Here is a 57671-nt window from a genome sequence, read left to right on the forward strand (position 1 = left end):
GGGTGCGCTGTGCCGGTCGCGTTCGTTGCGGCGGTTGCGTTCGCTGCCGCGGTCGCCAGCGCTGTCGACGGCAGCGTTACACGTGCTTACCCCCCGGCCGGTACCTTGACGACCCGGTTATTCACGCCTGAAATGTTCTTTTTGGGTTCGGCGGTGGATTGCCAGCGGACGCTGTTATTCACGCCTTCCACGGTCAGGGGCGCTTTCGGGGCCAGTTGAATCGTGACGGAATTGCCCGAGCCGGACACTTCCAGCGCGGAGCACACGCCCGAGAACGTAATCACGTTGTCGGTTCCTTCGATGACCGCGCGGCGGCCATCGCACGGGAATGCACGTTGATGCCCATTGCCGCTGACTTGAACCTTGTCCTTGCCCGACGCAACGGCGCCAACACTGTCTTCGTCAGCAACCGCGGCGCCAGCTGCACCAAAGGCGGCAACGGCCGCCATACCTAATGTAATCAGGACACGTAATGACATCACAACCCTTTCAAGAAATCGTTGTCGGAATTATATTACCACAATGTGGATTTGACAACTTTCATGCTTCACCGACGGGCATGACCGTTACCCATGTACGAATCCGCTTTCGCTGCGCCGAGCAATCTATCGTTTCACCGGCAGCTTGACGACCTGGTTATTTGCCCCACTCAGGTCCTGGGCCGGCTCGCCCGTGGAGCGCCAACGCACCTTATGGTCGGCACCGGCTACCGTCAGGGAACCCTGCGGCGCAAGTTGCACGGTAACGCTGTTATTCCCGCCCGAAACGTCGAGGCTCGCACACACACCTGTAAAAGTGATAACGTGGTCGGACCCTTCAACCACCGCCTTGCGCCCATTGCATGGGAACGTACGCTGATGGCCGTTGCCACTGACTTCGATGGCTTCCCTGGTCACGGAAATGGCGCCGACTCCCTTTTCCTGCGCCATGGCGGCGCTGTGCAGGCTCACTCCGGCAGCGAAGACAACGCCAACGGCGCGCACAAAACTGGTATTGAACAACATCGATGCCCCCTTATCGAGAAAAAATGTTATCTAAATTTTAGCATTACATTCAAACCAAGCGCACTCATCCGATGGCGCAGCGAGCGTCCCCCGCTTGCTGGCTGATGACACAGATGTGCTCAGGCGCCCGTTTTATCCCTGGCCGTGATGCAATCCTTGGCCCGCTCGCCGCCATTCGCCGACGCGCCAGGATTTTCGGTCGTGCCGTTTTGTCCTACAATGCTGGATGACCCAAATTTCGCTTGTCCTGCCGTTCGCCTTGCCCCCTCCCGAGCTCGCCCCCGATTTAATCCGCGCATTGCAGGCGCCCGCGCTGGCTGCGCTCATCAGCCGCACCACGTCCCGCCAGCAACTGCCGGTCGATGAGGACCTGCGCGCCCTGCCCCATGAAGCCTGGCTGGCACGCGCGCTGGCGGCGTCCGGCGACGGCAAACCGGCATTTGCCAGCACTGTCATGAACGGCTACGGCCTGGCGCCGGCGGAAGGCACCTGGTTCATCGTCCACCCGGCCCACACCCAGATCGCCCGCAGCCATTTGCTGATAGCCGACATGCGCCGCCTGCAGTTGTCCGAGGCGCACGGACGCGTCCTGTTCGACATCGCCAAGCCTTACTTCGACGAATCCGGAATGACGCTGCTGTACGGCGACGCCGGCACCTGGTTCATGCGCGCCGACGACTGGGCCGACCTGGAGACATCGACACCCGATTCGGCCGTCGGCCTGAACCTGACCGACTGGATGCCCAAGGGCCCGCCGGCGCGCGCGTTCCGCAAGCTGCAAAACGAAGTGCAGATGCTGTGGTTCGAGCATCCCGTCAACACCGAACGCGAAGCGCGCGGCCTGGCGGCGATCAACTCCTTCTGGCCATGGGGCGCCTCCCCGGCCGGCGCCAAGGTCGACGCCTCCGCGCTGGCCACCAGTGAAGCCCCGCAGTGGATGACGGCGCTGACCGGGCATCCGCAGGCCGCGGCCATCACATCGATCGACGCAATGGCCGGGAAATCGATCCTGATCTGCGACGCCTTGAGCGAGGCGGCCATGGCCACCGACTGGGCAGGCTGGCTGCAGCACATGCACCGCCTGGAGCAGTCCACCTTCGCCCCTGCGCTGGCCGCGCTCAAGGACGGCCGCGTCAAGCAGATGCAACTGGTCCTGAACCACCGCACCCGCCAGACCGCTTTTACCACCACCCGCTTTTCGCAACGCGCCTTCTGGCGCCGCCCGACCTTAGACAGACTGCTGCCATGACCCGTATCACCACTCGCCCCTGCTCTTTCCGTACGTCCGAAATGCTGCGCCAGACCGGCGTGCATCCCGTGCTCGCGCGCCTGTACGCCGCGCGCGGCCTGACCGACGCGCGCGAATTATCGAGTGAGCTGGGCAGCCTGATGGCGCCCGCCGGCCTGCTGCACATCGACGCCGCCGCCGTGTTCCTGGCCGACGCCATCAAGGCCGCCAAAAAAATGACCATCGTGGCCGACTACGATTGCGACGGCGCCACCGCCTGCGCCGTCGCCCTGCGCGGCCTGCGCGCGATGGGTGCCACGGTCGACTACATCGTCCCCAACCGCTTCGAGTACGGCTACGGCCTCACGCCCGAAATCGTGGAACTGACCGCGCGCGAAAAGGCGCCGGATATCATCATCACCGTCGACAACGGCATTGCCAGCATCGACGGCGTGCTGGAAGCGAAGCGGCGCGGCATCGACGTTGTCGTCACCGACCACCACCTTCCCGGCGATACACTGCCGGAAGCGCGCGTGATCGTCAATCCGAACCAGCCCGAATGCGGCTTTCCCAGCAAGCACCTGGCCGGTGTTGGCGTGGTGTTCTACGTGCTGCTCGCACTGCGCGCCGAACTGCGCAAACGCGGCGTATTCGATGCCCAGACCCAGCCCAAGCTGGACAGCCTGCTCGACCTGGTCGCCCTGGGCACCGTGGCCGACGTGGTACGGCTCGACTCGAACAACCGCATTCTGGTGGCGCAGGGTCTCAAGCGCATGCGCGCGGGCCGCATGCACCCCGGCGTGGCCGCGCTGTTCCGCGTGGCCGGACGCGAAGCACGCAGCGCCTCGCCGTTCGACCTGGGGTTTGCGCTCGGTCCGCGCCTCAATGCCGCCGGGCGCCTGGAAGACATGTCGCTCGGGATCGAGTGCCTGGTCACCGACGACGACGGACGCGCCTGGGCCATCGCGCAGCAGCTCAACGAAATCAACCTGAAGCGCCGCGAAATCGAGGCCGACATGCAGGATACGGCCCTGCTGCACCTCGACGCCTACGAGCCGGCCGACAGCAACACGATCAGCGTGTTCGACGAATCCTGGCACCAGGGCGTCATTGGCATTGTCGCCTCGCGCCTGAAAGAAAAATTCTTTCGCCCGACGATCACCTTCGCGCCGGGTGCGGAAGGCTGGATCAAGGGCTCGGGACGGTCGATTCCGGGCTTTCACCTGCGCGACGCGCTCGACCTGGTATCGAAGCGCGCACCAAGCCTGATCGATAAATTCGGCGGCCATGCCATGGCGGCCGGGCTGACCATTCGCGCCGATGCGTTCGAGGCCTTTTCCGCGGCGTTCGAGGAAGTCGGGCGCGCCTGGCTCAACACGCAGCAGCTCGAACGCATCATCGAAACCGACGGTCCGCTGGAAGACGCCTACTACACGACCGAATTCATCGGCCTGATGGATGGTCAGGTGTGGGGCCAGGGCTTTGCGCCGCCGGTGTTTTGCGATGAGTTCCGGGTGGTCAGCCAGCGCATTTTGAAAGAGCGCCATCTCAAGCTCCAGCTTGAGCGCAACGGCCAGCGTTACGACGCCATCTGGTTCGGCCACACCGCCTCGGTCGGCGAGCGCGCACGCGTGGCATTCCGCCTCGACGCCAACGAATACAACGGCGTCACGCGGGTGCAACTGCTAGTCGAACACGCCGAGCCGGCTTAAGTTCGCTTGAACAGGCCGACGTCGGCGTGCGCGCCCTCAAAACAGCCGGGTCACGCACGTCCCTGTGGCGCTGAGCCGGCTCCAGTCGAGCTTCCAGCATGCGATACCACTACGCCCGGCAATCGCGGCGGCGAAATCGAGACTCTCTTGCTCGCTCCGAAAACGCCTGAGTAAGCTCAGCTGAGGCGGCGGGCGCGCGATTCGCTTATTTTTCACATCCCATGCACGGCACAAGGCAACGGAATAATATTGGACTTCGTCCGGCCCTTCGCCATAGATGTGGTCATCGCAAATCAATGCCAGATCCGCGAATGCCAACCTGGTGTCCTCGTTCGGCATGCTTGCGTCGGTGTAGCGGATGTACTTGTTCCAGCTGCGGTCATCAAAATCGATCCATGTCTTCGTTTCCCATACGGACCCTTCTTTAAAGCGTGCCACCACGTAAGCCCATATGCCCACCCCTACGATGCAGGCAAGGTACAGCGAGAAAAGGATGTCCTTTCGCCAGATGATGTTGGAAAGCCCGCCGAAGGGAGCAAGCAACAGGACGGCACCCGCCACGGCGTAGATCACGGCGCCTAACATCGCATCGGCTGAATGTTCCTTGAGCGTCCATTCCTTCGACTCCAGCTCCCAGCGCTGGCCTTCGCTCGGGTCCGGAAAAGATACGCCGGCACGCCCCTCCTCACCGGGGGCATGGTCGTCCGGCACGCCGACGGCATCCAGCCCGTCGCTACTCACTGGTGCGTCATCCGACATGGTCTTGTGGGGATGTTCAATCATGGGGCGTGCAAGCACACGGGCTTTGGTGTTCCACGCCCGCAGCTCAAGACAGCTTTTCCAGCATCGCCTCGCCACCTTCAAGCTCTGCCTCCCTGAACTGCCAGCACGAAATTGCACAACGCGCCGCCATGGCCTGGGTAAATGCAAGGCACTCCTTCTCGGTGTCGAAGTGCTCCACCTGCGTCAACGGCCAGGGCTGCCGATAACGGACCAGATTGTTCACCTCACTCAACAAGCTTGTGTAGCCCATCCCATCTTCATACATTTCCGCGCGGGATACCGCCGCGACGGCCTTCAGCGGAAGCGTCCTCGATTCCAGCGGTTTGCTGCCGTCGGGGTAGTGCCTGCGCGTATTCCACGTACGGTTCCCGAAATCGATCCATTCACGCGATGTCCAGACCTGGCCCGGCTTCGCCTTTTGCTTCCTGTAACCCCACACGGCGCCCGCAGGAACGGCGACGATCCAGATTGCCTGCGTGACGCTGTTTTCGCCCACGATGAACTCCAGAAGCACCGACAAGAGTTTCGCCAGCGCAAGTGCAACGACGCCGTAAATAAAGGCTGCAGCCCTGGCCATTACCACACGGTCATCCTCGGTTGCTTCCCGCGATTCGAGAACCCAGTGATCCGGTTCGTCGTGGCCAGGCGCCCCTCGGCCATCGGCAAATGGTTGATTGACGACGCGGGGGGTATGCGCTTCGGGGATAGGGCGAGGAATCTTGGACACGTCTGCTTGACACCACACAGGGAGAAATTGGCGATATTATGAGGCTTCGTCAATTTGAAAGAAAAACAATGTTGCTCCTGTCTGCAAGTCTTGCTGCGGCTGTTGTGCTGCCTGTCAGCGCGGCCGCGTTACCGCGCACAGGCGAGCCGAACAGAAACAGTCATTCTTTGTGCAAGCTCATGAACAGTTTGATGGCGATTGGCTTGCACACGACACGAAGATAGAGTATAAATACTCCATAACCGGAGCCCATCATGAATCTTGCCTTCGCATATCCAAAAAGTCGTTTCGAGCCGGCCGTGCTCATCGACCTGAACGCGCGAGCGGAGCGGGAGCGCCTGTCCAAATCCGCGCTCAAGGGTTTTTTTGCCCTCATGACCGCCTGGAAGTTGCGCGACGAAGATGCCCGCGAACTGCTCGGCGGCATGTCGTCCTCCACTTTCTATGAGTGGAAAAAGAACCCCGACCGCGTCCTCGAAGTCGACCGCATTACCCGCATTTCCTACCTGCTCGGCATCTACAAAGCCCTTCACATTCTGTACGGCGACAAGCTTGCCGACGAATGGGTCACCCTCCCGAATACCAATCCTATCTTTGCCGGACGCACGCCCCTGTCGCAAATGCTGGCGGGCGGCTTGTTATCCATGCAAACGGTGCGCAAGCTGCTCGACGCGCGCCGAGGAGGCCTCTGACTTGACGGTCATTCCCAAGCTCACCAATTTGCGGCAGTTCGACACCTGCCGCCTGATCCCATCCCGCTTCGCCGATGTGGAAGATTCCGTGCTCAGCCCGCTGGCCGAGGATCGTGATGTCTTGCGCGACCTGTTCGATATCGATAACGCCACCAATGAACGCCTGCGCGGCGAATACGGCAGCCTGCCTGGCATCGGCGTCGACGAGCTGGTCTTCGGCGTGCCGAATTTCCGCATCATCAACGCGGCCTACACCTATCCGCGCCCGGAAGGCAGCCGTTTCAACGATGGCGAACGCGGCGCCTGGTATTGTGCCTTCGAGGCCGAGACCGCCCTTGCCGAGATCACTTTCCACAAGACCGTGGAATACCAGGAAATTGGCCGCTTCGACGACAGCGTGACGTATCAGGCGCTGATCGCCGACTTTACGAGCACGTTCCACGACATTCGCGGGGTCGATGCCTTTGCGATGTATCTCGATCCGACCAGCTACATCGACTCCCAGGACCTCGCCACGCAACTGCTCGAGAGCGGTTCGATGGGCGTGATTTACCCGAGCGTGCGGCATCCCGAAGGCACCTGCCTCGCATGTTTCCGCCCCGCCCTGGTCGGCAATGTACGCAAGGGACAGGTCTACCGCCTTACCTGGTCCGGCTCGCCTACCCCCGTCGTCGATATTATCTGAACCATCGTTTTACGATCGACTCCACCTGAACTATTGAGTAACTGTATGAATACCAAGCCTGAAAACGACACCGAACTGCGCGCCAAGATCAACCTGGAAACGGCGCGCCTGCCCTGGTCCGAACTGGAGCGCCATTTTGCCCAAGGCAATGTGGTGTTCGTCAGCGCCGACCTCGACCTGGTCGACGTTGCCGTGCGCATTTCGCACGATGACAAGGACAGCATCGCCCGCTGGATGGGCGACGGCAAGGTCGGCAAGGTGTCGGATGCGCAAGCGCAAGCCTGGACCGAGACCGCCGCCGTGTTGTGGACCTCAGTCGTCCATCCTTTCATTCTGGTGCAGCCGGAAAAAGCCGTCCTGCACTGAGCCGATTGCGCCCTAGCCCGGATATTTCGTGAGTAGAGGTCGGCGATCCCGTGCCGAAGCGCGTTGTTACTGGTATCTGACGCCAATCACAACCGGGGACCGCCGATGCCAAATTGTACCAATGAACCGATCAAGTTGGGGAGGGTTGGACGGCGCGTCGTTGAGGCGTCATTCGACGGCGGCGACATCGTCAGCGACGGCGGGGTTCTGCTGCTGCGCCAAGTGGATCAGCGCATCGGCTTAAGCAAAGCGATTGCGCGCGTATTCGAGGATCGACGCCGTCGTGCCAGCGTTTCGCACAGCATGCGCGACTTGCTCGCGCAGCGCGTGTACGGCCTGTGCTGTGGCTGGGAGGACGTCTGTGACCACAATGTGCTGCGCCGCGACTTGGCCATGCAAACGGCAGTGGGCCGGGCCGATGACTTGGCCTCGGCGCCGACGCTGAGCCGGCTTGAAACGTCCTCCACGCGCGCGCAGGCGGCCGCCCTGCATGGCGTTCTGCTCGATCAGTTCATCGCCAGCAAAGCTAAGCGGCCCAAGGAACTGGTGCTCGACATCGATGCCACCCACATGCCGCTGCATGGAGAGCAAGAGAAGTCCCACTTCCACCGCTACTACGACAATTACTGTTACTTGCCGCTGTACGTCTTTTGTGGCCAGGATATCCTCGCCTGCGTCTTGCGGCCCAGCAGCCGCGATCCGGCCGGTATCCTCAGCGCATTAATCAAATTGATCTCCCGGCGCTTGCGCCAGGCTTGGCCACGCATCCGCATCATCGTGCGCGGCGATTCCGGGTTCTGCCGTCATCAAGCTCTGCGCCGCTTCGAGAAATGGGGGCTGCACTATATCGTCGGCTTGCAAAAGAACTCAGCGTTGCTGCAACGAGTAGAGTTGGCCGAACTGGCACTGGCCGAGATGTATCAGAAGGCCGGTTCCAAGCAGCGCATGATTGGAGAATTCACTTATGCGGCGGGGACGTGGGATCGGCAACGGCGCGTCATCGCGCGGCTGGAACACGATGCGCGCGGCGCCAACCCGCGTTTCATCGTCACCAACCTGACTGGGGGTCCCAAGGCACTGTACGAACGCGTGTATTGCGCCCGTGGCGAAGCAGAGAACCGTATCAAGGAGGCGCAGCTCGATTTGTTCGGACGCCGTGCGAGCTGCCATAAATTCCAGGCCAACCAACTGCGGCTGCTACTGGCAGCGTTCGCCTATACCCTGATGATCAATTTGCGCCGCCTGGCTTTGGTTGGCACGGAACTGGCACGCGCCTGCACGGCGACGATCCGCATCAAACTGCTCAAGATCGGCGCGGCCGTCGTGCGCAACACGCGGCGCGTGCGCGTCATGCTCGCATCCCAACATCCACTCAAGCACGTCTTCCTCACTGCCGCCCGCGCGCTGGCACCATAAGCCCGCCAAGTGCTGTCCCCGGCACGCTATAAAGCAACGGGGGTAGGGGGAGTTACGTCTGCAATCAGGCCGCGCGGCAGAACCGACACCAGGAAGCGAGCAATCAACATGCCGCAGCCATGTTCGGCGCACCCCGGCCCTCAGATTGGCAGACTCATGAAATATCCGGGCTAGCGCCGCTTCAGGATCGACCCTAGCACGCCGCGGATAATCTCCCGCCCGACCTGCGAGCCGATGCTGCGCGCCGCCGACTTCACCATTGCCTCCACCGGCGATTGGCGCTTGCTGTTGCCAGCGCCGAAAAGGCCCCCAAGCATGCCGCCGAAGGACGTGTCGGGTGCACTCTCGGGCGCCTGGCTGCGCGCGCCGCCGGCCGGGGTCCTGACGCGCGGCGCCGGGCTTTCAGCCTGCTCCGCAGCCGCAGCGCGGGCGGCGATCAATTCGTGCGCCGATTCGCGGTCGATGCCTTGTTCGTACACGCCGGCGACCACGGATTGCGCCATGGCGCGCTGGCGCCCGGCGTCGTCAATCGGGCCGATCTGCGATGCCGGCGGCAAGATGAACGCGCGCTCGACCATATTCGGCCGCCCTTTCTCGTCGAGGAAGGAGACAAGTGCTTCGCCCACCTCCAGTTCAGTGATGACCTGGGCGGTATCGAGCGCCGGGTTGGGGCGGAACGTGTCGGCGGCCGCCTTGACCGCTTTCTGGTCGCGCGGCGTGTACGCACGCAAGGCGTGCTGCACGCGGTTGCCCAGCTGCCCGAGTACGGCGTCGGGAATGTCGAGCGGGTTCTGCGTGATGAAAAACACGCCGACGCCCTTCGAGCGGATCAGCCGCACCACCTGCTCGATCTTTTGCAGCAAGGGTTTGGGCGCTTCGCTGAACAGCAGATGCGCCTCGTCGAAGAAAAACACGAGTTTCGGCTTGTCCAGGTCGCCTACCTCGGGCAAGTTTTCAAACAGCTCGGACAGCAGCCACAGCAAAAAAACCGCGTACAGGCGCGGCGCGTTCATCAGCTTGTCGGCGGCCAGGATGTTGACGATGCCCTTGCCTTGCGCGTCGGTTTGCAGCAAGTCATCGATATTGAGCATCGGTTCGCCGAAAAAGCGGTCACCGCCCTGCTGCTCGACCGCCACCAGTCCGCGCTGGATGGCGCCGATACTGGCCGCTGAAATGTTGCCGTAGGCCGTGCGGAAATCCGCAGCGTTGTCGCCCACATGCTGCAGCATGCTGCGCAAATCCTTGATATCGAGCAGCAGCAGGCCATTGTCGTCAGCGATCTTGAACACCAGTTGCAGCACGCCTTCCTGGGTATCGTTCAGGTTCAACATGCGTGCCAGCAGCAGCGGGCCGAGATCGGAAATCGTGGCGCGCACGGGATGGCCGTTCTCGCCGAACACATCCCAGAACGTCACCGGACAAGCGGCCCATGCTGGCGCTTCGACGCCCAGTGCGCTCAAGCGCTTTGTCATCTTTTCCGAGGCGGCGCCGGCCTTGGCCATGCCGGACAGGTCGCCCTTGACGTCCGCCATGAACACCGGCACCCCGATTCCGGACAGCGCCTCGGCGATCACTTGCAAAGTCACCGTCTTGCCGGTACCGGTTGCGCCGGTGATGCAGCCGTGACGGTTGACCAGCGCCGGCAGCAAATCGAGCAGGCGCGGCGGTTCGGATGCATTGTTTCTGGCAATCGGCAACGGCATGGACATGGCGTCAATCTCCTGGGTGCGATGGGATATTCATAGTACCTCATGCCTTTGGCATCGATCGATGCAAGTTTCCCGGCAATGGTCAAAACGTGATTCAATACGCCCGCGGCGATTTGCCGCAGTTACTCTTCGTCGGAGACCAGAATGCGTTCGATTATTTTTCTTCTTGCCGCATGGCTGTGCGCCAGTGGCGTTCAGGCCGCAGGTGGCATCACGGCTGGTGGCGTTGTTTTGCTGCAGCCTGAACAGGTGATCGAAGCGAGGGTCAGCGTGGAAAAGCTCGCTCCTTACCTCAAGCAAGTGGACGCTGCCGCGAGTGGAACATTCAATGCAGCGAAGGGCGTACCCGCCACCGGTGGATTCCTGGTGGTGGCGATTCGTCCGGGACAGCAATCGAAATTCTGGCTCGATTTCAATCCGCCTCTGCCGCCAGCCGTGGCGAGCGGCCTGATCGCCGCCGCGCAAGGCGTGCAACCGCCTCCCGTCAACGGCGGAACAGTGGTGCTCGCGATGAAATATGGTGTCGCCGGTGGCAAGGTGCCAGCGGGTCCGATCCCCTCCCCGGCGGAGTGGGCAACGGTAGCCAAGGCAGCAGGAAAGCCGCTGGAGATTGGCGATCTCGTCGACCGCATCTGGAAGTAAGTGCGGATTGGCGGCCAATTTCTGCTGTTTGCAGGAAAGAACCGGAGGAATGGCGGCAAAGGACGCCTCGGCCCGCTACCGCCATGCCGTTCGCCGTGCGCTGCCGTTGTGCGCGGGCCGTGCTCATTGCTGGCTGTGAAGGTAATGCCCGACCAAGCCAAAACATGGGTTCAACCCGACGGCCAACCGAACTGAGTCTGTGCTGGGCACGTCAGCAACTTGTTACTTTGAACGTTATACTTCATCAGACCCAGCCGCTTACGTCAACGTTGAGCAGACCAAACCACTTCAATAAGGCATCGATCCATGACGCAACTTCTCTTTTCGTATGGAACGCTCCAGCAGCGTGATGTGCAACTGGCCACCTTTGGACGGGAGCTTCGAGGTACCGCCGATCAATTGGTGGGGTTTCATAGTTCGATGGTAAAAATTGAAGACCCGGACGTTGTCAAGACGAGTGGAAAGAGTCACCATCCCATCGTCAAACAAACGGGCATTGCGGAACACCTCGTTGCTGGTACTGTCTTCGAGGTGACGAATGATGAACTCGCGCATGCAGACCGATATGAAGTATCAGACTACAAGCGCGTCTCAGCTCCACTGTCCTCCGGACGTATGGCTTGGGTTTATGTAGACGCGCGCGCATAGCGAGGTCGGCGCCTGGGCAATAGACAGCGGTAAAGTAGTAGAACACTTGAGTCAATTTTGAGCCACCATAGACCCTGTCAGTGGGTTAATTTTCACTCCGCCTCAACACCGTAACATGGCAACTCAGTTGCCAGCCGGGACGACGATTGAAAATCGGGAGTTGGCCGCGATCCGTCGCCACCGCACAGGCGGGAACGCACGCGTTCCCGCCAAGTTTGCATCGTAGCCTGCAGCTCGATCAAACACGGCTACCGACTTGCGTGGAATTAACTAGATCAGGGCGATGCCGTGCGCGACCAGTCGTTCAGACTGCCCGCTCCACAAACCCCATTCCCACAAACACCCGTTCCGCGTTGCCGCGTTCCGCCTGAAAGTGGTGCATGCGGCGCTCGGATTTGTTCTTGCCCTCCTCCGTCTTCGCCAGCTCCCCCAACTTGCTGAGCAACAGCTGCGCCGCAAGCCGCTTGTTGGCATGCTGGCTGCGCTCGGTCTGCACCTTCACCGACAAGCCCGATGCCACATGGGTCGCCCGGATCGCGCTGTCGGTCTTGTTCACATGCTGGCCGCCGGGACCCGATGCGCGCGTCGCTTCATACCGGATCTCCCCGAACTCGGTCGACACGGCCGGCGGCGCAAACGCCGCCCCGCTCAGGAACCAGTTCTTCCGCTTATGCATCTTGCGGTAAGGACTCTCGCAGATCCACTGGATGCTGCCGCACCAGCGCGCAGCAAGCGCCCCTTCAGGTTCCGCAGGACCGTCCAGCTCCAGCAGCACCGAGCGCAAGGTCCCGCCGACGGGCCCATCCAACTGTTCCACCACGCTGACCGTCACCCCCGCCTTCTGCGCCTCGCGGCTCAGTTGCGCAAGCGCCTTCGTCACCGCCAGGCAGCACTCCACCGGGCCCGTATTGGCTGTAATTTGTAACCAGATCATCAGCAGCACTCCCCACGCGTTTTGTAGGTCAGCACTTGTTTGCTTCTCGATACCACCTTCACCAATCCCGCGCCCACAAGCGAGCCAAGCACGCTGTCGACATTCTTGTACGCCTGTGGCGCTTCCTCATAAATCAGGGCACGGTCATTGCAGATGACGCGCCCGCCCATCGACGTGCGGCTCAATTGCGCCGGCGTCGCCAGTTTGTCCAGGCGGCCCTTGCAATCGGTACGCATCCATTTGCGCCCTGCTCCGTGCGCCAGCGAATGCAGGCTCAGTTCACCGGCCGACAGCACCGGTTCGATCAGATAGCTGTAGTCGTCGCGCGAACCGGGCAACATCACCAGCCCCTGGTCGCTCGGCGTGGCGCCTTTGCGGTGCAGCCAGCCTGCCTGGCCATCAATGCATGCCGGTGTCACAGTGTTGTGGTGAACGTCGAGCACGCGCACGGCCTCACAACGCAGGCGATGAAAAATCCGCGCTGCGATCAGCGAGCGATTCACTTCCGCGTATTGCAGCGCTGCGTCGTGTTCGCGCAAATACGCGACCGCTTCCGGGCTGCCGTCGGCCAGACCGGCGTGACTGTGCGCGTCAACATGCGCGCGCAGAATCACCTGGCCAAGCCCACGCGAGCCGCTGTGCACCAGCAGTTGCAGGCATTTGCGCGTCAGTGCCGTGCGCCCCATCACCTCTTCATCTTCGACAGCATCGATGGCCTGAAGTTCGGCGAAGTGGTTGCCGCGACCGATGGTGCCGAGCGAGCGCAGCGGCGCCAAGTCAAGGCCAGCCGCAGCCAGCGATGCCGACAATGCGTCGATGCGTGCCGGCCAGGACGGATCGAGGCGCTCCAGAGCGGCCCATTCCGCCTCGTCGATCACGTCGTCGAGATTGCCGATCTGCTTGTCGATCTTGTCGAGTTTGGCCTTACCGGCAAGGATATCGGTTTGCCACAGTGCCATGCCGCAGCCGATGTCGTTGCCGACCAGTGCCGGATACAGGCGACCGGTGGAAAAGAAGGCGGCCCCGACGGGATAGCCGCGGCCCGGATGCAGGTCGGGCAAGCCGACCACGCGCTGCATGCCGGCCAGTGCGGCCGTGGTTTTGGTTTGTTGTATTGCTGCGTCTTCGAGCCACAGACGGTCGGACGCGATGATCGAAATACGATCAGAAATTTGCTGAACAAAATTGCCCATGTGATGCCAATCCAAAAAAAATACGATACGGGATTGGGCGCTGGCGGAGCGCTGACGATTAACTCGTCAAGGGAGGGCTAAAATGATGCGACAGACGGGCTAATGCCGTCGGTTCAGTGCAGGATGTAGCCAGCCAGACCCAGAAAAAGAGCGTTTATGTTCAGTTTTTGCATGATCGATCTCCTTTTCTAAAATGGTTGGCCTGCTTGGGAGTGCGATAGTAGGTGATTTTTTGCGGCGACGCAAGTACTAATTTGCCATGGTTTTTTTCACGCGCGGACATTGTTGCTCAACCGAGGTCTGACGCTCATGTCGCTAAGTTAGGCCGTTATCTGACCACAGACTCAAAAACCGTCATTCCCGCAGTGAAGTGACCCAAGAAAGTTGGACGGTGTTTTGATTAAATCAAAGCGAATGCTGGGTTCGGTATTGCACCGGGCTCAGTCCGTTCAGCTTCATCTTGATACGGCAGTGATTATAGTAGTCAATGTACTCGGCCAGACCTTTTTTCAACTCGTCGACGCTACTAAATTTGTTCAGGTGGTAATACTCCGTCTTCAGCACTGCGAAGAAGCTCTCCATGGCTGCGTTGTCGAGGCAGTTGCCTTTGCGAGACATGCTCTGCACGATGCCTTTCTGCGCCAGCATGTGCTGGTAGGCCGGCATGCGATACTGCCATCCCTGATCTGAATGGACGATCGGTTTATCGTCGGCACGCAACTTCCGGAAGGCTTTTTTGAGCATGCCTGTCACCAGTCCGAGTACCGGACGCGTGTCCATTTCATACGCTACAATTTCCCCGTTGAACAGGTCCATCACGGGTGATAGATACACTTTCTGACCAGCGACTTTCATCTCGGTGACGTCGGTTGCCCACTTCTGATTCACCCCCTCTGCGTTGAAATCGCGCAGCAAGATGTTCGGCGCAGTCTTGCCCACTTCCCCCTTGTACGACTTGTATTTCTTGATGCGTACCAGCGATGTCAGCTTCATTGCCTGCATGCAGCGCTGGACGGTATTGGCGCATGCGCGATGGCCTGCCTTGCGCAGCACGTCAGCGATACGCCGATAGCCCATACGCCCCTTGTGTGCCTGATAGGTCGTCTCGATACCCTGCTTCAAGTGCGCATGCTTGTCGCCGTCTTGCGCAACCTTCTTTTGATAGTAAAACGTACTACGTTTCAGACCGGTAAGCGCAAGCAACTGCGCAATGGGAAATTGCAGCCTTAACTCGTGGACTATGTGCGCTTTTTGCGCATTGCCGCAGCCTGTTCGGCCGCTTGAGCTAAGGCTCTCCGCTTTTTTAGAACGGCGACCTCCATCCGTAACTGGTTCAGTTCCACCAGCAACTCTTCACGGCTACGTGTGGCATCACTATGCACGCTGGCAGGTGCAACTTGCTTGGGTAAATCAGCCATGCGCTTGGGTCTTCCTCTGGGTTTGCGGATCAGTGGCACTATACCGCCATCACGAAAATCGCGCTCCCAAACCCCGACGTAGCCCTGCGCGCGAATATTGAACCTGGCCGCCGTTTCCACATACGATAATTTGTTCGCCCACATGTACCGCAAAACCTCAAGCTTCTCATCGGCGCTGTACTGAACAGACTTCCTCGGTTCAAGGCCAGCTTTGCCGTGATAGCGGTGGAACAGTACCCAACGGCGTACTTGGCCGTAGCTAACGTTGTTGATGCGGCCTACTTCCTTATAGCCCATCAAGCCACGTACATATTGCTTAGCGATTTTTAGCTTGAATGCCGTCGTATGCTTCGTCATCGACTTCCCCCAAAAAGTAGAAACGGTGTCCAACTTTTTTGGGTCAGTTCACAGGCGGGAATCCAAGCTCCGCCGCTCCGCAAAGATGCCTTGGATTCCCGCCTGCGCGGGAATGACGGAGCTTAACTTAGCAGCATTAAGGTCTGACCCTGACCCATCCCCTCAAATTTCGCTTGTAAACAAGTTGGGATGCTGTTAACTTTCAATCCCAAAAACGGTGCATGCATGGCTGTGTTAGCCCTTTACTTCGTAGCGACCAAACTGCGAAGAAAAGGCACAGACCATGCATGCACAGCGAATCATACAGAAATTTTTAGATGAAGATTGCCCGTCGATTCACGTTAAGCGTAGAGCCGGTTTAGCGCTTGTAACTGATGCTGCACAGCGAGGCGGACTCACCTTGCTTCGGTTGAGCAGGCAAGTCGACAGCGCAACAGCTCTGCGCCATCGAATCAAACAGTGCGACCGGTTGTTGAGCAATGGCCATCTAGAATCGGAGCGCCCGGAGATTTATCGCGCGCTGGCCAGGCGCGTGTTGCATGAGCACCGCCGTGTGGCAATTATTGTCGACTGGTCGGATCTGTTGAAGGACGTCAGCCAGCACGTTCTGCGTGCAACGGTCGTCCTTGAAGGGCGATCCTTCGTGATTTATGAAGAGATCCATGATTCCGATTCCTATAACGTGGCAGCGGTTCATGGCAAATTCATGGAGACGCTGCGAACCATTCTTCCGGAGCGATGCGAGCCCATCATTATCACTGACGCTGGCTTTCGCGGCACTTGGTTTAGGATGCTCAATAAACTGAAGTTTGCCTGGATCGGCCGTGTGCGTAATCGTGAGCAGATGCTTCTGCGGGGAAGCGAGGAGTGGGTTGACTGTCAGCAGTTGTATCCCCGTGCACGCAAGCACGCGCAGGATCTCGGCATCGTTGACCATGTCAAAAGTGCCCCCGTCAAATGTCGTATGGTCTTGACAAAAAAAGATGGAAAAGGTCGGCAGAACAAAACTGCATTCGGCGAGAAAAAACAAAGCGCGCATAGTAAAAAGCAGGCCAAGGGGCAACGCGAGCCGTGGCTGCTCGCCGTGTCCACCAAGTTAGCCGCCCTTAATGCCGATGAGATCGTCAAGTGGTACGAGTGCCGGATGCAAATTGAACAAACCTTCCGAGACTTGAAAAACCCCCAATGGGGAATGGGACTGCGCGACAGCCAGACACGCAAACCACGACGTCTCAAGGCGTTGTTGCTCATCGCCGCATTACTCAGCTTCGCGTTCTGGCTAATCGGCCTGGCTGCCCTTGCCCGAGGATTTCGCATTCAATATGGCAGTCTAGCGAAGGCTTCACAAACCGTATCCATACTTACGCTTGCTCGTCGTTGGATCGACGAGCATCAAAAGCGAATGACTCTCCCTGAACTTGCTCAGGCCCTCACCCAGCTACGACATATGATCAAGACATATGACATTTGAGGGGAAGGGTCAGGGTCTGACCCCGGTTAAGCAACATGTTGACTTAGCGAACGGCGCAGAAGCCGAACGATTGTGTCGCTTTCGGCTGCACAGTCGCGTTGTACGCCTGGCCCGATGCTGTCAAGATCGCGCCAGTCTGGGTGTAGACCGCGTTCCACAGATTGTTGATTTTGCCCTGCACCGGTACCTGGATCTTCCACACCACCGGCGTCGTACCGGCGTTGTTCACTGCAACATCGGCGCAATAGCCAGCCGCCCAGTCGGACGTGATCTTCACCACTGCCGTGACCGACGGTGTCGGCGTTGGCGTTGGCGTCGGCGTCGGCGTTGGCGTCGGTGTCGGCGTTGGCGTTGGCGTTGGTGTCGGCGTCGGTGTCGGTGTCGGTGTTGGCGTTGGCGTTGGCGTTGGCGTCGGCGTCGGCGTCGGCGTCGGTGTTGGCGTTGGCGTCGGTGTCGGCGTCGCACCCGCCCACAAGTTCTTCAGCAATGCCATCTTGTCCGGCCAGACCGTTTTCCAGTCATCCTGCAAGATACCGCCGGTGTCGCCGCTGTTCGGATTGAGCGTCCAGTAGAACGAGCTGATCATGCCGCGCTCTTTCAGGTATTTCACCAGCGCATCCTGCCAGATCTTGTCCTTCGCATGGCCGCCGTGGCCGTACTTGCCGCCCCACTCGCCCAGCACCACCGGATAGTCCTTGGCGAACTTGCCCCACTGCTGATCCCAGATCGCAGGCATGTTGGCCGGGAAGTTAGGCGCCCGGAAGTAATCCATCTCGAACACATCAGGACCGTACACGTGCGGCGACAGCACCAGCTTGTTACGTGGAATGTCGAGCGTCTTGCAGTTCAGCGGTTCCAGGTTGCCGCCCCAGAAGTGGCCGTACTGGCCCTGGCAGCCGCCTGAATTGCTGCCAATGCCTTCGACGAAAATGAGCAGATTGGGATTGACCGCCAGGATGCGCTTCGATGCGCGCTCGGCCGCAAGGTTCCAGTCGGTACGCACATTGCCCGTACCCCAGGTCGCCTGACCATGCGGCTCGTTCTTGATGTCCAGGCCGATCAGGTTGCGCAGGCCGGAGTAGTGCTGGGCCAGGTATTCGAGGTCGGTCAGCCACTGTTCTTCGGTGTACTGCGGCGTGTTCCACAGTTCCGAAATGGCCTGGCAATCCGGACGGTGATGGTCCAGCAGGATATAGATGCCGCGGCGGTCGACTTCTTTCAGGAACACGTCAAGCCACTGGCGCGTGTTCAGGCCCACCAGGTCGGGGTTGGCCAGCGCGTCGATGTTCGGCTTGCCCGATTCGCGGAAGGCGGCCGGACACACGGGAATACGCAGGGCGTTGAAGCCGTTGGCCTGCACCTGGTCGAGCATGCTCTTCCAGTTGCGCGTCCACAGGCCGTGCACCGAGCCGTCGAAGGTCTCGAAACCGAACCAGTTCACGCCCTTGAGCACGACCGGACGGTTCGCATCGTCCAAAATCTTGTTGCCGGATACGGTAAAGGCGTGGCCTGACGTGGCCGCGAAGGCCAGGGCCAGCGACAGTGCCAGTTTGCTTACAACTTTCGGGGTAATCATCGTGCATCTCCAATATAAGTGAGAGGACTTGAAGCGGGCCGGTTAGAGCCCGGCTGGTAGCGGCCGGTAACCGGTCACCGCTGCGACCGCGGCACCCGGGAAGGTGCCGACTAGGGCGTTGTAGCCTTCGGCCGATTTTCCGTAACGGTTGCGGGCATCGGCCAGCGCAATCTCGTCTTGCGGCAATTTGCCGCGCAATTCTTTGAGTGATGACACAGTTTCCAGCTCGGGCGCGCCGCGCGTTCCCGCCAGGCGGTACAGCACGCCGGTCAGTTCACCCTGGTAACGTTTATAGGTATCGACCGCTTCCGCGTCGTTCAGCACGTCGCTGTTGGTCGGCAGCGCACTGGCGCGCACCAGGCTGGTCCTTGCCTGGTCGACAAAGGCCGGATCGAGTCCGCCGGCCCGCGCCGCGCCTTCGAGCGCCGTGCTGGCCAGGCGCGCGCGCTCCGCGTGGATCTGGGTCAGGTCGCGCCAGGCGTCGGTCCCGCCCGCCCTCACGGCGCTGAGTGTGTTGTAACTGATGCCGGCGCCGACGCCGGCGACGGCGAGTACGACCGCGAGCACTGCGATTCCGGCTTGTGTTGAACGAATCGTCATCGTCGTCCTCCTTTGTTTTCAAATGCCTGTTTCAAACGCAAAAAATCCGCGCGGGCCACATTCGGCCCGCGCGGACGACTAACAATTACTTGACAGCGATGGTGCAGCTACGGCCAGCCCAGCTCAGGCCGGTCGGCAGCACTTTCGCGCCGCTGTACGACAGTTGCATGCCGAACTCGACATTGCCGCCGGCAGCGATCGTGCCGTTCCAGGCGGTCGGGGTCACGTTGAATGCACGGCCGCTCTGGGTCACGGTAGCGCCCCACGAGTTGGTCAGCGTAACGTCGTTCGACGCGGTCCAGTTCAGTGCCCAGCCGGTAATCGGCGCGGTGCCGGTGTTACGCAACGTGACGCGTGGAACCTGGCCAGCACCCCAGTCGTTGGTGGTGTCGAAGTCGACAGCGCAACCGCCGGTCTGCACATCCTTGTCCGCTTCGGTGGCCACGGCGTTGACGGCGGCTGCCGTCGGCGCGGTGACTGCGAAGGTGGCGCTGCCGTTCAGGCTATCGGCATCGACTGCCGCGGCAACCGTCACTGGCTGGGTCACGTTCCAGTTAGCTGGCGTGAAGGTCAGCGTTGCACCACCGGCAACCGACAGGTCGGTGTCGCCGGTCAGGCGGGCGACGCTGACCGTGACGTTCGCTTTAGGAGCTGCACCCAGGCGGACCTGGAAGGTGCGCGATGCCCCTTCCGGTACGGAGAGCGGCGCGCCGGTTACAACCAGGCTGACCGGGATCACGACATCACGGTCGGACTCGGTGGCCACCGTGGTGGCGCTCAGGTAGCCAGGCGCCGTGAACGTGTAGTTGGCGCTGCCGTTGAGGGCGTCGGCATCCGGTGCGGCGTTGATCGACACGGCCTGCAGCACGTTGTAGTTAGCCGGCGTGAACAGCAGGCTGGTCTGAGGCGTGTTCAGGTCGACGTCGCCGCCGGCTGCCTTGGCGATGGCGACCGTGACGTTGGCGGCAGGCGCTTTCGACAGGCTGATGCGCACGCTGTTCGAGCCGCCTTCCGGCACGCTCAGGGCGCTGGTGCTGGTCACGATCGACGGCGAGTCGCTGCCGCCGACGATGTTGGCGTAATCGGCCAGTGCATTGGCGATGTCGGCCTGGGCCCAGAAGCGGTGGTAGCGCCAGGTTGGTGCCGGGCCGCCGTCCAGATAGGCTTTCAGCTTAGGCCACTGCGGATCGTCCTTGTATTTCGGACGGATGCTCAGGAACGTCGCGCTCGAATCGATCACCGCGCCCTGGGCGTTGGTGCCGGTCCAGCCCTGTGGAATGTACACGCCCGAACCGGTAGCCGGGTCGTAAGGCTGGGTGAAGCGCTTGTAGTCGGCGCGCGTTTCGTCGACCACCAGGCCAACCGAATCCTGGTGCTTGGCCCACATGCGGTCCAGCAGTTGCTTGGCCAGCGTCTTGGCAGGCTGGTTGTTGGCTTTCGCGCCGTAGTAGATCAGGGTACGGGCAAAGGCGGCGGCGATACCGACGTCGTTGGTGCTGTCGACAATTTTCACGCGCAGGTTGGCATTCGCGCCAGGGGTTGCCGCGTTCCAGGTGTCAGGCTGGCCGCTCCATGCCAGGGTGTTCGGGATGGTGTAGGTGCCGTCCGCTTTGAGGACCGTGTTGGCCGATGCCCAGGCTACCCACTTGTCGAGAACCGTCTTGGCGCGCGCGTCGCCGCTGGCGTAGTAGTACTCGGCCACACGCTGCATCGACCAGGCCTGGAAGCCGAACCAGGTGTTCGACGCCGGATCGTGGTAGACCGGTTTTTCATCGTAGAACATGCCGTGGAAGGTCGCGGTGCCTGCCGGCGGGGTCAAGTAATCGCCGCCCCAGCTGTTGGTCGCGCCGCCGGCGATCGCGCCGTCAGCCGATTGCAGCCAACGGTAGAATTCCATCTGGCGGGTCAGGCTCTTGCCCCAATCGCCAGCAGCGCTAGGCGAGAGCGGCTTGAATTCGGCCTGGGTCGACAGTGCCCATGCGGCCAGCGGATTCTGGTAGCCAAAGTGGTTGTGGCTCGAACCGATGCGCCATGCCCAGCCGGCGTTGGTGTCGGTTGCGCCGCCCCATGCGTAGTACCAGCTCATCAGGTAATGCTGATTGTCGCGTTCGCCTTGAGCATTGGGCTGGCCATTGCCGCCTGGGCAGGAATTGGCGTTGGTGCAATTGCCGATTTTTTTGAAGTACTTGTCGAACATGGCGTAACGCAGGAAGTCGCCCATCTTCGCGGCCTTGGTGACCAGATCGGCCACTTGCGCGCTCTTTCCTTGCTGCTTGGCCCAGACCGACGCCCAGTACACGGCTTGCACGGCACGCGCATCGGCGTCAGGTGCATTGGTGTAGCGGAACTGCTTGGCGCGGTTGTTGTCGCCGATGAACAGGCCGAGGAAACCTTCGCCGCCGCCGTTTTTGCCCCATTTAAAGGTTTCGCACGATGGATGCGGAACGGTTTCCCACACCGATTCCTGCGAACCGCGCTGGAAGGTGTTGATGTACGACGGACGCGTGGTGCCGTCGCCGCATTTGCCGTAGCCATACCAGTTATCCACGTCCAGCAGCCAGTGCATGCCGTAGATATTGCTGGTGCCGTAAGCGGTTTTCAGTTCGTTGGCGATCGGATCCTGGCCGACCGGCACGCCGCCGTTCAGCGGCGCGGGGTAGCTCTTCGGCAGGTCGTACTCGGCGGCGTAGGTCGCCGGCTTACCCGGGTTGTAGAAGTTGTTGGTCGGCTGGTCGGACTGCGATGGAATGATGTACTTTTCCATGTTGGCCCAGGCCGCGTTCAGCGGACCCCAGTCGCCGGTGGCGCGGCCGTACTGCGCTTCCATCCACAGCCAGTAGCTGTACGCTTCCGACGTGGTTTCGTGGCCGTGGTCCGGTGCTTCGACCATCAGCGTTTCGATCGAGTGGTACGGCACGCCTTCCTTGCTGAAGTAACCGTTGGCAGGATCTTTGATCTTCTTGTACTGGGTCAGGAAGCGCTGCGTGTATTCCGCATCGGCGGCGGCGTGGGCCGTTGCCATCATCGGCACGCTGATCGCGGCCACGGTGGCTGCCGTGACGGACAGCGCCAGCAGGCCGCGCATCGCGCTGCGCGCCAGGCGCCGGCCGCTGCCGCTGTTGCGCAGGGCATCGGTGACGGCGTTCAGTTTAATTTGTGACATCGAATTCATTCAGGAGTCTCCTCGCAATTGTCGTACTTTATGGCGTCCGTGAATCACGTACGCCGGCATGGTTGCCGCCCTCTTTCCGGATGCACCGGTACGGATGGCGGATGTTTCATTTTCTTTCCCGCGTTCCGATCCGTGGCGGGCGGCCACGGCGCGGTTCACGTTGCGCCGGCCGCTGCCTGCCGAAGCAGGAATCGACTTGCGCCCGAAGACAGGTGGATGCCTTCGCTGTCTGCACGCGCCGCACCTTCCACTGCCCAGAGCAAGGCTGCGGCGCATACAGGACCTGCACGGTGGGGCCGGCCATGCCGTCCCCGCACTAAGCAGGCTTGAAAACGTTTTCAACTGTTTTTCAAAAAAAACGATCAATTGACCGTTTTTTGTCGAAAGACCCTGGCTGCGGACGTGTCCGGGCCGAGGCCAACCATCGCTGAACAAAACAAACTGTTGGCTAGGTGTTGACGCAATGTATCCGCTGCAAAGGTTAAATGTCAAGAACACAAAAATGCCTGTTTTTGCATTGCACATATAGCAATTGCTAAGCGAAAACAGGTGTGTTCCGTGGGGAGCGTTTAGGAACCGTTTCCAGAAAAAGAACAAGTACCCCCCTCAACGGCGGGGCTTTCACGGCTTTCATGGAAAATCCATAGTGAAAACGGGTCCGATAAAGCGAAAAATAATGATGCTTGCTGTTCAAGATCTCCTGCAAGCGAGAAATGTAAAATTCCTTGACGTGCATATGCCGTAGTCCACCCTAAACAATGGATTTTTCAACTAAACACGCGTGGCAAAAAACTGACGTTGCGAAATTTAATCACCTTTGAAATCGCTTTCATGCTAAATAAATCTTTACTTGTTAAATTTCCCAAAGCGCACCCGGAAAAACACGTATTCCAGGGCGCCGGCGGTGCTACCATCTTGGGTCTTACTTCTTTCACAACACGTCACAAACGAACGCCGTATGCCAGCCTGCCAGATCGACCACATCACCGTCACCGCCCCGACGCTCGCCGAGGGCGCCGCCTGGGTCAGGGAGGCGCTCGGCGTGAGCGCCGCGCCGGGCGGCAAACACCCGAACATGGGCACGCACAACCTGCTGCTGCGCCTCGGCGACGCGCTGTTCCTGGAAATTATCGCGGTCGACCCCGACGCGCCGGCCCCGGGCCGGCCGCGCTGGTTCGCGCTCGATACGCTGGGGGCGGGGTCGGCGCCGGCGCTCTCGGCCTGGATTGCCCGCACCGATAACATTGCCGCCGTCGCCAGCGCCGCCGACGCGGTCGCTCCTCTCGGCCCCGTCACGCCGATGGGGCGCGGCGCGCGCAACTGGCTCATTACCATTCCCGCCGACGGCGGCATGCCGATGGACGGCGTCGGTCCCGCGCTGATCGAATGGGATGCCGGGCCGCACCCGGCGGCCGGCATGGCCGATCTGGGCCTGACGCTGGACCGGCTGGAGCTGTTCCACCCCGAGCCGCTGCGCGTGCGCGCGCTGCTCGATGCGATCGGCATGCATGCGCCGGTATCGGTGGTGCCAATCGACGCCGGTGCCAGGCCGTATCTGCGTGCCCATATCGGCACGCCGGCCGGGCCGCGCACGCTCTGACAATCCTGACCACCCACATCAACAAGGAAAAAAACCGATGAAATTTCTGAACATCGCCGTGGCCGCGGGCGCCGCGCTGGGCTGCACCATGGCCTACGCCGCCAAGGTCATCGAACTTAAACCAACCGAAGTCGATGCCTTCCTGTCCAAACCCGGCTACGTGGTCCTGCAACTGACCTCACCGGACCGCGGCTGCAAATACTGCATAGGCGCCGACAAGACCTTCGACCAGGCCGCCGCCGAATCGACCGACCGCAACACCGTGTTCGCGCGCGTTCAATGGCCCGTGTGGTACAAGGCGCCGAAGATGGGCGCACGCATCGGCATCGGCGGCGTGCCGCGCCAGATCGTGTTCAAGGACGGCAAGGAGCAGCGCCAGGCAGGCGGGCGGCCGGAAAGCGCGAGCGCGCTGCTGGCCCACATCGAGAAGATTCGCCAGCTGCCGCCGGCGCCGGGCAAGGATGTCACCTACGAGCCAGAGGCTGCGGAACCAGAGCCCGCACCGCAGGCACCACTGACGGCTGCCCAGCAGGACGTGCTGCGTCTTTACACGCGCAAGGACCTGCTGAAGGAACTGGTGGCGGCGTGCGCCAGGGTCGCGCCACCAAAAGCGACGGCTTACGAACGCGCCTTCCATACCTGGACGGTGGCCCATGCCAGCGCGCTCAATGAAGCGGCCATGCTGAAACTGTCGCGCACCAGCCGCGAAGACGCCAGCGAGGAAGCCGCGCTGGCGCAGGGCGAAATGCGCACTGTCGAAGCATGGATGGCGAAGGATCTGAACATCACGCGGACCAAGGGGCCGGGCGAGGACAGCTGCAACGGCCTGACGGCTTACCTGGAGGCCGCGAAGCGCTGACCTAGTGGCCGTGCGCGCGATGGGTCATCGCGTGCGCCGCTTCGCGCAGGAGCTGGGCGGCGCGCTGCGGGTCGCGCGCATATCCCATCCCGCCTTCCTGCACGTACATGGCGATCTGCTGGAGCGCCTCGGGATGCTCCAGTTCAGCGGCCGCTTCCAGCCAGCGCCGTGACGCCGCCATGTCCGCCGCACAGCCCTCCCCCGCCGCCAGCATGGCCGACAAGGTGAACATGGCCGGCGCATGGCCGCGCCGGGCGCTCGACTCGATCAGCGCGAAGGCGCGCTGCGGTTCGCGCGCCGTGCCGATGCCGTTGCGGACCATGCGGCCCAGGTCATACGCGGCCTCGGGGTCCTGCGCCGCGGCGCCCTCCAAGCGCGCCAGGCCGGCCGGATCGAGCGGCTGCGCGTGCGCCAGCGCGCAGCCGTACAGCAGCGCCGCCAGCAGCAGGCGCCGCGTCATTTCGACAGGTCGACCGCGTACAACGCAAAGCCCTTGCCCAGACCATCGTCGGCGCGCAGCATCGACACATTGCCAAGGCCGGCCTGCTGCGCCAGCGGCAGCAGCCCGGGCGCCGAATGGAACACCACCGGCCCCGCGGTGCGCGTTTTGGCAAAGCGCCAGCTGCGCTGCTGGCCGTGCTGCGCGCGCGTCAGGTTCTTCACGTCCTTGATGTAGGCGATCAGCACATCGCGGTTGGCGTCCGGCGCGGCAATCGCGGTCTTGCTGCCGTCAAGGCCCGGAAAACCGCCACCGCCGCTGGCGCGGTAGTTATTCGTCGCCACCAAAAATTCGTTCGAGGCGTTGACCGGTTTGTCGCGAAAGCGCAGGTTCCTGATGCGCTGGCCGGGCGCCTTGGTGACATCGATTTCATAACTGACCTCCTTCGACGTCAGCGCATCGAAGTTATAGGTCGGAAAAGCGGTGTTGACCAGCTCCTGCGGCGTCGCCAGCGCCGGGTCGATGGTGTTGAAGCGCTCCGCCGCCCGCTCCAGCCAGTCCTTCAGTTCCCCGCCGTTGACCTTCACCGCGTACAGCGAATTCGGATACAGGTACAGGTCGGCCGCATTGTTGAGCGCCAGGCTGCCGGCTTTGACGTCGGTGTAATCGGTCACGCCGGCGGTGCCGCCCTTGAACGGCGACGCCATCGACAGCACCGGCAAGGCCGCGTACTGCGGCATGCTGGCCTTGACGTACTTGATCACATAGTCGGTCTGCGCCTGGTTGACCACCGTGATGGCCGACACGTCGCCCACGTCGGCAAAATAGGTCGACATGCGGAAGTCGGTCGCGCCGACCGGCGTTTTGACGTAGCGGATGGTCGCTTCGTGTTCGGCCGCGACGAGCGCGGCGATGTCCGGATCGGGCGCGATGAACGATTTATCGGCCTGCTGCGCGCCGCGCGCCTCCACAATCGTCTTGCTGCGGTCGACCACCCAGCGCTGGCCGTCGTACGACAGGTGCAGGCCGATCACGCCGAGGTGCTTGCCCCACAGGTTGGCCATCACGGTCGGCACGCCGTTGACCAGGCCCTTGACCTTGTCCACGCCCGGCAGGTTGAACTGCGGGACCGTGCTGGTCGCATTCGGGAACGGCAGGTGCGAGTGCCCAATCAGCATGGCGTCGATGCCGGGCACCTTGGACAGGTGCCAGTTCCCGTTTTCCATCGACGGCGCGTAGGCGCTGTCGTCAAGGCCGCCGTGCGAAATCGCCACCACCAGGTCGGCCCCCCTGGCGCGCATCTCGGGAATGAATTTGGCCGCGGTTTCGCGCAGGCCCTCGGTGTAGACCTTCCCTTCCAGCCAGCGCTTGTCCCACGACAGGATGGTCGGCGGCGCAAAGCCGATGATGCCGACTTTGAGCGTCGTCGTCACCGGCTTGCCGTCGGCGCCCTGCGCGGTGATCTGCTTGTCGATGATGCTGTAAGGCGCAAACAGCGGCTTGCGCGTCTTGAGGCTGTAGACGTTGGCCAGCACCTGCGGGAACGCCGGTCCGGCGCAGCGCGGCCTGGCCGCATCGACGCCATCGACCTCGAAACGATTGCCGGTCACCTGGCTCAGGTACGCCAGGCCGTAATTGAATTCGTGGTTGCCGATGCCGCCGCCGTCGTAACCGAGCTTGTTCATGACCTTGTAGATGGCCAGCGTCTGGTCGCACTTGAGCGGGTTGGCCAGTGCCTGGTAGTCGGCCAGCGCGCTGCCCTGGATGGTGTCGCCGTTATCGAATAGCAGATTGTTCGGGAACTGCCGGCGGGCCTGGGCGATGAGCGAGGCGGTGCGGTCCAGGCCCAGCGACGGTTCCGGGGACAGCTTGAAGTAATCGTATCCGAGCACGTTCGAGTGCAGGTCGGTCGTTTCCATCACCCCGACTACCGCGGTCGCCCCCGTGGGCGGGTTGGCGGCGCCGGCGGCGGCGCAGAACATCAGGGGCAAGGCGGGAATGAAAATTTGATAACGCATAGGGGCGCTTTCGGACAAGTGGGCGGGGATGGACTGGGCATCGTATGGCGCATGATACGCAGCGCCGCGACCCCGATCAAGCCGGGCGCACGGCGAGGAACGGAAATGTGCCGCGCTGGGGTATAATCGAAGGTTCGATTTAACCAATTCAATAAGACCGGAAACGCCATGGAAGCCGAACGCATTAACGCCCTCTCCGCCCTGCTCAACGACCTGACGGATCGTGAAGCCGAACTTCGGAGGTATCTTTGACTTCGATAAAAAGTCAGAGAAGCTCGAACAAGTCAACGAAGAACTAGAAGATCCGACCGTCTGGAACGATCCGAAACGCGCCCAGGATCTCGGTAAAGAGAAAAAGGCGCTCGAAGGCGTGGTGCACACGCTGATCAAGGCCGACGCCGACCTGAAAGACGCGAACGACCTGTTCGCGATGGCGCGCGAAGAAAACGACGACGACACGCTCGAAGCGGTCATCGTCGACGCCGACGCCATCAAGGCCGTGGTCGAAGCCATGGAGTTTCGCCGCATGTTCGGCAATCCGATGGACGCCAACAACTGCTTCATCGACATCCAGGCCGGCGCCGGCGGTACCGAAGCCCAGGACTGGGCCTCGATGCTGCTGCGTCAATACCTGCGCTACTGCGAACGCAAGGGCTTCAAGGTCGAGATTCTCGAACAGTCCGACGGCGAGGTCGCGGGCATCAAGACCGCGACCCTCAAGGTCGAAGGCGAATACGCCTACGGCCACCTGCGCACCGAAACCGGCGTTCACCGCCTGGTGCGCAAGTCGCCATTCGACTCGGCCAACGGCCGCCACACGTCGTTCACCAGCCTGTTCGTGTATCCGGAAGTCGATGACTCGATTGAGATCGACGTCAACCCGGCCGACATCCGCGTCGATACCTACCGCGCGTCGGGTGCCGGTGGTCAGCACATTAACAAAACCGACTCCGCGGTCCGCATGACGCACGGCCCGACCGGCATCGTGGTCCAGTGCCAGAACGACCGCAGCCAGCACCGCAACCGCGCCGAAGCGATGGAAATGCTCAAGGCGAAGCTGTACGAGCACGAACTGCGCAAGCGCATGAGCGAGCAGCAGAAGCTCGAAGACTCCAAGACCGATGTGGGCTGGGGCCACCAGATCCGCTCCTACGTGCTCGATCAGTCGCGCATCAAGGATTTGCGTACCAACTTCGAGACCGGCAACACCAAAGGTGTGCTGGACGGCGACCTGGACGACTTCATCTCGGCCTCACTCAAGCAAGGCGTGTAATTCATGACCGCTACCCGACGCGCATTCATCTTCGACATGGACGGCACAATCGTCGACAACATGTCCTTTCACACCGAGTCCTGGATTGCTTTTTTCCAGCGCCGCGGCAAGGACATCGACGCCGACGAGTTTTTCCGCGCCACGGCAGGACGCCAGGGCAAGGAAATCATCCGTTCGCACATGGGCGAGCACCTTAATGACGACGAGGTGCGGGTCCTGAACGACGAAAAGGAACTGGTCTACCGCGAGCTGTACGAGCCGCACCGCAAAACGGTGATGGGTTTCGACGTCCTGATCGCGCTGGCCAAGGAGATGAATGTTGCGCTGGCCGTAGCGACCGCCGCGCCCAACGCCAACATCACCTTCACGCTCGATGGCCTGGACCTGCGCCGCCACTTCGACACCGTGGTCGGTGCGGCCGACGTTGCGCGCGGCAAGCCGCATCCGGACGTGTTCCTGCTCGCCGCCGAACGCTGCGGCGTCGCGCCCGAACACTGCATCGTGTTCGAAGACGCGCCGCTGGGCGTGGAAGCGGCGCGCCGCGCCGGCATGCGCGCCGTGGTGCTGACCACCACCCTGCCCGCCGAGGCCTTTGCCGAATTCGACAATGTCATTCATATCGCCAGCGATTTTTCCGAGCTGACGATCGACGCACTGTTTTCGTCCTGATTTATACGTAATCCCATACCTGCATCAACCCACATAGCGATACTCACCATGACTACGGACATCCAAGACCAAGCACCCGCCCCGGCAGATGAAAACAAACTGATCGCCGAACGCCGCGCCAAGCTGGCTACGCTGCGCGAAGGCGGCATCGCCTTTCCTAACGATTTCCGTCCGCAGCACAAGGCGGCGCAACTGGTCGAGGAATTCGGCAGCAAGACGCGCGAAGAACTCGAAGCGACCGAAGTGCCCGTGGTCCTGGCCGGGCGCATGATGCTCAAGCGCGAAGCCGGTAAAAAAGCCGTGTTCGCAACCCTGCAGGATTCGTCCGGCCCGCGCGCCGACGGCCGCATCCAGATCTACGTCACGCTCGACAAAACCGGCGAAGCCGCCATGGAAGCGCTGAGCCACTACGACCTGGGCGACATCCTGGGCATCGAAGGCACGCTGTTCAAGACCAAGACTGACGAACTGACGGTCAAGGTGTCGACCCTGCGCCTGATCACCAAGTCGCTGCGTCCTTTGCCGGACAAATTCCATGGCCTGTCGGACCAGGAAACCAAATACCGCCAGCGCTATGTGGACCTGATTACCAATGACCAGGCGCGCCGCACGTTCAAGGCCCGCACCGCCGCCATGTCGTCGATTCGCCGCTTCATGGAAAAGAACGACTTCATGGAAGTCGAAACGCCGATGCTGCATTCGATTCCTGGCGGCGCCGCCGCCAAGCCGTTCGTCACCCACCACAATGCGCTGGACATGGAAATGTTCCTGCGCATCGCGCCGGAGCTGTACCTCAAGCGCCTGGTGGTCGGCGGCTTCGATCGCGTGTTCGAAGTAAACCGCAACTTCCGCAATGAAGGCGTCTCGCCGCGCCACAATCCAGAATTCACGATGATGGAATTCTACGCGGCCTACACCGATTACCAGTGGATCATGGACTTCACCGAAGCGGTGATCCGCCAGGCCGCCATCGATGCGCACGGCACCGCGGAACTGACCTATGGCGGGAAGGCGCTTGACTTGTCCAAGCCGTTCCGCCGCATGACCATCGTCGGCGCCATCAACGCCTATGCGCCGCACTACACCGCGGAGCAGCTGCAGGATGCGGAATTCATCAAGGCCGAACTGCTCAAATTCGGCGTGAAGCCGTTTTCGACCGCCGGCCTGGGCGCGCTGCAACTGGCGCTGTTCGAGGAAACCGCCGAAGCGCAGCTGTGGGAGCCGACCTTCATCGTCGACTACCCGGCCGAAGTGTCGCCACTGGCGCGCGCGTCGGACACGGTAGCCGGCATCACCGAGCGTTTCGAGCTGTTCATCGTCGGCCGCGAGCTGGCCAACGGCTTCTCGGAGCTGAACGACTCCGAAGACCAGGCGGCGCGCTTCCTGGCGCAGGTAGCAGCCAAGGACGCGGGCGATGATGAGGCGATGTTCTACGACGCCGACTACATCCGCGCGCTGGAATACGGCATGCCGCCGGCCGGTGGCTGCGGTATCGGCATCGATCGCCTGATCATGCTCATTACCGATTCGCCGAACATTCGCGACGTGATTCTCTTCCCGCACTTGCGCCGCGAAGAGTAAAACCGAAGGGCGGGCGCCATGCCCGCTACCGCCGTCGTACCAACACCACTCTCGTCGTCCCCGCGCCAAGGCGGCACTCGGCGGGGACCCAAGTTTGTCGAGCCGCCTGGGTGCGGTGGGAACTTGGGTTCCCGGCTCTCCAGGAACTGGCATTTCGACTCGATGGCGTTAGGTTCAGCGGTTTCTGACCACAAACTTCAAGACCGTCTTTCCCGCGCAGGCGGGAATCCAATTCCGTAGCGCAGTTGCAGGCGGCTCATTGAAACTTGGATTCCCGCCTGCGCGGGAATGACGAAGCTTGCGTTATCGGCATTTACCCCGGGACTTGCCTTGTTCCACGGAATTCGAGGAGTTTCTTGGAAACTGGGACCTGCGCGGGAACGACGGAGTCTTTCTTCTAACCCCACCCTCCTTCCCCTCGCCCCCCACCATACCCCTCCGTTCGAACAAACATTCTATCGAACGCCCCCGCACTATCGGTACACTCCTTGATTCCATTGCAATATTACAAACAAGCGAGGAACCCCCATGTCTGCTACCACCTACGTCCGTTACAACGACAATCTGGAACAAAAGCAGGAAAACGAGGATGCGATCATCGACAGCGTGGTCGAATCGATGATGCGCGTAAACACCCGCGTGTTCGACAAACACCGCCACGCCAAGCGCGACGCCCACGCCAAGTGCCACGGCGTGCTGGTTGGCCACGTCACCGTCTACGACAACCTGGCACCGCACCTGGCCCAGGGCGTGTTCGCGCGTCCCGGCACCTACCCAGTCGTGATCCGCCTTTCCACCGCGCCCGGCGACATCCACAGCGACAAGCTGCCGTCCCCGCGCGGCATGGCGATCAAGATGCTGGGCGTTGACGGCCCGCAGTTCCTGCCCAACCGCCAGGACGCGACAACGCAAGACCTGCTGCTGGTGAACCACCCGGTGATCGCCTTCGGCCACGCCGCCGCCTACCTCAAGACCCAGAAGCTGCTGGAGAAGCACGCGGACGACCCGGACATGGTGCGCCGCATCGTGGCCGCCCTCGCCCGTGGCGGCAGCAAGGCGCTGCACGCGCTGGGCATCGAGAACCCGATCGTCGACACGCTCGGTGCGCCCAACAACCATATTCTTGGCGAGACCTTCTTCAGCATGGCCGCGGTGCGCTACGGCGACTACGTGGCCAAGCTGTGCGCCGCGCCGCTCTCAAGCAATGTGCGCGCCCTCACCGGCCAGCCGCTCGGCGACGACGCCGACGACTCGGCCCTGCGCAACCTGGTAGTGGACTTCTTTTCGGGCCAGGGCGCCGAGTACGAGCTGCGCGCGCAGCTGTGCACCGACACCGCCACCATGCCGATCGAAGACGCCTCGATCGAGTGGCCGCAGAAAGACTCGCCCTACCAGCCAATCGCCAAGCTGACCATCCCGCCGCAGCAGGCTTTCAGCCCGGCGCGCCGCGTGTTCGCCGACGACGTTTTGTCGTTCAACCCGTGGCACTGCATCGAGGCGCACCGCCCGCTCGGCTCCATCATGCGCGCGCGCATCAAGGCCTATGAAGCGTCGTCCAAATTCCGCCACGAGATGAACGCGCAGCCGCGCATCGAAATCGACAGCATTGGCCAGGTACCGGAATAAGCAGTCAGGCAGTCCAGGCATCACCATTTTTTTTAAGACCCAAGGAGCAATCATGAGCGACATCACCCCACAAAATAAATCTTCCAATGACCTCGCGGACATCAAGCGCAAGGTCCAGGAGGTCCTGGGAGACGCCCCCGACCTGCTCAAGCTCGCGCTCGAAAACATGCTGCGCGAGCAGGATCCGAATACCGAAGGCCACGCGGGATCGGCCGGCCGCATCGGCCGCCAGTCCGGCAAGATCTCCGAACTCACGGCCATGGCCGACCTGAAGCCGGGCGGCGCCGACCGCCTGCGCCGCATCTTCAAACTCGTCAACGGCAACTTCAACGGCGCGCAGAAGGTCTCGACCCTGCACGACATGCGTTTTGTATTTTTTGAAAACGATACCAAGATCCTCTTCGCCACCACCTACGATGGCGACTGGGATACCTACATCGAAGACTTCGCGACCAAGATTCCCGACCTGATGGATTTGCTGTTTTCGTCCGTCGAAGGCTGGCCGGGCATCACCGATCCGGGCGTGAAAGACTTCATCGCCGGTCACCAGATCACGGCCGACGGCTGGTACGTCGCCAATCCGAACCTGTCGGTCGTCGAAACGCGCCGCCTGCAAAAGCAGAACGACGCACTCCAGGAATTCCTGGACAAGATTGCTTGAGGTTCCCATGACAATCATCGATACACTCAAAAACCTGGTCCATTCCTCGCCAAAGCTGGAACTGGACGACATCCAGGCCACCATCCTTTTCAAGCGTCCCGACCCTTACTACGGCACCCACGTGCTGCTGAAAATCATTGATGCCGCCGGCGGCCGCGCGCTGCTCTCGCGCCTGGCGCCGCACGTGCGCAGCGCCGCCGACGCGCGCATTAATACCACCGCATGGATCGCCGTGGCATTGAGCCACGCGGGCCTGGTGGCGCTGGACATCCCCGAGGATTCGCTGGCCAGTTTCCCGGCCGCCTTCCGCGCCGGCATGGCGGCGCGTGCCGACCGCCTGCAAGACTTTGGAGCAAGTGCGCCGGCAAACTGGGAAGCGCCTTACGGCAGCGGCGACGTGCACGTGACGATATCGATCTTCGCCCCTGATGAAGCATCGTGGAAGCATGCGCTGGCCACCGCGCAGAACGAATTCAAGGATATCGACGGCGTCACGCTGCTCGGCATGCACGACTTCGGCGCGCAGCCGGACAGCCTGAACCCCTTCGGCTACCGCGACAACATCAGCAACCCGGCCATCGACGGCGGCATCGAAGACCTGCTGCCGGGCCAGGGCGACGCGATCAAGGCGGGCGAACTGATTCTCGGCTATCCGGGCGAATCGGGCGTGCCGATGGCGATGCCGCAGCCGGAGGCGCTGGGGCGCAACGGCACCTTCGTGGTGATCCGCAAATACCAGGCCGACGCCGCCGCGTTCAACCGCTTCCTGCGCGATAACGCCGACGACGAAGCCGGCCAGGAACTGCTGGCCGCCAAGCTGGTGGGCCGCTGGCGCAGTGGCGCGCCGCTGACCCTGGCGCCGGAAAAGGACGATCCGGCCCTCGGCGCGGACCCGAAGCGCAACAACGACTTCACGTACAAGGATGACCAGGCCGGCCTGCAGGCGCCGCACGGTTGCCACATGCGCCGCATGAACCCGCGCGACAGCAAGCTGGCCGTGCTGACGGACGTGAACATCCACCGCATCATTCGCCGCAGCACCACGTTCGGCGCACCGTGGCGCGCGGACCTGCTGGAAGACGACGGCCAGGAGCGCGGCCTGTTCTTCATCGGGATCAGCGCCAAGGCGCCCGAGACCGTGGAGTTCATGCAGGCCGAGTGGGTCGACCATGGTAATTTCATGGACCTGGGCAAGGAGCGCGATCCGATCCTCGGCCAGCAGGATGAGGACAGCACCTTCACCATCCAGAAGCGCCCGGTGCGCCAGCGCATCCACGGCATCCAGACCTTCTGCACTGTGCGCGGTGGTGAATACCTGTTCATGCCGAGCCTGACGGCGCTGCGCTGGCTGGCGGGCGAAGGCCGCGAAACGGCCTGACCGCCGTGCCATGGGGGCGCCGGCTGCCGGCGCGTATCCACTTTATAATGCAGGCTCTCTTTTTCAGGACGAGCCCACATTGTGAATACCGACGCCAGTTCGACGCCCCTGGCACGCCTGCGCAGCATGGTCGCCGCGCGCGCCGTGAGCGAAGGCCGCACCGATTCCATCTGGCCCGGCCTGCGCTACTACCGCTTTTCAACGCCGCTGCGTTACGACAAAACCCAGACTCTGGCGCCGGGCATCGTCGTCGTGCTTCAGGGCCGCAAAAGCGCCCGTCTCGGCGCCAGCACGCTCGCCTACGACGAGATGAGCTGCCTCGTGCTCGGCGCCGAAACGCGCTGCGAAGGCACCGTGGTCGACGCCAGCCCGGGCCAGCCCTATCTCGCGATCCACATGGACCTGCCGCCCGACCTACTGGTGAAGACCTTCATCGCGCTGGCCGACGCCTCACCCTCTTCAACCGCGAACGTGACCCTGAACTACGTGGCGCCGGTCGACGAGCGCGTGCTCGACGCGTTCACGCGCCTGCTGCCGGCGACGGACCTGGCGATCGACCGCGCCACCATCGCGCCGCTCATCGTGGAGGAGATTATCGTGCGCCTGCTCAGGTCCGACGCGGCGAGCGCCATCCGCGATGCGGCGGCGATGAAGCGTTCGGCCGCCCGCATCCAAAAGGCAGTGCAGCTTATACAGCAGCATTTCCGCCGCCCGCTGGATATCGCCGAACTGGCCGGCGCCGTGGCGATGAGCCCCTCGCACTTCGCCCACACCTTCCGCGAGGTGGCCGGGCTGGCGCCGATGCACTTCTTGCGCAATACCCGCCTCGACGCAGCGCGGGTGCTGCTGCTGGCCGGCGGCAGGCGGCCCGGCGAAGTGGCCGCCCTCACCGGTTTCGACAGCGCCGCGCACTTCACGCGCGAATTCAAGCGCCGCTACGGCGCCCCGCCGGCGCAGTACGCGCGCCAGCTCGCAAGTCAGCAGGCACAGTCAATATAAGCGCAGCCTGGCCGCTGGCGGCACCATTCATCAAGGCCTATCGTATGTGCACGGCCGATTCGCGGCCGCAACCACCATACGCAAAGCGAAGCAACCATAACAGGCACCGCCTTTATCATCACTTTCACCACCCGGCCCGAGGCCGCATCGGATTTTCGCGCCATGCTCGAAAACCTCAAGCGCGACCTGCCCGCCGTCGCCGGCTGCCGTGGCGTGAGCATCTTCCGCGCCAAAGACGATCCGGCCGTGTTCACGCTGGTCGAACAATGGGATAGCGAACAGGCGCACAAAGCGCACATCGACCGGCTCACCGGATCCGGTGGATGGGACGCCATTGCCGCCTGTTTGCTGGAGCCGCCGTCGGGACGCTACGTCAGTCAGTTGTAACAATACGCCAAGGTTGCGCTGCCGGCTGCGCGGGCGCCCATACGCTCCGCTGTAACGCCAAGTGTAACAAGTCATCCCAATGCCTCGGTCATGCACAAAAAGGAGTACCATCCAGCCTGAAATATGATCATTCTATTAATCTTACCAATAAGGCAGCCATGTCGCTCCATAAAACCCGCCAGGCCCGCAGCATCAACGCTGCAGCGATCACCGCGCTCGTTTGCATAACGGGCCTGAGCGCCTGCGGTGGAGGCAGCGACGGTGGCTCTCCAACTCCGCCGCCGGTAACGGTGCCGGTGGCGCAAGCGCCCTCGTTCACATCGCAGCCGCAGAACCAGTCGGCGCAGGCCGGCCAAAGCGTGACTTTCAGCGTCGCAGCCAGCAGCACCGATCCGCTCAGCTACCAATGGACCCGCAACGGCGTGGCGATCCCCGGCGCCACCGGGTCGACCTACACCGTGGCCGCAGCCCGGTTGAGCGACAACGCCGCCGTGTTCAGCGTCACCGCGCGCAACGCCGCCGGCAGCGCCGATAGCGCGAAGGCGGCGCTCACCGTCACGGGCACCGGTCTCGTGCCCCTGGCCGGCGCCATCGCGGAAAAACCCGGGCCGGACACGCCCCCCGCCTTTGACGCAATGGGCGGCCTGTCCATCGACGCCGCCGGCAAGCTGTTCGTCGCGGGCGGCTACAACATCACCAGCATCGACAGCGCCGGCATCATCCGCCGCCTCCCGGTCGACCCGGTATGCAATACCTGGGCGGCGGGGCACGATATGGCGGGCAACGTCTATGTGTCCTGCTGGGCGGCCATCTACAAGGTATCGCCGGCCGGCGTCGTCAGCCTCGTCGCCGGCAACCGCGACGCGCGCGGCGCCATCGACGCCAAAGGCGCGGCGGCCCGCTTCGACAACCCGCAAGACATCGCGGTCGACGCTAATGGCGTTGTCTACGTCAGCGACCGGGGTCGCGAGGCGGCCAGCTTGCGCCGCATCGACGCCGCCGGCAACGTGACCACCATGGCTCTGCACACCTTCCGCGACGGCACCGGTGGCGCCAAGCCAATCACTCTGCGCGCGCCGTCGGCGCTGGCGATTGACGCCACCGCCAACGTGCTGCTCATCGAAGGAAACCTGATCTACAAGATCACGGCGGGCGGTACCGCCACCATCGTTGCCGGCAGCGCAGACGGCGGATGGGCCGACGGCGACGCCTTCAACGCGCGCTTTTCGTCCCCGTCCGGCCTGGCCATCGACGCGGCGGGCACGCTGTATATCAGCGATACCGGCAACGCCAGCATCCGCAAGATCGCCGCCGATGGCAAGGTGCAGACGCTCGCCGGGCGCTACGAGCAGATTGGCTCGGCCGACGGCCAGGGCAACAAGGCCTCGTTCAACCTGCCGCGCGGGATCGACGTGGACGCTGCCGGCAACGTGTTCGTCAACGATGCGGGCAACAAGACCGTGCGCAAGATCACGCCGGCCGGTGTCGTCACCACCGTGGCCGGCACGCCGGTTCTGCCGCGTTCGAGCGGGTCGATCGACGGCCTCGCCCATGACGCGCGCTTTTACGCGCCCAAGGGCATTGCCGCCGACGCGGCCGGCAACGTCTTCATTGCCGATTCGCTCAACCACGCCATCCGCAAAATCAATCCGGATGGCGCAGTGACGACCCTGGCCGGCTCCGCACGCGTGAGCGGCAATGCCGATGGCACCGCCGGGCAGGCCAGCTTCCGCCTGCCGACCGAACTGTCCGTTGACGCCAGCGGCAATCTGTTCGTGTTCGACGTGGCCAGCAGCCAGGCCCCGGGTATCAGCCTGGTACGCAAAGTCAGCACGGCCGGCGTGGTCACGACGGTGCAGATACCGGTCGACCCGCGCGATGTCACACCTGCCGGCAAGCCTGCCACGGTCACGCTGCCGACGATGACCACCGACGCGGCGGGGAATATCTACCTGGTGAGCACCGCCACCAACGCGAATAACTATTGCGCGACGCCGAAAAATCCGGCATTTTGCGACAGCCTGCGACGCATAACACTGCGCCGCATCGCAGCCGACGGCAGCGTCGCCACCCTGGCGGAAAACTACAACGGCACCTCGCCGGGCGTGTTGATGCTGGGGTTCCGCTACGGCGGCATGGCGGTCGACCATGCCGGGGCCGTGTATCTGTCGGACCTCGAAAGTAACGTCATCTGGAAGGTAAGCGGCGGCGCGATGACCATCTTCGCCGGCACCCCTGGCAAGGGTGGCGCGAGCGACGGCAAGGAAGAAGCGCGTTTCTCCACGCTTGGCCGCATGGCCTTCGACAAGGCCGGCAACCTGTTCGTCGCCGACACCGGTAACTTCACGATCCGCAAAATCACGCCGGCCGGCGTGGTGAGCACCCCGGTCGGCACGGCGGGCAAGAACGACCTGGCGCTGGGCAGCTTGCCGGGCAGCCTGCCCGCGGTGAGCGGTATCGCCTTCGATGCCAAAGGCGTGATGTATCTCACCGTGGCCGATGGCGTCGTCAAGGTGGTGCTGCCGTAAGCTGCGGCGCTGGTGCGCGCCACGGCGTGGTCGCAATACGCTATTCCGGCATTTTGGCAAATCCCACCGCGAGGCGGTTCCACCCATTGATGGTCGAGATCAGCAAGGTGAGATCGACCATCTCCTCGGCGCTGAACTGCTCCGCCAGCGCCGCGTAGCTCTCGCCGGTGTCCGGCTGCTGCGCCAGGCGCGTCATCGTTTCGGTCCAGCCCAGTGCGGCCCGTTCGCGCGGCGTGAAAAACCGCGTTTCGCGCCACACCGACAGCGCATGAAGGCGCCGTTCGGCTTCGCCGCCCTCGCGCGCATCGGTCGCGTGCATGTCGACGCAATACGCGCAGCCATTAATCTGCGAACTGCGCAGCCGCACCAGCTCCGCCAGCGGCTTATCGATACTCGACGTGGCGATGTATTGTTCGAGCGCCACCCATGCCTTGACGGCCTTCGGTGAAGCGGTGTAAAAATCGATGCGTTCCATGCTGATTCCTTTTTGGTGAGGTTGATTGGTTGGCCTTACAATCATTAGACGAGCCTGTCGCACCGTTTGTGACAGCTTTCCTCAAAAAAGAATGAACGATACCTTCACCAGCCAGTTCCACCAGCTCCGTCCACGCCTTTTTGGCATCGCCTACCGCATGCTCGGCTCGCGCGCCGACGCCGACGACGCCGTGCAGGATGCATGGCTGCGCTGGAATGCGAATGACGCGCGCGCCGCGCTGGCCAGCGCCGACGCCTGGCTGGTCACCGTCGTCACGCGCCTGTGCATCGACCGCCTGCGCAGCGCCATCGCCGAACGTGAAGCCTACATCGGCCCATGGCTGGCGGAACCGATCGTCACGCGCGCAAGCGACCTGCCCGAGTCGCGCCTGGAACTGGCCGGCGATATCTCGATGGCCTTCATGCTCATGCTGGAGCGCCTCGGTCCCGAAGAACGCGTGGTATTTTTGCTGCATGAAGTGTTCGAGTGCGGCTACGCGGACATTGCCGCTGCCGTCGGCAAAACCGAAGCGGCATGCCGCCAGCTGCTGCACCGCGCGCGCGAACGGGTGCGCGCCGAGCGGCCGCGTTTTGCGGTGAGCGATGCAATGCATATGGATTTATTGGGACGCTTCGTGACAGCGGCCCAAAGCGGCGAACGCGCGCAGCTGGCGCAATTGTTCGCACCGGACGCCTCGTTCACGGCCGACGGCGGCGGCAAGGTATCGGCGACCATCAACGTGGTACGCGGCGCCGACAAGATCGCCCGCTTCTACGAGAGCATGGCGCGCAAGTTCGGCACCGTCACCACGTTCGAGCACGCGATCATCAATGGCGAGGCAGGCCTGCTGCGCCTTGTCGATGGCAGCCTGGATTCAACCATGTCGTTCGATATGGAAGATGCCAGGATCAGCGCGATCTATGTGGTGCGCAATCCCGACAAACTGGTGCGCGCGCAGGCGCTGAAAATAGCCGCCGACGGCTGTCAAAATCCGTCCATTAACGCGTAGAAACGTTACAATGCTGGCATGTATTTTATTCAACGATCCACACCGCGCAGGTGCAAGCACATCACTGCCGCCAACCCATTTCAGTTTGCCATACTCAGGACGACATTCTCCCTGACCCTGCTCGGACTCGTCGCGCTGACTGTGGAAGCGCGCGCGGAAGATCCGGCAGTGGCGACGGTGACAGTGACAGCCAAGAAAGAGCCAGTCGTTAAAAAGCTCGATAAGACTGTTTATGACGTTTCCAATATGGCCAGGGCGGCAAACGGTACAGGCCAGGATGTGTTGCAATCGACTCCCGGGGTATCGGTAACGGCCGACGGGCAAATTGCGGTCAAGGGAAATACCCAGGTCACCGTCCTGGTCAACGGCAAGCCGACGGCGATGATGTCGGGCGACGAGCGGGCGGTGGCGCTGCAAACCATGAGCGGCACCGACATTGCCAGCATCGAAGTGATCACGAATCCGTCAGCCGCCTACAACGCCAATGGCGGTGCGATCGTCAATATCGTATTGAAGCGAAACCGCAAGCCGGGTGCGCACGCGCAGTTAAAGGGAAGCGCCACGGACCAGGGCCTGTGGAATGCCGGTGCATCGGGCGACGTGACCAGAAAGGATATCAGCGTGCATAGCAACCTGGCGTACCGCCGCGACGGCACGCAGAAGTCGCGCCGGTCGGCAGTCGACTGGAATAATCCTGTCAGCGGCCAGGCTGGAAGTACAGTACAGACGTCGGAGATATTCGTCCGCCGCAAAGTCCAAAGCGCGGCACTGGGCGTCGATTATGCCCTCAGCGACACGGATAGCCTCAGCCTGTCGGCAAGCTATAACGACCGCGCGTCTCGTCCGCTGTTAGACACGCTGAACGTGGCCCGCAACGCAGCTGGCAAGAGCATCTATCATCGCATATCCTACGGCCCCAACGAGCAAGCGGACGACAGTGCCAGCTTGAGCTACAGCCACCAGGACGCCGGTACCGCGCTGAAGGCGATGCTTCAGCGCAGCAATACCAAGGGCTTGATCGACAAGTCCTATCGCGATGTGTTCGTCGAACCGGCGCGCGCCACCAGCTACAGTCGCGGTGCCACCAGGTCGGCGCGCCACCTCAACCAGGCTACCCTCGACTGGAGCCGCGCGTCCGGTCACGGCCAGTGGGGCATGGGCCTCGATATCCAGGACGAGGTCAACGACCTCTACAACTATCAGGCCTCCGTCGATCGCTTGACGGGACAAGAGACGCCCGATGCCGATACGACCAACGGCTATGCCGTGGCGACAACGCTGAGCGCAGCCTACATCACCGACCAGATCAGGCATGGACAATGGGAAGCGCTGCTGGGCGGCCGGATCGAGCGCATGGCGCTGCGGGTGAGGCCGGCACAGGGCGCCATGCAGACCGGGCGGTGGCAGGCCTTTAATCCCAGCCTTCACCTGAAATATGCCGCCAGCGACAAAACCGACCTGACGCTCAGCTATCGGCGCAGCCTCCAGCGGCCCGATCCGCGCGATCTGAATCCATTCACCACCTACGTCGATGCGCAAAACCTGAGCCGTGGCAATCCCGGCCTCAAGCCGCAGCTGCTGACCTCATGGGAGATCGGCACCGACGCGGACATGGAGCACCTGAGCGGCAGCGTGAGTGCCTTCTACCGCACCAGCCGCGATACGGTGGCCGATGCGCGCAGTTTTGCGGACAACGTGCTGGTCACCTCGAAGCAAAATGGGGGGCAAGCGCGCTCGGCCGGCGTCACAGGCTCTCTCGACTGGACGCCGGATGCGAAGTTAAGTTTAGGCATGGACGGCGGCGTCTATCGCGTGGTCCTGTCCACGCCCGATTTGTATGGTGCCGTGCGCCAGGACGGCATTGCGGGCTATATCAACCTGAGAGCAAGTTACAACGCCGGGCCAGACAATCTGTCGCTCGACGCGCATGGCCAGACATCAAGCATCACACCGCTGGGCCGGCATGGCGCGACCAGCAATGTGAACCTGAGCTGGAAGCGCCAGTTGACCAAGACGCTCAGCCTGACGGTCAACGCCAGCGATATCTTCGATGGCAGCAAGCGCACTTACCGCACCGACGCGAGCACCTTCCGCCAGACTGGCTACGATCATTTCGTCGCACGGCGCGTTTATGTAGGCTTTGTAAAAAAGCTCGAGTGACGCGAACGACTGCAAAGCGGTGCGCGCAGGCCGGCGCGCACCATGCGGCTTAGGTGATCACCCGGTAGCACGGCGTGTACGCCTTGCCCGGCAACTTCATCCGGCTTTGCGCGACAAACGACGACAGCAGCGCATCCATCGGCCCCATGATGGCGGCGTCGCCGTGAATCTCGAAGTGGCCGAACTTTTCGATGGCGCGAATGCCCTCGTCCTTGACGTTGCCCGCCACCACGCCCGAAAACGCGCGCCGCAGGTTGGCCGCCAGCAGATGCTTTTCCTGGTTCTTGTGCAGACTCAGGTTGCGCATGTTCTCGTGCGTCGGCCGGAATGGGCGCTGGAATTCCTCGTCGATCTTGAGCAGCCAGTTGAAATAATAGGCATCGCCGCGCGATTTGCGGAATTCGCGCACCTGGCGGATCCCCAGCTGCATCTCCTTGGCCACCATTTCGGGGTCGTCGATGATGATCTTGTAGCGCTTCTGCGCTTCCTCGCCCAGCGTATCGGCGATGAACTGGTTAATCTGGATGAAGTAGTCGCGTGCCGTTTCCGGTCCGGTGAAAATGAGCGGAAAGGGCATGTCGGCGTTATCCGGATGGAGCAGGATGCCGAGGATGTACAGGATCTCTTCGGCCGTGCCGGCGCCGCCCGGGAACACGATGATCCCGTGCCCGGTGCGTACGAACGCTTCCAGCCGCTTTTCGATATCGGGCATGATCACCAGGTCGTTGACGATCGGATTGGGCGATTCGGCCGCGATAATGCCCGGCTCCGAAATGCCCAGATAGCGCCCGCCCGTCAGGCGCTGCTTGGCGTGACCGATAGTGGCGCCCTTCATCGGCCCCTTCATCGCGCCCGGGCCGCAGCCGGTGCAGATGTCGAGGTCGCGCAATCCCATCTGGTAGCCGACTTCCTTCGAGTAGTTGTATTCGATCCGGTTGATCGAGTGCCCGCCCCAGCACACCACCAGGTTCGGATTGCGCAGCGGCTGCAGCACATTGGCGTTGCGCAAGATATGGAACACCGAATCGGTGATCCCTTCCGTGCGCGACATGTCGAACTTGGGGTTGTCGGTCACTTCGCTGCTGATGAAAATGATATCGCGCAGCACCGCGAACAGGTGCTCGTGAATCCCCTTGATCATTTTGCCATCTACGAAGGCGATCGCCGGGGCCCCCTTGATCTCCAGCTTGATGCCGCGCTCGCGCTGTACGATGCTGATTTCAAAGGATTTATATCGTTCCAGCAGTTCTTTTCCATCGTCGATGGTGCTGCCGCAGTTCAGGACCGCGAGTGCGCAGTTGCGGAAGATTTGATACAGGCCGCCCTGGCTGGTGTCGAGCAGTTTGAAGACTTCGGCTTTCGAGAGCACTTCCAGCTGGCCTTCCGGCGAAATCAGGGTGTCGACAACATCATGTTCCATAGTACAAATCCTTTTCGATTCGGTGTAACAAACAAGCCTGCAATGCCAATATACGACAACTCGCCGCTCTTGGGGGGCACAAGTTCCGCTGTGCTTGCGCCGCCTCGTTTCATGGCTTAATTAGCACATCTGGCAAAAATTCGCTGAGCATAGTCGATTTACATTAAAATGCGACCCTATTGGAAAACCGGGGTCACGAGCCGCGGCTGTCCATATGATTTATCCAACCATAACCATATTCAGGAGAAACCGCATGAGCGGTGCCGCTAACACACCCCACCAGGAAGTCGCTATCCCGGAATTCAAGCAGATCTTGGGTCACCCAAGTCCGCTTTGGATGTTGTTCATGACCGAATTCTGGGAACGTTTTGCGTTCTACGGTATCCGCTGGGCACTCGTGCTATATATAGTCACGCAGTTCTACGGCGGCGATGCCAGCGGCCAGCAGGCGGCCAACCTGACCTACGGTTCCTACCTCGCGCTGGTGTACGCCGGCGCCGTCTTCGGCGGCTATGTCGCCGACAAAGTCATCGGCTACCAGCGTTCGATCCTGATCGGCGCCGCTTTCATGGCCGTCGGCCTGTTCGCCATCACGGTTCCTAACGAAGATGTGTTCAAGCTTGGCCTGGCCACCATCATCGTCGGTAACGGCCTGTTCAAACCGAACATCTCGACCATGGTCGGCAAGCTGTACACGCTCAACGACACCCGCCGCGATTCCGGCTTCACCATTTTCTACATGGGCATCAACGCCGGCGCCTTCCTGGCTCCGATCTTCACCCAGGTGCTGGCCCAGAAAGTGTTCAACACCGGCGACATCCCGGCCTACAAGGTCGTGTTCTTCGCTTCCGGTATCGGCATGCTGATCAGCCTGGTCTGGTTCTTCTTCGGCCGCAGCGCCCTCAAGGGCATCGGTGCCCCGCCGGCGGAAGACAACAGCCCGAAACGCATGATCATGGTGGTCGCCGGCGCATTGCTGGTCATTCCGCTGATGTATTTCCTGCTCAAGGCCGGCGCCAACAATCTGCAGATCGTGCTGACCATCCTGTTCGTGATCCTGGCCGGCATGCTGATCGCCGAAGGCATCCGCGACGGCAAAGTCGCGCGCGACAAGACCTTCGCCATGATGATCATCTTCGCCTTCAACATCCTGTTCTGGATGTTCTTCGAGCAGGCCGGCAGCTCGTTCACCTTCTTGGCCGAGAGCATCGTCGACCGCAAGGGCGCACTGTCGTTCATCACCGCGCCGTTCGGCATGAGCGAATTTCCGACCGCCTGGTTCCAGAGCGTGAACTCGGTGGCCATCATCGCCTGCGCTCCGATCATCGCGTGGGTCTGGGTTGCCATGGGCAAGGCCAACGTCAATCCATCGATTCCGCGCAAATTCGGTCTGGGCATCATCTTCAACGGCCTCGCATTCGGCCTGCTGATGTACGCACTGGACCATCTGGTCGATCCGACCTACAAGAAGATCCCGTTCTGGACCCTGTTCGCGGTCTACTGGGTGCAGTCGATCGGCGAGCTGTGCCTGTCCCCGATCGGCCTGTCGATGGTCACCAAGCTGGCGCCAGTGCGCCTGGTTGGCCTGGGCATGGGCGGCTGGTTCCTCTCGACCGGTATCGGCAACAACCTGTCCGGCATTTTCGCCAGCCACGTCAGCGGCGAAGCGGGCATGTCGATCACGTCGGCACTGTCCGGCTACACCCAGGGTTTCTGGTGGCTGATGATCGGCGGCGTGCTGCTGTTCCTGCTCGCACCATTGATCCAGAAGCTGATGCACGGCGTCAAGTAAGCCTTGTAGCAGCATGAACAACGGCGGCCCGCGGGCCGCCGTTGTCGTTAACGCGCGCGCATTTACGAGGACTGTTCCAGCGCGCGCTGCATCTCGTTCATCTCCGCCACCAGCCAGGCGCGGAAGCGCTGCACCTTCGGCATGTTCTCCTTGCTGCGGTTGACCATGAAGCGGTAGCCGCTGCCGAAGGGCGCGCTGCGGCAGCTGATCTGGCGCAGCGACCCTTTCAGGATATCCTGGAACGCGATCCCGTACGCCACCAGCGCAATCCCCTGCCCCGCCACCGCCGCCTGCGCCAGCACGCCCCAGTGGCTGTAACCGCGCGAAAAATCGTATTTACCCTTCAAGGCCTTGTTCTCGTTGAGCAGCTGCAGCCAGGATTCGGTCGAGTTCTCGTACAGCAGCGGGAAATTGGGCAGGTCGGCCAGGGTCAGCTCAGTCTGCCCCGGCGCCAGCAGGTCCGGGCTGTAGACGGCGATCAGGCGCTCGCGAAACAGCAGCGCCGGGTCGCCATCGCTCACCGGTCCGTAACGCACCGCCACGTCGCTGCTGTCGTCTTCCAGGTTGACCGGCGCGTCGTTCGAATCGAGCCGGATATCGAGTTCCGGATACAGCTTGGTAAACCGGTGCATGCGCGGCACCAGCCACTTGATGGCGAACGAATGGGTGGTCGAGATGCGCAGCACCGACTCCTCGTCGCCGCCTTGCAGGGCGCCGACCTTGGCGCGCAGTTCGATGAGCATGCGCCCCACCGCCACCGCCAGCTCCTGGCCCTTGGCGGTCAAGGTCACATGGCGCGGATGGCGGATGAACAGGGCGAAACCCAGGTTTTCTTCGAGCTGCTTGACCTGCTGGCTGATCGCCGCCGGCGTCTTGTGCAGCTCTTGGGCGGCCAGCTTGAAGCTGCCCCAGCGCGCGGCGCAGTCGAAGTCGACCAGGCCGGAAAGCGTGCGCAGCGGCTTCATGCATATCCCATGAATAAGATTTTCTTGCTCATCGGTTCAATTTTTCTCGGTTGTTGAATCGCCATACTAAGCAGAAAATATACTGGAATCAACAAGGGAATGCGATGCGCAAGAATATATTGGTGATAGGGGGTACCCGCTACTTCGGCAAGCTGCTGGTGCAGCGTTTGCTCAACGCGGGTCACCAGGTGACGATTGCCACGCGCGGCATCACCGCCGACCCGTTCGGCGCGCGCATTTCCCGCATCCGGGTCGACCGCCGCAACGAACACGCCATGCGCGCCGCGTTTGCGCACCTTTCGGGCACTGACGGCTACGACATCGTCTACGACCAGATGTGCTACAGCCCTCTGGACGCCGCCATCGCCGTCAAGGTCTTCGCCGGCAAGGTGAAACGCTACATCGTCGCCTCCACCATCGACGTCTACCGCGACCTGCTCGGCCGCCAGGATGCGCCGTTCGCGGAAGACGACATCAATATGCTCGCCCAGCCGATCGACACGCGCTATCCCTGGCACGACCCGAAACTGGCCACCCAGAGCTACGTGACGGGCAAGCTGCAGGCCGAAGCCTATCTGTACCGCGACGGCTCGCTGCCCCTGGTGACGGTGCGCATCGGGCACGTGCTGGCGGGCGCCGAGGACTTTACCGGGCGCCTGGCCCATTACGTCGACCTGGTGCGCCAGCACGCGCCCCTGCGCTACGCCAATGCGGCCGCCGCCAGCTCCTTCATGAGCGCCCAGGGCACCAGCAATTTCCTGCTGTGGGCCGGCGCCCAGGATTTCCTGGGACCGGTCAACGCGGCCTGCGACGGCGGCTTGTCGGCGTTCGACCTGTACCAGCGCATCGGCATGCTGCTCGACGTGCCGGTGCGCGCGCTGCCGGCCAAGCCGCCGGTTGCCGCCGGCGAACTGAGTCCCTTCGACTATCCGGCCCCGTACATGATGGACACCGCCCGCGCGGCGCAGCTGGGCTACCGCTTCGGCCACAGCGACGACTGGCTCGATCACCTGATCCTGCAGCACGACCTGGCCTTCGTCTGAGCGGTCGGGGGGCCGCGAAAGCGATCGACTATAATTCGCCGGACAGGGCCGTCACTCTTGGCACGGCCCGCCCTGGCGGACATCGTTTTGACTACAGACACCTTTTTCCGGCGCTGGATGACGCGCAAATACATCATCCGCGCCGTGCTGCTGGCGCTTGCCGCCGGCCTGCTGATGGTACTTGGCTTGCTCGGCTACTTTTATGGCGTGATCGTGCCGCGCGTGCCGGCCATCGACGCGGTGACCGATTACCGCCCCAAGATCCCGCTGCGCATCTACACCGCCGACAATGTGCTGATCGGCGAATTCGGCGAAGAACACCGCGACTTCATCCCGATCGGGCAGGTGCCGCCGATGATGAAAAACGCCGTGCTGGCCATCGAAGACACGCGCTTCTACACGCACGGCGGCGTGGACTGGATCCGCGCGGCCGGGGCGGTGCGCGCCAACCTGCGCGGCGGCTTTCGCGAAGGGGCGTCGACCATCACCATGCAGGTGGCCCGTAACTTCTTCCTCACGCGCGACAAGGTCCTGGGACGCAAGGCCGACGAAATCGCCCTCGCCTTCAAGATCGAGAACGCGCTCAAGAAGGACAAGATTCTCGAACTGTATATGAACCAGATTTTCCTGGGACGGCGCTCGTACGGCTTTTCCAGCGCCGCCCAGGCGTATTTCGGCAAGCGCCTCGACCAGCTCTCGATCGCCGAAATGGCCATGCTGGCCGGCGTGCCGCGCGACCCGGTCGCCAACAACCCGGTCGTCAACCCGCGCAACGCCAAGCAGCGGCAGATGGTCGTACTCAGGCGCATGCGCGAGCTGGGCTACCTCAGCGACGCCCAGTACGCGAGCGCGAAAGAGGAGCCGATGCGGATCGCCGCCAAGCGCCAGGAATTCGACACCCACGCCGAATACGTGGCCGAACTGGCGCGCCAGGTGGTGTTCGAGCAGTACCGGGATGACGCCTACACGCGCGGCATCAGCGTCTACACCACCATCCTCAAGGCCGAACAGGACGCCGCCTACGACTCGCTGCGCCGCAACGTGCTGGCCTACGACCAGCGGCACGGCTACCGCGGCCCGGAATCGTTCATCGACATGCCCTCCGACCCGGAAGAACGGGCCGACGAAGTGCGCGAGGAGCTGCGCAAGCGCCCCGTCAGCGACGGCCTGCTGCCGACCGTGGTGACCGAGGTATCGGCCAAAATGGTCGCCGTCGAAACCATGGACGGCGAGCGCATCGAAATCACCGGCGCCGGTTTGCGCTTCGCCGCGCCCGCGCTGGCGGCCGGCGCCAAGGCCGCCATCAAGCTGCGCCCCGGCGCGGTGGTGCGCATCGCCCAGGACAAGAGCAAAGGCAAGGAGAAGGAGAAGGACGACAAACCATGGTCGATCGTCCAGCTGCCGCAGGTGGCGGCCGGCTTCGTGGCGATCGATTCGGCCACCGGGGCATACCACGCGCTGGTGGGCGGCTTCGATTACGGCCTGCACAAGTACAACCACGTCACCCAGGCCTGGCGCCAGCCCGGCTCCGCGATCAAGCCGTTTGTCTACTCGGCTTCCATCGAAAAGGGGTATTCGCCGGGCACCCGCATCCTCGATGAAGCGCTCGAGATGCCGAGCGGCGCCGGCGCCACCTGGACGCCGCAGAACGACGACGGCAAATTCGACGGCGACGTGTCCATGCGGCGCGCGCTGGTGCACTCGAAGAACGTGCCGTCGGTACGCCTGCTGCGCGCCATCGAGGTCGGCTACGGCCATGAATTCCTCGGCAAGTTCGGCTTCGACCTGACCCGCCACCCTAAAAACCTGACCATGGCGCTTGGCACCGGCGCGGTCACGCCGCTGCAGCTGGCGGGCGCGTATGCGGTGTTCGCCAATGGTGGCTTCGCGGTCAAGCCCTACCTGATCGCAAAAATCACGGACGGCAACGGCACTATCCTGCTTGAAACGCCGGTGCCCGCGGTCGGCGAGGAGAGCATGCGCGTGATCGACCAGCGCAACGCCTTCATGGTCGACAGCATGCTGCGCGACGTGACCCGTTCCGGCACCGCCGCCGGCGCCACCAGGCAGCTTGGCCGCAGCGACCTGGCCGGCAAGACCGGCACCACCAGCGACGCCTTCGACGGCTGGTTCGCCGGCTATGCCGGCAACGTGGTCGGCGTAGCCTGGATGGGGTACGACGAGCCGCGTTCGCTGGGCGGGCGCGAATTCGGCGCCACCCTGGCCATGCCGATCTGGATCGACTACATGCGCGCCGCGCTCGACAAGCGTCCCGTCAAGGAACGCGCCGTGCCCGAAGGCGTGATGCGCGAGGATGACGACTGGATCTATGCCGAATACGCGGGCAGCACCGAATTCAAGACCATCGACATGGACGCGCTGCCGGGCGAACCTGGCGAGCCTGGCGAACCGGCCGTGCCGGGCCAGGCGCCGGTTCCGGGCTTGCCCGCCGTGCCGCCGGTGCCGCCGCAGCCGGTGCACGGCGCGGAATCGCAGGCCGGCGGTTAGCCGATGGCCCGCCGGTTCCGCCATTGGCGGAACCGACGCAGTATTTGCATTTCGCTTCCGCGTTTGCGCTTTGCCAGCTATGATGAGACGCTTTTTTAGCCCCCCTTTCTCATACTGGAGCAGTCGATGGCGAACGTCGCCCTAGCCGGACCAAAAGAAATCACGATCAGGGGAGTCCTCCTCGGAATCGTCATCACCCTCGTCTTTACAGCCGCCCAGGTCTACCTGGGCCTGAAAGTCGGCCTCACCTTCGCCACCTCGATCCCGGCCGCCGTCATCTCGATGGCGCTCCTGAGCGCCTTCAAGGACGCCACCATCCAGGAAAACAACATCGTCCAGACCATCGCTTCGGCGGCGGGCACCCTGGCATCGGTGATCTTCGTGCTGCCAGGGCTGCTGATGATCGGCTGGTGGGCGCACGTGCCGTTCTGGCCGACCTTCGGCGCCTGCGCCATCGGCGGCGTGCTGGGCGTGATGTATACAGTACCGCTGCGGCGCGCGCTGGTGTCGCAGTCCGACCTGCCCTATCCCGAAGGCGTGGCCGCGGCCGAAGTGCTAAAGGTCGGCACCTCCTCGCGCAGCGGCGCGGCGGAAGGCAAACTCGGTCTGATGGCCGTCATCTGGGGCAGCGTGACCTCCGCGCTGTTCGCGGCCGCCGCCGGCGCCAAGCTGATGGCGGGCGAAGTAGCCGTCTATTTCAAAGCCGGTTCCGGCGCCACCGGCATCGGCGCCGCCAGTTCGCTCGCGCTTCTGGGCGCCGGCCACCTGATGGGCATCACCGTCGGCATCGCCATGCTGGTCGGCCTGATCATCGCCTGGGCCGTCCTGGTGCCTGTCTTGACGTCGATGGACCCGATGCCCGCCCTGTCGGCCGCCGACCACGCGCTCGGCGTATGGAGCAAACAGGTGCGCATCATCGGCGCCGGCACCATTGGCGCCGCCGCCATCGTTACCCTGGCGGGCCTGGGCAAGCCGGTGCTGGGCGGCCTCAAGTCGGCCCTCGAAACGGCGCGCAAGGCCAAGATGACCGGCGCCGAGATCCCGCGCGCCGACCAGGATCTGCCGATCTTCATCGTCGGCCTGGTCACCCTGCTGGCCATGGTGCCCGCCGGCTGGCTGCTGGCCAGCTTCCTGCAGGGCGGCGTTCTGTCGAGCCTCGCGCTGCCGCTGGTCGCGGTGGGCGTCGGCTACATCCTGGTGGCCGGCGTGTTCGCCGCCGCCGTGTGCGGCTATATGGCGGGCCTGATCGGTTCATCGAATTCGCCGGTGTCCGGCATCGCCATCCTCACCATCCTGGGGGCGTCGCTGAGCGTCGGTTTCGTCGGCAAACACATCATGGGCCCGGAAGTGGCGCATGCACTGGTCGCTTATGCGCTGTTCGTCACCACCGTGGTGCTGGCGGTGGCCGTTATCGGTAACGACAACCTGCAAGACCTGAAAACCGGCCAGCTGGTTGGCGCCACACCGTGGAAGCAGCAAGTCGGCCTGCTGATCGGCGTCGGTGCCGGTTCGGCGGTGGTGCCGCTGGTGCTCGAACTGCTGAACCGCGCCAATGGCTTTGCCGGCGCGCCGAACGTCGGCGTGATCTCGGACAATCCGCTGGCGGCCCCGCAGGCCACGCTGATTTCGACCCTGGCCAAGGGCGTCATCGGCAATAACCTCGAGTGGGACCTGGTCGGTTACGGTGCCTTGCTTGGCCTGCTGCTGGTGGTCGTCAATTTCGTCGTCAAGAAGGCCAGCGGCGATCGTTACAGCCTGCCGCCGCTCGGCGTGGGCCTGGCGATCTACCTGCCAAGCGCGGTGACCGCGCCGGTGGTGGTCGGCGCCGTCGCCGGCTGGCTGTTCGAACGCGCCGTGAGCAGCGCGACCTGGGGCGAAACGGCCAAGCGTATCGGTGTCCTGATCATGTCCGGCTTTATCGTCGGCGAGAGCCTGTTCAACGTCGGCCTGGCCGGCTTGATCGTCGCCTCGGGTGTGGGCGAACCGCTGGCCATCGCCAACGGCATGAGCGAAACGACGCACATGCTGATCGCCCTGGTGCTGGGCGGTGCGATTGTCAGCGGCCTGTATCGCTGGGCCGCGCGCAGCGCACAAAAAATCGCTGCCTGAGTACCCGGGCGCCTCCCCGGCGCCTGCTTCCCTCGCCCAGGATGCCGGCCGGCGTCCTGGCGAACCATGGATGAGCTCGTTCGATGCTACACTTATTGTCGTTCGAATACTATTCCACGCACGATGGCGCCATCCCGACTCAGTCTCCTTATTGCCGCGCCCATCGTGCTGGTGTCCGCCCTTGCGCTGGGCCTGGGCGTGGTGCTGCAAGCGACCCGCCTTGACGACACCACGCGCGCCATCGACGAATCGCGGCTGCGCTTCACCCTCGACGAATTGCGCACCCAGTTCGAGGCGCGCATGGCGCTCGGCCTGCCGCTCAACGCCCTGCCCGACGCCGCCGCGGTACTCGAACGCGAACTGCGGCGCGACCCCGACATCGTCTCCATCAGCGTGATCGACAACGCCGCCGCCAGCGTGTTTCGCGCGGGCGCCGCCGATGCAGGTGCTCCGGCGCTGCTCGGGCAGGCCGCCGCGCGCGACTGGCTGCTGCGCGAGCCGGGTTTCATCACCCTCGGCGCGCGCCTGTCGCAGCCGGGCGGCATCCCGGCCGGCACGCTGCTGCTGCGCCATGCCACGCACCGCCAGGCCGGCGCCATCGCGCTGGTGGCGCGCGAACTGACCCTGGCCACCGTGTGCGCGGTGCTGCTCACCACCTTCTGTTTCGTGTTCGGCGTGGACCTGCTGGTGCGGCGCATGGACGACACCCTGGCGCGCATGAACGCGGCGCTCGGCCTGCCCCCGTCCGGCGACGGCGCCGCGCCGCACGCCGCCGCGCTGGTGGGCGACGTCAACCTGGCGGCGGCCAACGCGCTGCACGACCTGGCGGCGGGGCGCGACACGCTGGCCCCGGCCCCCGAATGATGCACGTGCAGCGGCGCGACCGCGAACTGTACGCGCGCCCCACGCGCCGGCTGTGCGCCTTCGTGCTGGCCGTGATGCTGCTCACGCAAGTGGCGCTGGCCGCGTATGCCTGGTCGCTGTCGCACCAGCGCTTCCTGCCCGCGCTCGAACGCAAGGCCCAGACCATCGGCCAGGCGCTGGCGGGGCGGCTGGCGCGCGCCATCGACCAGGGCACGCCGCTGGCGCAGGCCGCGGGCAGCGGCGGCGCGTGGGAAGCCATCCTGGCGCGCCATAACGACATCGCCTACATCCTTCTCACCGATGCCAGCGGCAAGGTGCTGTACCGCGGCGGCAAGGGCGCCGAAGTGATCGCGCCGGAGAACTACCTGGACACCCGCGCCGACATCGTGCACCGCTACGTCCGCCATGGGCAGGTGCACGTGGGCGTGGAACGCGGTTACGTGCGAACGCAAATGTCGGCGCTGCGCTACGATCTGGCGGTGCTGCTGCTCGCCAGCCTGTGCATCGCGTTCGAGGCGCTGTGGTTCATCGTCACCCTGAATTTTTCGGCTCCCGTGCGCCAGGTAATCGCCGTCATGAGCCACATGGCCGCCGGCGACTTTCGCCACCGCGCCGCCGCCGGCCCGCCCGATGGTCTCGCAGCGCGCCTGAACCAGCTTCAAGCGCGCATCAACGACGGCTTTCGCGAGGTCGCCCGGCGCGCGGCGGCACCGGCGCAGCAAGCCGTCGGCGCCATTGTGCTGCGCCGCCTGCGCGCGCGTTATCGCTTCGACGAAGACGGCAGCGGCGGCCCGCTGGCGCGCCAGCGCATCGTCACCGTGCGCCTGCTCACCTTTTTGTGCGTATTTGCCGCGCTGCTGGTGCAGCCGGTGCTGGCGCCGCACGCGGGCGCCTCGCCCCTGCCGGTCAGCGCCTTCGTGCTGGCGCTGATATTCACGCTGGCCTGGACCGGACCCTGGTCGGACCGGGTTGGCCGCCGGCGCGGCTATATGACCGGGGCACTGGCAACGGCGGCGGCCCTGGCCTGCACCCCGCTTGCCCCCAATCTGGCGCTGCTGTTGCTGGCGCGCGCCGCCGGAGGAGTCGGCGTGGCGCTGATGCTCAGCGCCTGCCACGGCTACGTGCACGACAACGCCGACGCCAGCGGCAACGCGCGCGGACTGGCCCTGCTGGCCGGCGGCGCGGCGCTGGCGGCCTGCTGCGCCCCGGCTGCCGGCGCCGTGCTGGCCGACCATCTCGGTTACGCCGGCACTTGCTTCGCCGGCGCCGTGGTCGCGCTGGCCGGCGCCGCCCTGGCCGCAGCGGTGCTGGACCGGCGCAGCGCCCGCCCGCGCTTGCCCATACCCGTGCAGCGCCCGTCCCTGGCGGCGCCCGCCGTCGTGGCGGCAGCCTTCCTGTACTCCGGCGTTTTCATGTTCCTGATCCCTTTGACGACGGCGCAGCGGGACGACGCCGGCCTGCTCCCCCTCCTCGGCGGCTTGGCCGCGGCGCTGCTGGCGCTCCTGTTCGCGCGCATCCGCCCACTGGGCAGAGGCTTGAGCCTGCTGGCCGGCGTGGCCGCGGCGGCGGGTCCCGTCGCCGCCGCCCTGCTCGTGCGCGATCCCGGGCCGGCCGGCGCCATGCTGATGCTCGGCGCAGCCACCCTGGGCACGGCGCTACTGGCGGCGCTTGGCCTGGCCGCTGTGAACCGTCCACGCAACGCAGGCGCGCCGCTCGCGGTGCCCGAGCGCTTGCCCTAGCCCGGGCGGCCCTAGCCCGGGCGGCCCTGGCCCGGGCGGCCCTGGCACGGGTTTTTTGCCCTTACAGGCCGGACAAAGCGCACCCTGCGTGCTAGCATGGCAGATATGCGACCGCTGCCCACCATCGGCGCCGGTCCACCTTCAGGAGCCGCCTTGTATTTTTGGAAGCAACTTTCACCGTCCGCACCGCACCGGCTCGCCGCCGGTACGGCTTTTGGCATGACCGACACGGGCACCGTCCGTCCGTCGAACGAGGATAATTTCCTGATCGATGCCGCTCTCGGCCTGGTGGCCGTGGCCGACGGCATGGGCGGCCATGATTCGGGCGAGGTCGCCAGCGCCGACGCGCTCACCTCGCTGGCCCAGTTCCTGCACGCCAGCACCGATGCCGACAGCAAGGGGGTGGCGCCCAACTTCCGGCCCAGCCCGTTCGACCCCGGCGCCACCGATCTGGACGGCATCGCGAGCGAGGCGGCCCTGGCCGCCATGGTTACCGTGCACGACGCGGTCGAGTATGCCAACCAGCGCATGTACCAGACCAATCTGGCCAACCGGCGCGGCGATGGCGGCGGCATGGGCACCACCCTCACCGGCCTGTGGCAACCCGAACCGGGCGGCCCGCTGCTGGTGTTTCACGTTGGCGACAGCCGCCTGTACTGCTTCCGCGCCGGCCGCCTGACCCAGCTCACGCGCGACCAGACCATGTACCAGGAAGCCATCGAAGCGGGCGCAACCGGACACTTGCCGCCGCGCAATCTGCTGCTGCAAGCGCTCGGCCCTTCGTGCGACGTCCACCCCGACCTGCGGATCCAGGCGGTGGAAGCGGGCGATGTCTATCTGCTGTGCAGCGACGGCCTGTATGGCGCAACGTCCGACGAGCGCATCGCTGCCCTGCTGGCGGGTGCGAGCGCGGACCGGCTGGGCGACTGCTGCAAGGAACTGATCGCCACCGCCTTGCAGGACGGCAGCCGCGATAATGTGACGGTGGTGTTGTTACAGTGCGATTAACGGGCTGACAACGGTGCTGCGTACCAGTTAATACCGCATTCCGGTCACGTTTACATGGGCCCAAATCCAGGTTCGCGGCTCGGGATCGTCGACCTGAACCGACTTCACCGCATCCACTATCACTGTCGTGCCCTGTCCCGGTGCGCCAATGCTCTTCTCCATTGGTGGACCGAAAACGGTTATCAACGCCACAACAATTTGCGTATTGATCTTCGTGGACGGGGCGCGTGCCGATATCTTCGCGCTCGCATCGGTGACGCCGGACGGCAGGTCGACGATGAAGCCGATATACGGTGGATCAATCCGGATTCTTCAAGCGGAATGGTCTCGCCGTTCATCCGGAACTCCGTCACCTTCGCGCCTTCTTGGGCGAGCGGGGCGCAAAACCAGCCGAGGCCGCGGTCGTATTTGGAGGCGATCAGGGAATACAAGTATTCATCCATGTTTACCTTAGCTGAACTGGAGCCGTCATCGCCCTCGATAAATCATAATGCGCTCAGGAAATTCACGTACCCGCATCCCGCACGATTTTGATCGCGTTCAATCCTTGAGTTGGGTATTGTGGAAATGTAGTCCTGGTGCATACCTCATCCGGGCGGATGCGTCGGCGACCGCATGTGTGTTCAACACGCGCCACAAGACGAAATTCCACGCTGCCGGACGATTCCGGCCGATGTTTCTACTGAGTAATGAGGTAAAATCCCGGTGAGGGCCTTTGTGCAGGAAAAAAGAGATACGCGATGAAACGGTGGTTAGATCGATTGTTGGGCAGCGACAGCGAAGAAAGCAAGCCTGCGCCCGCCCCTGTCGCGCCCGCTCCAGTGCGTGTGCGCGCACCCGACCCCGTGCACGCGCAGCAGGTCGACGCGCTGTTCTACCGCTGGCTGGCCGGCATTACGCCGCACAGCGGCCCATCGAATGATGAAAAAGTCATTCTTGTCGATCTGGCCTACATGGGCCAGCTGCCGATGGACGAGATCACCCTCGCGCCCAGCATGCCCGCCCTGTTTCCGCAATTGCTGCGCAGCATGCGCGACAATACCGTTTCCGGCGCCGACCTGGCGCGCCAGCTGTCGCAGGACAAGGAACTGGTCGCCGAGATACTGCGCGAAGCAAACCGTCCCTGCCACCATCCCCACTACCACACCAACGACCCGGTCACCACGGTCGAACGGGCCACCATGCTGCTGGGGGTGAACGGCTTGCGCATGCTGATCGGACGCGCCTCGCTGCTGCCGATCATCATCAGCATGACGCCAGGGCCGTTTTCGCAATTGTCCACGCCGCTGCTGTGGCGTCAGTGCGAAAAATGCGCGCTGGCGGCCAGCGTGCTGGCGCCGGCGGTGCGCGCCAACCCGGTCGAAGCGTATTTCGCCGGGCTGCTGTACAACCTGGGCCTGATCGTTTCCTTCCGCCTGATGGACCAGGTCAATACCGAGCCCGCGCTGCCGCAATCGGAAGCGTTCATCATCGCCCTGCACGCGCAGGCGCGCGCCTTGTCGGTGCGGATCGCCGAAGCGTGGGGCTTTCCTGATACAGTGACGTCCGCCATCGAGCAGGCCGGCCAGCCGGACGGCACGCCGCTCTCGCAGGCGCTGGCGCTGGGCGACATGATCAGCCGCCTGCGCATGCTGGTCGACTCGGCCCACTTCGAGGCCGACGACCCGTTCGTGCTCGAAGGGCTGGACGCGGCCGGCCTGGCCTGTTTCGAGGAACTCCAGAATGAGGATGAGTGATGTCGTTCGAGATTGAGGGAAAGCTGGTGATCGGCGTGGCGTCGAGCGCCCTGTTCGACCTGACCGCCTCGCACCAGGTGTACCTGGACAGCGGAGCGGACGAATACCGCAGGTACCAGGAGCGCAATCTTGACGTCATTCTGGGCAAGGGCGTGGCGTTTCCCTTCATCCGCCGCTTCCTGGCCATCAACAAGGTATTCCCGCGCCACAATCCCGTGGAAGTGGTGCTCTTCTCGCGCAATTCGCCGGAAACGGGACTGCGCGTGATGCGTTCGATCGCCCATTACGGGCTCGATATTTCGCGCGCCGCCTTCATCACCGGCAAGTCGCCCTACACCTATCTGCCGGCGTTCAACGCGGCCCTGTTTTTAAGCGCGAACGAGGAAGACGTCAAGAGCGCCATCGCGGCCAATTATCCGGCCGGCCTGGTGCTGCCATCGAAAATCGTCGACGAGGATGACGACGTCGAACTGCGCGTGGCCTTCGATTTCG

Annotated in this window: 47 protein-coding genes (1 of these 47 running past the window's edge); 31 read left to right on the forward strand and 16 right to left on the reverse strand. The window is 63.0% G+C overall.

The genetic code is table 11. From position 1 onward, the window contains the following. Positions 1-86: 86 nt before the first annotated feature. Complete coding sequence (locus CR152_RS25150; RefSeq protein ID WP_099879544.1) at positions 87-479, reverse strand: DUF3060 domain-containing protein; 393 nt, start codon at positions 477-479, stop codon at positions 87-89. A gap of 126 nt (positions 480-605) precedes the next feature. After that, a complete protein-coding gene (locus CR152_RS25155) occupies positions 606-1004 on the reverse strand; it encodes a DUF3060 domain-containing protein (protein ID WP_099879546.1) in 399 nt (132 codons plus the stop codon). Positions 1005-1230: 226 nt separating this feature from the next. On the opposite strand from CR152_RS25155, the gene CR152_RS25160 reads away from it, so the two are divergent. Both CR152_RS25160 and recJ read left to right on the forward strand, forming a co-directional pair. Beyond that, a complete protein-coding gene (locus tag CR152_RS25160) occupies positions 1231-2253 on the forward strand; it encodes a hypothetical protein (RefSeq protein WP_099879548.1) in 1023 nt (340 codons plus the stop codon). Then, complete coding sequence (recJ, locus tag CR152_RS25165) at positions 2250-3944, forward strand: single-stranded-DNA-specific exonuclease RecJ (protein WP_099879550.1); 1695 nt, start codon at positions 2250-2252, stop codon at positions 3942-3944. The genes CR152_RS25160 and recJ overlap by 4 nt, the downstream gene beginning before the upstream one ends. A gap of 36 nt (positions 3945-3980) precedes the next feature. On the opposite strand, the gene CR152_RS25170 is transcribed toward recJ, so the two are convergent. Together CR152_RS25170 and CR152_RS25175 are read right to left on the reverse strand one after the other, a co-directional pair. After that, positions 3981-4727 carry a hypothetical protein gene (locus CR152_RS25170; RefSeq protein ID WP_099879552.1) on the reverse strand — a complete coding sequence of 249 codons (747 nt, stop codon included), beginning with the start codon at positions 4725-4727 and terminating at the stop codon, positions 3981-3983. Between the two features lie 43 nt (positions 4728-4770). After that, positions 4771-5454, reverse strand: coding sequence for a hypothetical protein (locus tag CR152_RS25175; RefSeq protein WP_157778724.1), 684 nt, complete (start codon positions 5452-5454; stop codon positions 4771-4773). A 254-nt stretch (positions 5455-5708) separates the two neighbouring features. On the opposite strand from CR152_RS25175, the gene CR152_RS25180 reads away from it, so the two are divergent. The 4 genes from CR152_RS25180 to CR152_RS25195 all read left to right on the forward strand — a co-directional run bounded on the left by CR152_RS25180 (position 5709) and on the right by CR152_RS25195 (position 8613). Further along, a complete protein-coding gene (locus tag CR152_RS25180) occupies positions 5709-6146 on the forward strand; it encodes an MbcA/ParS/Xre antitoxin family protein (protein WP_099879556.1) in 438 nt (145 codons plus the stop codon). Between the two features lies 1 nt (position 6147). Further along, a complete protein-coding gene (locus tag CR152_RS25185) occupies positions 6148-6831 on the forward strand; it encodes an RES family NAD+ phosphorylase (RefSeq protein WP_099879558.1) in 684 nt (227 codons plus the stop codon). A 45-nt stretch (positions 6832-6876) separates the two neighbouring features. After that, complete coding sequence (locus CR152_RS25190) at positions 6877-7197, forward strand: DUF2288 domain-containing protein (protein ID WP_099879560.1); 321 nt, start codon at positions 6877-6879, stop codon at positions 7195-7197. Positions 7198-7302: 105 nt separating this feature from the next. Next, positions 7303-8613: an IS1380 family transposase gene (locus tag CR152_RS25195; protein WP_099875410.1), complete on the forward strand. Its 1311-nt coding sequence runs from the start codon at positions 7303-7305 to the stop codon at positions 8611-8613. A 170-nt stretch (positions 8614-8783) separates the two neighbouring features. Here CR152_RS25195 and CR152_RS25200 read toward each other — a convergent pair whose 3' ends face one another. Further along, positions 8784-10322 (reverse strand): helicase HerA-like C-terminal domain-containing protein, encoded by a 1539-nt coding sequence (locus CR152_RS25200; RefSeq protein WP_099879562.1) that lies wholly within the window; start codon positions 10320-10322, stop codon positions 8784-8786. A 144-nt stretch (positions 10323-10466) separates the two neighbouring features. Here CR152_RS25200 and CR152_RS25205 point away from each other — a divergent pair, with 144 nt between their 5' ends. After that, positions 10467-10964, forward strand: coding sequence for a hypothetical protein (locus CR152_RS25205; RefSeq protein ID WP_157778725.1), 498 nt, complete (start codon positions 10467-10469; stop codon positions 10962-10964). A 306-nt stretch (positions 10965-11270) separates the two neighbouring features. Continuing rightward, positions 11271-11612 (forward strand): gamma-glutamylcyclotransferase family protein, encoded by a 342-nt coding sequence (locus CR152_RS25210; RefSeq protein WP_099879566.1) that lies wholly within the window; start codon positions 11271-11273, stop codon positions 11610-11612. Between the two features lie 304 nt (positions 11613-11916). Here the strand turns inward: CR152_RS25210 and prfH are convergent, their stop codons facing one another. The 3 genes from prfH to CR152_RS25225 all read right to left on the reverse strand — a co-directional run bounded on the left by prfH (position 11917) and on the right by CR152_RS25225 (position 15514). Beyond that, the gene (prfH, locus tag CR152_RS25215; RefSeq protein WP_099882762.1) at positions 11917-12546 is read right to left on the reverse strand and encodes a peptide chain release factor H; all 630 of its coding nucleotides are present in this window, start codon (positions 12544-12546) and stop codon (positions 11917-11919) included. Continuing rightward, positions 12546-13739: an RNA ligase RtcB family protein gene (locus CR152_RS25220; protein WP_099879569.1), complete on the reverse strand. Its 1194-nt coding sequence runs from the start codon at positions 13737-13739 to the stop codon at positions 12546-12548. Before CR152_RS25220 ends, prfH begins: the two co-directional genes overlap by 1 nt. 405 nt (positions 13740-14144) lie before the next feature. Next, a protein-coding gene (locus tag CR152_RS25225; protein WP_099881933.1) for an IS3 family transposase occupies positions 14145-15514 on the reverse strand; the annotation gives its coding sequence in 2 pieces (ribosomal slippage) (positions 14145-14993 and positions 14996-15514; 1368 coding nt in all). 283 nt (positions 15515-15797) lie between these two features. On the opposite strand from CR152_RS25225, the gene CR152_RS25230 reads away from it, so the two are divergent. After that, positions 15798-16985: an IS4 family transposase gene (locus tag CR152_RS25230; protein WP_099879571.1), complete on the forward strand. Its 1188-nt coding sequence runs from the start codon at positions 15798-15800 to the stop codon at positions 16983-16985. Positions 16986-17028: 43 nt separating this feature from the next. Here the strand turns inward: CR152_RS25230 and CR152_RS25235 are convergent, their stop codons facing one another. From CR152_RS25235 to CR152_RS25245, 3 genes are all read right to left on the reverse strand, one after another. Then, the gene (locus tag CR152_RS25235; protein WP_099879573.1) at positions 17029-18561 is read right to left on the reverse strand and encodes a glycoside hydrolase family 5 protein; all 1533 of its coding nucleotides are present in this window, start codon (positions 18559-18561) and stop codon (positions 17029-17031) included. Positions 18562-18603: 42 nt separating this feature from the next. Then, a complete protein-coding gene (locus CR152_RS25240) occupies positions 18604-19161 on the reverse strand; it encodes a LemA family protein (protein WP_099879575.1) in 558 nt (185 codons plus the stop codon). An 85-nt stretch (positions 19162-19246) separates the two neighbouring features. Then, entirely contained in the window at positions 19247-22324 is a 3078-nt protein-coding gene (locus CR152_RS25245; protein ID WP_229413584.1) for a glycoside hydrolase family 48 protein, read from the reverse strand. Positions 22325-23291: 967 nt separating this feature from the next. Here CR152_RS25245 and CR152_RS25250 point away from each other — a divergent pair. Both CR152_RS25250 and CR152_RS25255 read left to right on the forward strand, forming a co-directional pair. Beyond that, positions 23292-23933, forward strand: coding sequence for a VOC family protein (locus tag CR152_RS25250; RefSeq protein WP_099879579.1), 642 nt, complete (start codon positions 23292-23294; stop codon positions 23931-23933). 37 nt (positions 23934-23970) lie between these two features. Further along, positions 23971-24792 (forward strand): thioredoxin family protein, encoded by an 822-nt coding sequence (locus CR152_RS25255; RefSeq protein ID WP_099879581.1) that lies wholly within the window; start codon positions 23971-23973, stop codon positions 24790-24792. Between the two features lies 1 nt (position 24793). On the opposite strand, the gene CR152_RS25260 is transcribed toward CR152_RS25255, so the two are convergent. Both CR152_RS25260 and CR152_RS25265 read right to left on the reverse strand, forming a co-directional pair. Then, positions 24794-25252: a tetratricopeptide repeat protein gene (locus tag CR152_RS25260; RefSeq protein ID WP_099879583.1), complete on the reverse strand. Its 459-nt coding sequence runs from the start codon at positions 25250-25252 to the stop codon at positions 24794-24796. Beyond that, a complete protein-coding gene (locus CR152_RS25265; RefSeq protein WP_099879585.1) occupies positions 25249-27249 on the reverse strand; it encodes a bifunctional 2',3'-cyclic-nucleotide 2'-phosphodiesterase/3'-nucleotidase in 2001 nt (666 codons plus the stop codon). Before CR152_RS25265 ends, CR152_RS25260 begins: the two co-directional genes overlap by 4 nt. A 168-nt stretch (positions 27250-27417) precedes the next feature. On the opposite strand from CR152_RS25265, the gene prfB reads away from it, so the two are divergent. The 9 genes from prfB to CR152_RS25320 all read left to right on the forward strand — a co-directional run bounded on the left by prfB (position 27418) and on the right by CR152_RS25320 (position 38351). Next, positions 27418-28522, forward strand: a protein-coding gene (gene prfB, locus CR152_RS25275) for a peptide chain release factor 2 (RefSeq protein ID WP_157778726.1) whose coding sequence is annotated in 2 segments (ribosomal slippage) — positions 27418-27498 and positions 27500-28522 — 1104 coding nt in all. Because the reading frame shifts where the segments join, the coding sequence is not laid out codon by codon here. Positions 28523-28525: 3 nt separating this feature from the next. Continuing rightward, entirely contained in the window at positions 28526-29191 is a 666-nt protein-coding gene (locus CR152_RS25280) for an HAD family hydrolase (RefSeq protein WP_099879591.1), read from the forward strand. A gap of 48 nt (positions 29192-29239) precedes the next feature. After that, the gene (gene lysS / locus CR152_RS25285) at positions 29240-30772 is read left to right on the forward strand and encodes a lysine--tRNA ligase (protein WP_099879593.1); all 1533 of its coding nucleotides are present in this window, start codon (positions 29240-29242) and stop codon (positions 30770-30772) included. Positions 30773-31300: 528 nt separating this feature from the next. Further along, a complete protein-coding gene (locus CR152_RS25295) occupies positions 31301-32398 on the forward strand; it encodes a catalase family protein (RefSeq protein ID WP_099879595.1) in 1098 nt (365 codons plus the stop codon). Positions 32399-32450: 52 nt separating this feature from the next. Further along, positions 32451-33059 carry a hypothetical protein gene (locus CR152_RS25300; RefSeq protein WP_099879597.1) on the forward strand — a complete coding sequence of 203 codons (609 nt, stop codon included), beginning with the start codon at positions 32451-32453 and terminating at the stop codon, positions 33057-33059. A 7-nt stretch (positions 33060-33066) separates the two neighbouring features. After that, positions 33067-34437, forward strand: coding sequence for a Dyp-type peroxidase (locus tag CR152_RS25305; protein WP_099879599.1), 1371 nt, complete (start codon positions 33067-33069; stop codon positions 34435-34437). A gap of 81 nt (positions 34438-34518) precedes the next feature. Then, positions 34519-35436, forward strand: a complete 918-nt coding sequence (locus CR152_RS25310; protein ID WP_229413585.1) for an AraC family transcriptional regulator — start codon at positions 34519-34521, stop codon at positions 35434-35436. 117 nt (positions 35437-35553) lie between these two features. Beyond that, positions 35554-35823: a putative quinol monooxygenase gene (locus CR152_RS25315; RefSeq protein ID WP_267876260.1), complete on the forward strand. Its 270-nt coding sequence runs from the start codon at positions 35554-35556 to the stop codon at positions 35821-35823. A gap of 158 nt (positions 35824-35981) precedes the next feature. After that, positions 35982-38351 carry an NHL domain-containing protein gene (locus CR152_RS25320; protein WP_099879603.1) on the forward strand — a complete coding sequence of 790 codons (2370 nt, stop codon included), beginning with the start codon at positions 35982-35984 and terminating at the stop codon, positions 38349-38351. 40 nt (positions 38352-38391) lie between these two features. On the opposite strand, the gene CR152_RS25325 is transcribed toward CR152_RS25320, so the two are convergent. Continuing rightward, entirely contained in the window at positions 38392-38826 is a 435-nt protein-coding gene (locus CR152_RS25325) for a carboxymuconolactone decarboxylase family protein (RefSeq protein WP_099879605.1), read from the reverse strand. 91 nt (positions 38827-38917) lie between these two features. On the opposite strand from CR152_RS25325, the gene sigJ reads away from it, so the two are divergent. Then, a complete protein-coding gene (sigJ, locus tag CR152_RS25330) occupies positions 38918-39835 on the forward strand; it encodes an RNA polymerase sigma factor SigJ (protein ID WP_099879607.1) in 918 nt (305 codons plus the stop codon). An 18-nt stretch (positions 39836-39853) separates the two neighbouring features. Then, positions 39854-41995 (forward strand): TonB-dependent receptor, encoded by a 2142-nt coding sequence (locus CR152_RS25335; protein WP_099879609.1) that lies wholly within the window; start codon positions 39854-39856, stop codon positions 41993-41995. 49 nt (positions 41996-42044) lie between these two features. Here the strand turns inward: CR152_RS25335 and ppnN are convergent, their stop codons facing one another. Then, positions 42045-43415: a nucleotide 5'-monophosphate nucleosidase PpnN gene (gene ppnN, locus CR152_RS25340; RefSeq protein ID WP_099879611.1), complete on the reverse strand. Its 1371-nt coding sequence runs from the start codon at positions 43413-43415 to the stop codon at positions 42045-42047. A gap of 253 nt (positions 43416-43668) precedes the next feature. Between ppnN and CR152_RS25345 the strand changes: the two genes are divergently transcribed. After that, positions 43669-45207, forward strand: a complete 1539-nt coding sequence (locus CR152_RS25345; RefSeq protein ID WP_099879613.1) for a peptide MFS transporter — start codon at positions 43669-43671, stop codon at positions 45205-45207. A 62-nt stretch (positions 45208-45269) separates the two neighbouring features. Here CR152_RS25345 and CR152_RS25350 read toward each other — a convergent pair whose 3' ends face one another. Further along, the gene (locus CR152_RS25350) at positions 45270-46172 is read right to left on the reverse strand and encodes a LysR substrate-binding domain-containing protein (RefSeq protein ID WP_099879615.1); all 903 of its coding nucleotides are present in this window, start codon (positions 46170-46172) and stop codon (positions 45270-45272) included. A 122-nt stretch (positions 46173-46294) separates the two neighbouring features. On the opposite strand from CR152_RS25350, the gene CR152_RS25355 reads away from it, so the two are divergent. The 8 genes from CR152_RS25355 to CR152_RS25390 form a co-directional block, all read left to right on the forward strand. Next, on the forward strand, positions 46295-47215 hold the full coding sequence (locus tag CR152_RS25355) for a Rossmann-fold NAD(P)-binding domain-containing protein (RefSeq protein WP_229413587.1): 921 nt from the start codon (positions 46295-46297) through the stop codon (positions 47213-47215). A gap of 117 nt (positions 47216-47332) precedes the next feature. Next, complete coding sequence (locus tag CR152_RS25360; RefSeq protein WP_099879619.1) at positions 47333-49723, forward strand: penicillin-binding protein 1A; 2391 nt, start codon at positions 47333-47335, stop codon at positions 49721-49723. Positions 49724-49849: 126 nt separating this feature from the next. Next, positions 49850-51832, forward strand: coding sequence for an OPT family oligopeptide transporter (locus tag CR152_RS25365; RefSeq protein WP_099879621.1), 1983 nt, complete (start codon positions 49850-49852; stop codon positions 51830-51832). Between the two features lie 123 nt (positions 51833-51955). Beyond that, positions 51956-52696, forward strand: a complete 741-nt coding sequence (locus CR152_RS25370; protein WP_157778728.1) for a hypothetical protein — start codon at positions 51956-51958, stop codon at positions 52694-52696. Beyond that, complete coding sequence (locus tag CR152_RS25375) at positions 52693-54435, forward strand: MFS transporter (protein WP_099879625.1); 1743 nt, start codon at positions 52693-52695, stop codon at positions 54433-54435. The genes CR152_RS25370 and CR152_RS25375 overlap by 4 nt, the downstream gene beginning before the upstream one ends. Before the next feature lie 219 nt (positions 54436-54654). Continuing rightward, positions 54655-55443, forward strand: coding sequence for a PP2C family protein-serine/threonine phosphatase (locus CR152_RS25380; RefSeq protein ID WP_208640204.1), 789 nt, complete (start codon positions 54655-54657; stop codon positions 55441-55443). 740 nt (positions 55444-56183) lie between these two features. Beyond that, positions 56184-57179 carry an HDOD domain-containing protein gene (locus CR152_RS25385; RefSeq protein WP_099879628.1) on the forward strand — a complete coding sequence of 332 codons (996 nt, stop codon included), beginning with the start codon at positions 56184-56186 and terminating at the stop codon, positions 57177-57179. After that, positions 57179-57671, forward strand: the 5' portion of a protein-coding gene (locus CR152_RS25390; RefSeq protein WP_099879630.1) for a 5'-nucleotidase. The gene runs 446 nt beyond the window's last position; the window shows 493 of its 939 coding nt (coding positions 1-493); the start codon lies at positions 57179-57181; its stop codon lies off the right edge, out of view. Before CR152_RS25385 ends, CR152_RS25390 begins: the two co-directional genes overlap by 1 nt.

Source organism: Massilia violaceinigra (assembly GCF_002752675.1).
Classification (GTDB): domain Bacteria; phylum Pseudomonadota; class Gammaproteobacteria; order Burkholderiales; family Burkholderiaceae_D; genus Telluria_A; species Telluria_A violaceinigra.

Coding starts and splice junctions, on each gene's coding strand:
- CR152_RS25170 (WP_099879552.1), bottom strand. CDS start 4,727: ATGATTGAACATCCCCACAAGACCATGTCGGATGACGCACCAGTGAGT.
- CR152_RS25195 (WP_099875410.1), top strand. CDS start 7,303: ATGCCAAATTGTACCAATGAACCGATCAAGTTGGGGAGGGTTGGACGG.
- CR152_RS25365 (WP_099879621.1), top strand. CDS start 49,850: ATGGCGAACGTCGCCCTAGCCGGACCAAAAGAAATCACGATCAGGGGA.
- prfH (WP_099882762.1), bottom strand. CDS start 12,546: ATGATCTGGTTACAAATTACAGCCAATACGGGCCCGGTGGAGTGCTGC.
- CR152_RS25295 (WP_099879595.1), top strand. CDS start 31,301: ATGTCTGCTACCACCTACGTCCGTTACAACGACAATCTGGAACAAAAG.
- CR152_RS25160 (WP_099879548.1), top strand. CDS start 1,231: ATGACCCAAATTTCGCTTGTCCTGCCGTTCGCCTTGCCCCCTCCCGAG.
- lysS (WP_099879593.1), top strand. CDS start 29,240: ATGACTACGGACATCCAAGACCAAGCACCCGCCCCGGCAGATGAAAAC.
- CR152_RS25280 (WP_099879591.1), top strand. CDS start 28,526: ATGACCGCTACCCGACGCGCATTCATCTTCGACATGGACGGCACAATC.
- sigJ (WP_099879607.1), top strand. CDS start 38,918: ATGAACGATACCTTCACCAGCCAGTTCCACCAGCTCCGTCCACGCCTT.
- CR152_RS25155 (WP_099879546.1), bottom strand. CDS start 1,004: ATGTTGTTCAATACCAGTTTTGTGCGCGCCGTTGGCGTTGTCTTCGCT.
- CR152_RS25300 (WP_099879597.1), top strand. CDS start 32,451: ATGAGCGACATCACCCCACAAAATAAATCTTCCAATGACCTCGCGGAC.
- CR152_RS25150 (WP_099879544.1), bottom strand. CDS start 479: ATGTCATTACGTGTCCTGATTACATTAGGTATGGCGGCCGTTGCCGCC.
- CR152_RS25350 (WP_099879615.1), bottom strand. CDS start 46,172: ATGAAGCCGCTGCGCACGCTTTCCGGCCTGGTCGACTTCGACTGCGCC.
- CR152_RS25305 (WP_099879599.1), top strand. CDS start 33,067: ATGACAATCATCGATACACTCAAAAACCTGGTCCATTCCTCGCCAAAG.
- CR152_RS25255 (WP_099879581.1), top strand. CDS start 23,971: ATGAAATTTCTGAACATCGCCGTGGCCGCGGGCGCCGCGCTGGGCTGC.
- CR152_RS25380 (WP_208640204.1), top strand. CDS start 54,655: ATGACCGACACGGGCACCGTCCGTCCGTCGAACGAGGATAATTTCCTG.
- CR152_RS25235 (WP_099879573.1), bottom strand. CDS start 18,561: ATGATTACCCCGAAAGTTGTAAGCAAACTGGCACTGTCGCTGGCCCTG.
- CR152_RS25335 (WP_099879609.1), top strand. CDS start 39,854: ATGTATTTTATTCAACGATCCACACCGCGCAGGTGCAAGCACATCACT.
- CR152_RS25265 (WP_099879585.1), bottom strand. CDS start 27,249: ATGCGTTATCAAATTTTCATTCCCGCCTTGCCCCTGATGTTCTGCGCC.
- CR152_RS25260 (WP_099879583.1), bottom strand. CDS start 25,252: ATGACGCGGCGCCTGCTGCTGGCGGCGCTGCTGTACGGCTGCGCGCTG.
- recJ (WP_099879550.1), top strand. CDS start 2,250: ATGACCCGTATCACCACTCGCCCCTGCTCTTTCCGTACGTCCGAAATG.
- ppnN (WP_099879611.1), bottom strand. CDS start 43,415: ATGGAACATGATGTTGTCGACACCCTGATTTCGCCGGAAGGCCAGCTG.
- CR152_RS25370 (WP_157778728.1), top strand. CDS start 51,956: ATGGCGCCATCCCGACTCAGTCTCCTTATTGCCGCGCCCATCGTGCTG.
- CR152_RS25250 (WP_099879579.1), top strand. CDS start 23,292: ATGCCAGCCTGCCAGATCGACCACATCACCGTCACCGCCCCGACGCTC.
- CR152_RS25200 (WP_099879562.1), bottom strand. CDS start 10,322: ATGTCCATGCCGTTGCCGATTGCCAGAAACAATGCATCCGAACCGCCG.
- CR152_RS25210 (WP_099879566.1), top strand. CDS start 11,271: ATGACGCAACTTCTCTTTTCGTATGGAACGCTCCAGCAGCGTGATGTG.
- CR152_RS25180 (WP_099879556.1), top strand. CDS start 5,709: ATGAATCTTGCCTTCGCATATCCAAAAAGTCGTTTCGAGCCGGCCGTG.
- CR152_RS25245 (WP_229413584.1), bottom strand. CDS start 22,324: ATGTCACAAATTAAACTGAACGCCGTCACCGATGCCCTGCGCAACAGC.
- CR152_RS25220 (WP_099879569.1), bottom strand. CDS start 13,739: ATGGGCAATTTTGTTCAGCAAATTTCTGATCGTATTTCGATCATCGCG.
- CR152_RS25320 (WP_099879603.1), top strand. CDS start 35,982: ATGTCGCTCCATAAAACCCGCCAGGCCCGCAGCATCAACGCTGCAGCG.
- CR152_RS25230 (WP_099879571.1), top strand. CDS start 15,798: ATGCATGCACAGCGAATCATACAGAAATTTTTAGATGAAGATTGCCCG.
- CR152_RS25240 (WP_099879575.1), bottom strand. CDS start 19,161: ATGACGATTCGTTCAACACAAGCCGGAATCGCAGTGCTCGCGGTCGTA.
- CR152_RS25325 (WP_099879605.1), bottom strand. CDS start 38,826: ATGGAACGCATCGATTTTTACACCGCTTCACCGAAGGCCGTCAAGGCA.
- CR152_RS25360 (WP_099879619.1), top strand. CDS start 47,333: ATGACGCGCAAATACATCATCCGCGCCGTGCTGCTGGCGCTTGCCGCC.
- CR152_RS25345 (WP_099879613.1), top strand. CDS start 43,669: ATGAGCGGTGCCGCTAACACACCCCACCAGGAAGTCGCTATCCCGGAA.
- CR152_RS25190 (WP_099879560.1), top strand. CDS start 6,877: ATGAATACCAAGCCTGAAAACGACACCGAACTGCGCGCCAAGATCAAC.
- CR152_RS25205 (WP_157778725.1), top strand. CDS start 10,467: ATGCGTTCGATTATTTTTCTTCTTGCCGCATGGCTGTGCGCCAGTGGC.
- CR152_RS25375 (WP_099879625.1), top strand. CDS start 52,693: ATGATGCACGTGCAGCGGCGCGACCGCGAACTGTACGCGCGCCCCACG.
- CR152_RS25385 (WP_099879628.1), top strand. CDS start 56,184: ATGAAACGGTGGTTAGATCGATTGTTGGGCAGCGACAGCGAAGAAAGC.